Genomic DNA, 44,565 nt, shown 5'->3' on the forward strand with positions numbered 1-44,565 from the left:
TTGGAGCCTCAGTTGTTGGAGCTTCAGTTGTTGGAGCTTCAGTTGTTGGAGCTTCAGTTGTTGGAGCTTCAGTTGTTGGAGCTTCAGTTGTTGGAGCTTCAGTTGTTGGAGCCTCAGTTGTTGGAGCCTCAGTTGTTGGAGCCTCAGTTGTTGGAGCTTCAGTTGTTGGAGCTTCAGTTGTTGGAGCTTCAGTTGTTGGAGCTACAGTTGTTGTTGTAGTTGTTGTAGTTGTTGTTGTAGTTGTTGTTGTAGTTGTTGTTGTAGTTGTTGTTGTTTCACCTTCACCTTCACCAGACGCAGTGTAGATAAGGGTTTTAGCAGGATAGCTACGTTCGTTAGGGAAGTTTTCAGCTTTCCACTTGATGACGTTGTTAACTACATCACCTTTTTTCTTAGCTTCAGTCAACTCAGTAGTGTACTCCAAGTACATTGGCCAGTTCCAGTTGTCACCAAAGTTAATCGTGAAACCAGTGATTTGACCTGCAGCGTTCGTAGTATACTCAGCTTTCTTAGTGAAGTTGTCAGTTGGGTCAAGTTTTGTAAGTTGTTCTTCGCTTTCGATAGCTTTAGGTTGAGTTGCGTAACGTACAGCACGAAGGCTTCCTTTTACCAATACTTGTCCGTCAGCAAGCTCATCTGTGATAACCATCTTGTTCAATTTATCTTGAGCAGCGTTCAAGATAACTTTCCACTTGATACGTTTTGGATTTTGTGGGTCTTGGTATCCATACTTGTATTCGTATTGACCGATCGCAGTAGAATCTGGCTCGTAAGTCAAGTTGTATGTTTGCTCACCATACTTGAATGTCTTTTTACCAGACTCAGTAACATTACCAGCATTTACAACGATGTCGTATTTCAATGACATTCTCTTGTTTTGTGGGTTTTTAGAGAAATAGTCAGTGAATGTTACTGTTGTTTTACCAGTAGCTGGGTCAGCAACTGCATTACCAACGATTTCAGATCCGTTTTTGATTGGGAATTCTGACTTAACAGGCCAGCTCAATTCCTTTGGTAAGTCAAGAACAAGTGTATCACCTGCATTGATTGCTTGAGAATCTGGGAAAGTAATGCTGTTTGTAGCTTCCATGGCTTGACCTCTGCCTACTTTTGTATCAGCAGTAATGTCTTTACCATCGAGGGTAATTTTAGTGTTGTTTGTATAGTTTGTAACTTCAGCACCAAAGACTGTCGTCAATGTTGTCAATGAAAGAACAAAGATACTTACAAACGCCAAGATGCGCGTTACGCTCTTTTGTGAAATCTTCATCACATAAACTCCTTTAATTTAATCAGACATATCATAGCATTTTTTAAATCCTTTTACAAGCCTTTTAAAGGTTTTTTAAAAGATTTTTGTTTTTTTTGCTAGAAATATTCTTTTTTTCTATCGATTTATACGAATTTTGTATTTAACGGTCGTCTTTTTTCTCTCGAATTCCGACCAAGGTTAAGAACATCATCAAGATTCCAAGCAGGCTAATCCACCAGTTTGACTGGTCTCCAGTCTCTGGCAAGAGTTGATCTTGGACAACTGGCGCTTCACCTGTTTGTGATTCTTGAGCTGAAACTGCTACTGGCTTCATTTCCTCCTCCTGTTTAGGAGTTGGAACTGCTGGGATAACCTTATCGGCTGGTGCCATTGGTTTTGATTCAGGTTTCAACTCTGGCTTCTCAACCAGTGGTTGAAACTCAGGGATGTGAGCCTGTGGTTTTTCAACCAGTGTTCCGATTTCAATAACCTCTGTTTGTGGTTCTTCTAAGACTTCTGAGCCAAGCAATTCTTTCTTGATCACAACTCCATCCTGAAGAGTCAAACGATAGATATATTGACGTTTTCCTGGTTTACCTTTTTGTAGAAGAACTTGTGTACCTTTAGCAAGCTTAGGATTTTCAACTATTTGTTTCTCAAAGTCAATTTCTTCTACTTGGATGTTTTCTTCTATTGCAATAGAAGAAACTTGCTTAGTTCCGATCTCAGTGATCTCTGCTTGTGGTTTTTCTAGGATTTCTGAGCGAATCAATTCTTTCTTGATTACAACTCCATCCTGAATCGTCAAGCGATACACATCTTGTCGTCTACCTGCCTTGCCTTCTTGTAAAACATTCACAGTTCCTTTTGCTAGCTCTGCATTTTCAACTGTTTGTTTTTCAAAGGCTACTTCTTCTACTTGGATGAGCTCTTCTGTTGTAATCGTAGGAACTCGTTTTGTTCCAACTAAGATTACACGAGTCACTGCTTTTCTAATAATCTTAGTATCTACCAATGTAGACGAACGCTCTTCATCATTGAAGTAGTATTTCTCAAAGGTCTTGTGAATCAGTCCATCTTGACCCTCTTGGAAGACTCTCGTTTCACCTTCTGGTAAGCTATCATCATTGCGGTATTCTGTTTGATGAGTAATGACCTCATCTTCAGTAACCAAGACTGTGCGCTCAACACCAGTACCCACTACAAGAACTTGATTGACAGGTTGAGTCGTAATCACAGTTCTTAGATACTCACGTTGAGTTTCTTTGCCATTGACGTAGGTTACTTTATAGTAGTCTGTTTGAGTTCCTTCTTGACCTTCTACTTCGACCAGACGATAGCTAGTAGGCTTAGACTTGTCCTCGCGAATGATAGTGTTGTAAGGAATTACACTTGTTGTGCTGATTTCCCTAGTTTCAGTCACTTGAGAACCGATATGGATGATTTGTTCGAGGGCTGGAGTCAACTCCTTAACGCTAATCAAATCAGTCTTGACCAAAATTCCATCTTTATAAGTTAGTTGATAAACTTTTTCTACTTGGCCAGGACGACCTTCTTGAACAAGCTTACGTTCACCCTTCGGCAAGTTTTCATCAATGACAGTAACAGTTCTAAAGTTAGTCTCTTCGATTCGTGTATCCTGTTTCACTTTAATATTTGGCACATGTTTTGTTCCGACTAAAATGATGGTTGGGACTGCTTCTCTGACAACTTTACTTTCAATTACTTTTGAAGAGCGCTCTTCATCGTTGAAGTATTGTTTCTCGATAGTCTTATGGATCAGTCCATCTTTACCTTCTTGGATGATCTTCGTTTCACCTTCAGGTAGAGTATCGTCGTTACGGAACTCCGTTGGACTTGTGATTCTCTCTTCTTGAATTTCGAAGATTGTGCGTTCGATACCAGAACCTTCAACTAGGACTTTATTGACAGGTTGAGCTGTAATGACAGTTCTGAGGTGTTCACGCTTAGTTTCCTTGCCATTGACGTAAGTTACTTGGTAGTAGTCTGTTTGAGTTCCTTCTTGGCCCTCTACTTCAACAAAGCTGTATCCAACTGGCTTGGTCTTATCCTTACGGATAATAACATTGTAAGGAATTGGACTTGTTGAGTTGATTTCTTTGGTCTCAGTAACTTGAGTACCGATATGGATGATTTCATCTTGGACTTTTTGAACTTCCTTGCTACTGATCAAGTCTGTCTTAATCAAGACTCCGTCTTTGTAGGTTAGTTGGTAAACTTTTTCAATCAGTCCATTTCGTCCTACTTGAACTACCCTAGTTTCACCTTTTGGTAGATCTGGATTTTCAATCTTTTGAGTCTTATAAGCAATCTTCTCAGTTTGAGTATCCTGTTCTACCTTGATAGTTGGTACATGTTTTGTTCCTACTAAGATGATCGTTGGAGTTGCTTCTTTAATCAATTTGCTGTCTACTAATTTTGTAGAACGCAATTCGTCATTGAAGTATCGTTTTTCGATCGTCTTACGAAGGAGCCCTTCTTCTCCAACTTGAGAAATCTTAGTTTCACCTTCTGGAAGAGTGTCATCATTTCGATACTCAGTTGTGCTTGTAATCTTATCTTCTTGAATTTCAAAGAGGGTACGTTCTACTCCGGCACCTTCGACAATCACCTTGTCAACAGCTTCTTTAACGACTGTTGTCTTGAGATGCTCGCGTTTTGTTTCAGTACCATTGATGTAGGTTACTTTATAGAGGTCTGACTTCTCACCGTCTCGACCTTCTACCTCAGTCACTCTATAACCGATTGGCTTAGTCGTGTCTTTACGAACCTTAACGGTAAATGGAATTGGACTTGTCTCGCTTGCTTCTCTAATTTCTTTAATACGAGTTCCAACTTGGATGATTTCATCCACAGGTTCTGTAGTAATATTAGATTCTACAAATGTACGAGATGTCTCTTCTCCATTCACTTTCGTTACAGAGTAACGATTTGTTTTTTCCCCCTTCTTACCTACCTGGATAACCTTAGTTGTTCCTGCAGGAAGTTGATCCGAAAACTCTTTGAGAGTATTGTAATCGATGAACTCTGTCTCATCTACAAGCTCAGTGGTTTCAACAATAGGTGTCGCATTACCGACACGAACGACACGATTGACAGCATCTGTAATCTTATGTTCAGAAACGATGGTACGACCGATTTCTTTACCATTTCGATAGCTTACCAAGAAAGTACGGATAATTTGTCCTGGACTTCCTTCTTCATCGACAACACTTTCTCCTGCTGGAAGTGTATTGTCTGAGACATAAATCGTCTTGAATGGAACGTCAACTTGTTCATCCAATGTACGTTCTGTCATCTTAGAAGTACCGATTACTGTGATTTCGTCTACAGCTTTTGGATCCTCAACTTTTGAGATTTCTTTACGAGTAACTTCTACATCGTCCTCATAGGTAACCTCATAGGTTGTTGTGATGGTACCTGGTGAGCCGACCTGAGTAATCTTGCTGTAGCCTTCTGGTTGGGTTTCATCTTTTTCAATAACCTTGTTGAAGTCTTTTTCTTCGACAACAACTACGGATCTAACCGATACAACCACACCGAGACCTTTAACAACAATCTTGTCTTTCTTCTCTTTAAGGATATTTTCATTGACCAAGCTACGGTCAACAAGTTCATCATTGAGGTAGGTAAGTTTATATTGACTTTCAATACGACCTTTCTCACCGTCTTGACGGACTTCTTCGTAACCTTTTGGTTTCGTATAGTCATATTCAACCACAGTTTCAAAGTCTACATCTTTGATTTCAGTAGTGTATTCTACTTTTTCTACTGCACTACCAACTGTGATAATGCGTTTGACTGGTTGATCAATCACTGTTTCAGACGTCAAAGTCTTACCAGCTTCCTTACCATTCAGTTTTCTGATTTGGTAAGTCTTTTCAACAGAACCATTCTTACCAGCTTGATTTTCAAATTGATAAGTCTTTGGTTTTGTTGGATCAGTTCTGATCTCTGTTTCATATTCAACAGTTTCTTTCTCAGTAACAGTCTCAAATGTTTCTGTCGCTGTACCAATCAAAACGATTTCTCTCGTAGGCTCTTGAATTACTTCCTCAGATTCAATCTGACGACCTACAATTGTATCACCAACTTTGGTAATCTTATAAACATTAACTTTCTTACCAGGTACACCTTTTTGTACAGTTTCTTTAAATCCGATAGGAAGTTCATCTGTCTCACGAGTTTCGATGATGTACTCTGTCGTTGTTGTTGTACGAAGTGTTTCAACCGTTTTATCACCAACGATATCTACTGGAGCTAGCGGCTTACCATCTAGAGTGTTACGTCCAAGGAAGACATTATTACTCTTAGCATTCAAATTCACCCATTCACCATTGTATAGTCTAAAGAAACCATTTTTATTTGGTGTGTCTGCGATGAATTTGTTATCTGTAGCTGTTACTTTAACACTGTCGTTGAGACGGTTGATACCAAAGAAAGCTTGCATCAAGTCTTTAATAACTGCTCCGTCTGTTTTACGAGTGACATCGTAACGTTGCCATGGCTCATTGTCTTTATACTTGAAGGTATTGCTATTGACATCAATAGAAGCTGCGTTTGTGCTTTCAATAGCGACCGCATTTTTCCATCTTGATTTGATTTTCGATACAGTCAACTCATTGTTGTCAATGTTGATGCTTCCTCTAGTCTTGGTAAATGGCACTTTTGTAACCTTGTTTACACGTTTACCAGTTGTACGGTCAATAACACTTGCTACATAAGTTGTATCATCATTAATGTAAATCGGTAACTGCTTGATGTCATCTACTTCAATCTTATTTCTTGAAATAGTAATATCACCTGAACCACCACCTTCAACACCTCTAGATGCTTGAGCAGTATTGTTGTTAACAGAAATGATATAGTCTGTCGAATCACCAGTGATAGTGTTCCCTTCGATATTTAGGCTATAATCATTTGAACTTTCGTTATTTCTAAAGAGGATACCAAAGGTTCCTAGTTGTCCATCTTCAAATGGTTTTGTCAAACCTTCAATAGTGTTATTTGAAATGACATAACGACCTTTTTCGAGAGGTTTAGTCCACTTGTGGTTTTTCTCGTTTGTCAGGATAGAAATGGCTGTATAACCACGGTAACGAGCTGGATCATCATCATCATTTTCCAACTTAGAGTTTGGATCTTGTGTTACCTTGTTGTTACGAATAATGACATCCGTCATCGGATTGGCACGGTTATAAACCTCGATACCATTCAAACGGTCTCCGAGTGAGACGTTGTTTTCGATGAGGATCTTATTCCCGTCGTGAATATCCAAGCCTTTACGGTAGTTGTAGTTTGTATAGTTTCCAGTATAGGTAATGCCATCATTGTATGAGCCTGCCATTGAGGCTGCACCATATCCAGTACCACCGTCCAACACATGACCGTTGTATGACAAGATATTATTGTCTACCACAAAATTACGTTGGTAACCGAACATAACACCAGCAACACGGTTGTTATGAAGGAAAGAGTTAGTTACCTTGTTACCGTCCATGATAGGAACATCTGGATCTCCGATAGACTTGACTTCATTTGAAACCTTCTCAGAGATACTGCTGTAACGGATTGGCCTACCGCTAGCATCATACTCTTGAGCTGTTGCCTTGCTTGAACTAAAGAAGACACCGGCTCTGTTGAATTTCATTGCACGAACATCATTGATCGTAACATTTGAGGAATCATTTACATAGATACCGTTTGAGCGTCCAAAGTAAGATTTACCTTTACGGTAAAACTCATTATCCTTAGTGTAGTCTGATGAATCATAGGCATGCTCAACAGTTAAGCGGCCTACAGTAAAGTTATTCTGATTTTGAATGAGGACCGCAGACTCGTAACGGTTGTCCGTCAAGTTGGTTTCAGGATCGTGCTCTCCATCTTGCTTTTTGTTAAACACGATTTTTGTATTGTTACGACTTGGACCACTACCAATCAAACCTTTTACATTGGCATAGTTCTCATCGATAACCAATGTTTTCTTCAAGAGGACATTCCCTGAAACCATTACGGCAGCTCCACCCTCAACCTCATTGGCTGCTTTCAGAGCTTTTTGAAGAGAATCACTCGCTTCAACCTTACCAGTCGTATCTAATCCATAATCTGTAGCTTTTACATACTTACCGTATGTTGCATCTTCATAAACTTTTGTATTGCTAGCTGCAGCTCTTCTTCGGCGAACTTTAGGAGTCGTAGATTCTTCTTGAGGTTTCTCTTGAGAAGCATCGGATGATTTCTTATCCCCTTCAGCAACTGATGTTTCTTCTTTGGTTTTCTTCTCAGCTTCTGATTGCTCTTTTTCCCCTTTATCTGACTTTTCTTTATCAGCTTGTTCTACTTTGGGTTGCTCTTCAGCTGGTTTTTCTTCAGCTGTATCCTTCTCAGCAGGAGCCTTGTCTGCTTCCTTTTCTGACACTTCCGTTGTAGTAGTAGAGTCTTCCGGCGTTAAAACTGCAGATTTACCCTCATCATTTGCCACATCTTTCGAATCGTTGGCAGTAGTTTCACCGCTTTCGTTCAATTTTTTCTTTTTTAAAGGAGCTGTTTCTATTTCATCCTGATTTTGAACAACTGTGTTATTTGAAAAATCAGTTGTATCAGCTTTAACATGCACTTGACCTAATTGGAATGTCGTTAAAATCCCAATTGTCAACAGTGAATATTTTGTTGATTTTCTAATGTTCATTTTCTTTTTCTCCAAACTCTCATTTAGCCATCATCTCTTTATAAGATTTGAATTATGCATAAATATCCTTAGACTCCCTGTTTTAGGGCGCAAAATATTTATTCTATACTATTCAATAATACAGTGATAGAGGGCGAAAGTCAATAAATTTTAACCGAAATTTTTATTTATCCAACTAATACTTTTCGTTTATGATTTTTTTCTAAAATTTGTGTCTTTTTGGTGCTTTTTATTCAAAAAAGCTAGGAATTTTTCCTAGCTTTTTTTGGTTCTTTTACACTAATTTTTCAAATACTTCTGAGAAATTTTTACTAATAGCTTCAAGCGAAACTTCTAGTTCTTCTCGAGTTTGATTGTTCTTAACCTTGATTTGTCCACTTTCGACTTCGCTCTCTCCCAGAGTGATAAGAGTCTTAGCTCCAAAAACATCGGCTGACTTGAACTGGGCTTTGAGCTTGCGATTGAGGTAATCACGCTCCACTTTGAAACCTTGTTGGCGAAGAGCTTGTACCAACTCCAAAGCCTTCAGATTAGCCTCTTCACCAAGGACAGCAATATAGACGTCGAGAGCGTTTTCGATAGGTAGGGCCACCCCTTGTTTTTCAAGGATGAGAAGCAGACGCTCTACACCAAGTCCAAAGCCAAATCCAGCAGTTTCAGGACCACCGAAGTAAGCAACCAAGCCATCGTAGCGACCACCTGCACAGACTGTCAAGTCATTGCCATCAATCTCTGTGATAAACTCAAAGATGGTGTGGTTGTAGTAGTCCAGACCACGCACCATATTGGTATCGATGATGTAGTCTACTCCGAGGTTTTCCAGCATCTGGCGAACAGCATCAAAGTGGGCTTGGCTTTCTTCATCCAAGTAATCCAAGATAGATGGTGCATTCTCCACAGCTACCTTGTCTTCCTTTTCCTTAGAGTCCAAGACACGAAGAGGATTTTCCTCCAAGCGTCGTTGGCTATCCTTAGACAAGCTATCTTTGAGCGGTGTTAAGTAGTCAATCAAGGCTTTACGGTAAGCCGCTCGACTCTCAGGATTTCCGAGAGTGTTAAGGTGCAATTTGACACCTTGAACACCGATTGCTTTCAAGAAGTGGGCTGCCATAGCGATCGTTTCTACATCGGTAGCTGGATTGCTAGAACCAAAGCACTCAACACCAATCTGGTGGAACTGGCGTAAACGACCTGCTTGTGGACGCTCATAACGGAACATAGGGCCCATGTAGTAGAACTTACTTGGCTTTTGCACTTCTGGGGCGAAGAGTTTATTTTCCACATAGGAACGAACAACGGGCGCAGTTCCTTCTGGACGGAGGGTAATATGGCGGTCACCCTTGTCATAAAAATCGTACATTTCCTTGGTTACGATATCCGTTGTATCTCCGACAGAGCGGCTGATGACCTCGTAATGCTCAAAAATAGGCGTGCGCACTTCTGCGTAGTTATAGCGCTTGAAAATTTCACGGGCAAAGCCCTCAACGTACTGCCACTTAGCAGACTCAGCAGGTAAAATATCCTGTGTTCCTTTTGGTTTTTGTAATTTCATAGGGAATCCTCTTTATAACTTAATAGTCCTATTTTACCATAAATGAGGGGATTGGGACAGTCGGAGGAGTAAAGAAATAGCTTTAGTCTGTACCTCTTTCATCTGATTTCCGGATAAATAGCAAATGTCGCCCAGTATTTACAATCTATTACATGCATGATACAATGAAAACCATCAGATATACGAAGGAGAACTTATGAAAAAGAATATCTTGACAACCCTTGTTGCTGCTCTTGTCTACTTTCTCTGTATCGGAGTGGGTGTTCTACTAGGGAACCTTGTCGACCACACCGGAAATATGTTTTACGCACCAGCCTTTGCAGCCTTAGTAGGTGGTAGCGTCTATATGATCCTTTTAGCAAAGGTTCCTCGTTTTGGAGCGATTACTACGATTGGACTTGTGATTTCTCTATTTTTCCTTGGGAGTAAGCATGGTGCTGGAGCCTTTCTGCCAGGAATTATCTGCGGTCTTGCAGCAGATAGCATCGCTCACTTAGGACAATACAAGGATAAGTTCAAGAACCTCCTTTCCTTTCTAGTCTTTGCTTTTGGTACTACTGGTCCTATTCTACTCATGTGGTTAGCACCTCAATCCTATATCGCAGCTCTAGTCGCTCGCGGAAAATCTCAGGACTATATCGACCGCATTATGGTTGCACCGAATCTTGCTAATATCCTCCTCTTTATCACAAGTGTTCTTATCGGCGCTTTGCTTGGTGCCCTGATTGGACAAGAACTTAGTAAGAAGTTGACACATAAAAGCTAAATAAAAAGAGCCATCTGGCTCTTTTTATTTATGACTTAATTTCTTAGTCAAGAAGTCTCCCAAGAATTGGATTGTAAAGATAATCAAGATAATGATGATAGTCGCAAGAATGGTTACATCGTGATTATAACGGTTAAATCCATAAGCAATAGCTACGTTACCGATACCACCTGCTCCTACTGCTCCCGCCATGGCTGTTTCACCGATAAGGGAAATTAAGGTCACAGTTGTCACACGAATCAAATCTGGAAGTCCTTCTGAAAGGTAAACACCCACGATGTCCCAGAAAGTAGCCCCGCTGGCTTGTGCCGCCTCGATAACTCCGCTATCCAGTTCTGCCAAAACTACCTGCACCTGACGAGCAAAAAAGGCAAAGACTGCGAAAGAAAGAGGCACAAGCGCCGCATTGGGTCCAATACTTGTCTTCACAATCAAGTGAGAAAGGGGTGACAAGATAGCCAAAAGAATAATAAATGGAACTGCACGGAAAATAGAAGTAATCTTATCTAAAATCCAGAAAACAACTTTATTTTCCAAGACACCACCTGGAGCAGTCAAGACAAGGAAAAGCCCTGCTACTAGCCCCAAGAACCCTCCAATGATGAAGGAAAGAATTGTCATATAAAGTGTTAAGTAAATAGCTGTTCCCCAGCCCGCCTGGCCAGACCAGCCCATCTTATAGACGTTTGGTAAGTATGTTTGAATCCATGCTTCCATCTTACTGTCCTCCCTTCAATACTTTAAGTTGTACACCCGCTTGACGAATAGCTTCTTGTGCGCCTGCAAGAGCTTCTTTTTCTCCTGAAAGGACAACTACTAGTTCACCAACAGGGGTGCCATCAAGAATCTCAATATTCCCATAAAGGATATTGGCTGTTACTTGATAATGTTTGTATAATTCATTCAAAAGTGGCTCATCTGTAGAGGCTCCTGCATACTTGAGTTGCACCAAGAGACTATTCTTAGATAGGTTTTCCACAATTTCTTGCTGCTCGATTTTGCCCATGGCTTCATTAATTCCAGTAGCTGTTGAAATGAAGTCCTGGGTCAATGGTTGTTTAGGATCTGAGAAGATTTCAAGAACACTACCTTCTTCAATCAAACGGCCATCCTGCATAACTGCGACACGGTTAGCAATATCTTTGACAATCTGCATTTCATGCGTGATTAAGACAATGGTCAAGCCTAATTTTTGGTTTAAATCTTTAAGCAAAGCTAAAATCTGCTTAGTTGTCTTAGGGTCTAGGGCTGACGTTGACTCGTCTGAAATCAAGATTTTTGGATCATTAGCCAAGGCACGCGCAATAGCCACACGTTGTTTTTGTCCTCCAGATAGTTGAGACGGATAGTTTTCGGCACGGTCTGCTAGGCCAACTAATTCCAATAATTCAGCAACTTTTGCCTTTTTTTCATCCTTGCTCAGCCCTGAGTGTTTAAGGGCAAAAGCCACGTTTTCCTCAGCTGTTTTTTGACTCATGAGGTTAAAGTGTTGGAAAATCATCCCAATATCTTGACGTTTGCGACGTAACTCCCCAGCAGTCAAAGACACTTTATCATCAAAAATAACATCATCATCAATGGTAATTCTACCTGCAGATGGTTTTTGCAAAAGGTTGATAACACGAACCAAGGTTGACTTCCCTGCTCCAGAATATCCAACGATTCCGTAGATATCTCCTTCTTGGATATGAATGGTCACATCCTTAACCGCTGTGACAGTTCTTTTCTTTTGATGAAAAGTCACATCGATTTGATCTAACTTGATAATATCTCTACTCATAGCTTCTAATCAGCTCCTCTACTAATTCAATATGGGTGTAATAATCTGCGATTCGCACATTTTCATCTCCACCATGGTCTCGGCTATTGGCATTTCCCAAGCCGAAAGCAACCATAGGTACTTTTAAGGCATCAAAGACTGTATGCATGGGACCTGTCCCAGCCGTTGTTGGCAAGACAGAAACCCCCTGTGGATAGAATTTTTTTGCCAACTCAATGACATTGAGAATGGACGGTGTACTCATGTCACTTCGGTAACTCATCTCACCCAAAGTATAGTACAATTCTACCTTATCAAAGCCGTTTTTGTCTAGTTGTTTTCGGATTTTATCCAAAACATCATGGGGTTCAAGTCCTGGAACCAAACGAACTTCTAGCTTGGCACTAGCTTCTGCTGGCAAGATGGTTTTGACTCCTTGCCCTTGATAGCCTGACTGGATTCCTTCGATATTAAGGGCAGGTTCAAAGAAGAAACGTTGGAGAAAGGCTGCTCGTTCCCCCTGTAATAGAGGCAATTCTAAACCATATATATGATTGATTTCTTCTGGGTTTCGTTGAGCGTAGGTATCAACCAAAGCTAACTCGCGTTCATTTGGCGCTTGAACATTATCGTATAAACCGTCAACCAAGATACGGCCATCGGTTGCACGAAGACTGGTCAAGGCTTGGATGAGATACCAGGGAGCCGACTCGACGACTCCTCCATAGCTAGAATGGATATCCACGTCTGCACTCTTAACCTTAGCATCAAAGGTTACAATTCCCTTATTGCCTCCTGAGATTTCTAACTGCTCTAAAGCGTTTTTAGTTCCTTGTTCCCAGACCAATAAATCAGCTCCACGGAGTTTATCCGCATGTTTTTCTAGATATTTATCCAAATCCATAGAGGCCGATTCCTCTGCCCCTTCCATGATAAAGCTGATATTGACTGGAAGATCATCGTGATGTTGCAAGTATTTTCTCAGAGCACTTAAGCGAGCAGTGATATGCCCTTTGTCATCATCAACTCCACGTCCATACATAATCCCGTCACGAACAGAAAGAGTAAAGGGATCCTCCGTCCATACTTGATCACCATCTGCCGGTACTGTATCGTAGTGATTGTAGAAAATGATAGTCTTGGCATCTGGTCGCGAACTTTTAAAATGGGCCATAACAAAAGGTGCCGTATAACTCTCGTCAATCTCAACCTCTGCACCTACACGCTTAAAAATCTCGCCTAGATAACGGGCAACTTCTTTAAGACCAACTTGCTGAGCAAAAACTGATTTTTTAGAAATCAAAGTACGCAAAACCTCAAAATAATGTTGCGCTACATGATCCTTTTCAAACTTTTCAATTTGTTCTTGCGGGCTAGAAAAAACCATTTTCTCTCTACCTTTCTACTAGGGCTTGTACCTTTTAGCAAATACAAGTGGATGTTCATTTGCTTGAATCTCAATATAAAAGCAAGAGGTGGAAAATCTCTCTCCCACCTCTTTATGTTTTATTACCAAACTGGTTGATCCAAGCCGTCTGAAGTTTCTTCGATGACTTTTTTCACTTCATCTGTATGGTAAGCTGCGATAACTTTCTTGATTGCATCAGCTTTAGATGATGTTTCCCAATCTTTTTTCGCAACGATGATGTTGTACCATTGTTTTGAGTTTTCGTCAGCTTGCTCTTTAAAGAGTGCTTTCTTGTAGTCCAATTTTGCTTCTGTAACGAATGTGTTGTTTACAACAGCTGCATCAACTGATGACAATGAACGAGCTGTTTGGCTAGCGTCCAACTCAGTGATTTTCAAGTTCTTTGGATTTTCTTTGATGTTTGCGATTGTCGCAAGTTCAGTTCCTGAAACGTCCAATTTGATCAAACCAGCTGATTGAAGAAGGTAAAGAGCACGGCTTTCGTTTGTAGCATCGTTTGGAATTGCAATTTCACCCTTATCTGGGATTTCTTCTACTTTAGTATATTTGTTGTCACTTCCATTTAAACCTGAGTAAAGACGGATTGGTGAGATGTACGTATCTGCAATCGCTACAAGGTCTTTACCGTTTTCTTTATTCCAGTTGTTCAAGAAGTTGTAGTGTTGGAAAGCGTTCAAGTCTACTTCGCCATCAGCAGTTGCCTTGTTGGGTTGTGAGTAGTCTGTAAACTCTGTAAATTCCAAAGTAATACCATCTTTTTCAACCAATTCTTGAATTTTATCCCAACGTGCTTCTTCTGAACCGCTACGGTTTACAGTTGCGATTTTAATTGTTGTTCCCTCAGCTGCTTTATCAGCTGCTTTTTGACCTGAAGATGCACAAGCTGCAAGTGTAAGACCTGCTACTGTAGCAACTGTCGCTACGCCTAACCATTTTTTAATGTTCATTATTTTTTTCTCCTTATAAATAATACTGTAATAGTATCTCATACTTTATTTGAATAAGCAAATTGTTATTAGATAGGCAGACATATAGCTTAAAACTATATGTCGAAAGAGTGCAAAATCATCCATTTACTAAAGAATGGATGATTGCTAAACACTATTTAATATCAGCTTCTGCTGGCAGGTAAGAGCCACCAAAGAACTGTTGAGATAGTTTTTCAAGAGTTCCGTCTTTATATAGTTCTTGGATGCGTTTGTCCACAAATGCCTTTAACTCATCTTGACCTTTTGCAAGAAGTGGGTAAACATAAGGTTGTTGGTCACTTGGAAGTTCGATGACTTTCAAGTTATCCAAACCTTGATTTTTGATAACTGTCTCTACACCGATCTTGTCAAAAATCTTATAGTCAAATTGACCATCACTCAAGCGAGACATGATTTGTTGGAAATCAGCCTTTGTATAGTTAAGGATAGTTGGATTGTCCGCATGTTCTGTGTTATATGCTTCCAATTGTTTAGCTGAGGTTGTTCCTTGAACGACTTCAGTAGATTTTCCACCGATATCATCAAGAGACTTGATGCTAGTGTCGTCCTTCTTCACAACAAGAACGTTAGGGTTTTTAGCAGTTGGCGCTGCGTAGAGGTATTTCTCTGCACGTTCTTTGGTATAACTGAGGTTGTTAACGGCCATTTGGTAACGATCGCTATCAAGTCCTGGGAAAATCCCTGACCACTCTGTCTTTTCAAACTTGACAGTATACTTGTCTGAGTCTTTAAAGATAGCCCGAACAAGCTCAATCTCGTAACCAGTCAATTCACCATTTTCTTCATAGATAAATGGTTTTGGTGAGCCGTTAGTTGCTACGACGATTTCTTTCTTAGCACTTGTTGCATCACCTGATGCCGCATCTTTCTTCTCACCACCTGAGCAAGCTGCCAGTAGACCTGCGGCAACAAGCCCTAGGGCAGCAAGTGATGAATATTTGATGATTTTCTTCATGATATTTCCTCCAAAATAGAATATAGTCTTATCTTAACAGAAAAAAAGCAATTCCGCCATTATATGATTTCTATCTTTGCCATAGGTTTTCTTTATGTCTGATTTAAAAGACAAGACGCAAGATTGCTATTAAGACAACCCCAAAAAGAACCGTCCCCACCAGATTACGATAGCGAAAGGCGACAAAGGCCGTTGGAAATACTGCTATCAAGTCTAACCACTTGATTTGAGGGAAATCCCCAATCTTGCCTGTTGCCACACTTGATAGAATCAAGGCAAAGATAATAGATACAGGTAGAAATTTTAAAAAACGCTCGACAATAGCAGGCAAGCCCTTATACTTGACCAAGATAAAGGGAATTACACGTGGAATCCAAGTAACTAGTCCAGAAAAAATAACAGCTAACAAAAGATACTTACTGACCATCTAAGATTACCCCCATTGTACATCCAAGCAGTGTCGCAAATAGGACAGCTAGCGATTGAGATACCACTGTCAACAGTATAAAGAAGGAAAGGGCAACAACTCCTAAAATGATGAAGAGGTTGCGCAAGGGAATCCGTTTTTGCATAATCTGAAACTGAGAAGTAAAAATCCCGATAAACATCCCCACTAGAGCAAAATCTAGACCAATAACTTCCGGATTTGGCAAAAGCCCACCTAAAGCAGTCCCGACAACCGTCCCCACAAACCAAGCCACATAGCTATTTAGATTGTTACCATGCATCCACATAGGATTGACCTTGTCCGTATGGACCAGCTCGCCCATCAAAACACCATAGGTCTCATCGGTCAAGATACTAGACATACCGATATTGTGACCTAGGCTAGTATGACGAAAATAGGTAGAAGCGTGTAAACTCAGCAAAAAGAGACGTAGATTGATCAAAAAGACCGTCATGGCAATAGCTGCCACAGGCGCATGAACTGCGATTAAGGCTATCATAGCGAACTGGGCACTTCCTGCATAAACAAAGAGACTCATCAAGCCCATCTCTACAGGGGTTACATAAGGGGAACCGATAATGCCACAAGCAAGACCGATACTGACATAGCCTAGAGCCGTCGGCACTGCAGCCTGTAGCCCCTCCCAAAATCCTTTTTCTTTCATAAACCTCCTCATTCTTACAAATATATCATTCAACTGCCAAGCGTTCAAAACAAGAACCCTAGGGCGACTACCATCGAGATTGATCGATTCGAATATGATATTGATTAATCTCAGGATTGTCATCATCCTCATATTCTGTATGATAAACATCAGGATAAACATCGATCCAGAGTTCTCTCAGTTGCCCTTTCAGTTTGACCTTAAACCGATAACCACCATCATCCCCGACCAAGGCATCAACTTTCAAAGATTGAAAATTGGGTAGAGCTTCGATTTCTGCTTTCATATCTTTGGTCATTTGATAAAATACTTCTTTCTGTTGAGCTTTGGAAGTCACAGGGAAATATACCGCCGCCCCTTGTAAACGATGTGATTCTGAAAAAGTAAAGGTCACTCGGCCGCTGTAATTTTTCCATTTAAAATTTTCGTAGTCGTAGAAAAGACGCCCTGTTTTATAGAGATAGGGATCTCTTGCATGCCAAGTATCGTGATAGCCTGTTTCTGTTTCTTCTACTATTTTATTAGGTTTTCCAAACACTTTTTCAACAGATTCTAGAGGCATGTTAAACGAAATAGATTCAAACATGACCAATTGCGTCTTTTGAAACAGCTGAAAAACCAGCAGAGACAGCAATAATCCCACTAGAGCAAGTGCTATACTAATTGTTTTTTTAAATCTCATATGTCTACTATACTAAAAAGTTCTGCTATTTGTCCAAGATAAAAGAGTTAACCCTAGGCTAACTCTTTATTCCATGGTATCAAAAGCAAGGCTAGGTTTGGCATTTAGATCCAATCTTGCAAAATTTTCTTTGTTCCACTCGCTGACGCTGGCATAAGCAATCATCCCTGCATTATCTCCGCAAAGACGTAGAGGTGGAATGATAACCTTGACATCGGTGATTTCAGCCGCCAAACGTTCTCTAAGACCTTTATTGGCCGCCACACCACCAGCCACGACTAGGGTTTTAACAGGGTATTTCTCCAAGGCCTTCTTGGTTTTTGCCATGAGAATATCCATAACTGCTGCTTGGAAGGAAGCACACAAGTCCTCTGTAGACAGGCTTTCTCCCTTTTGCTCGGCATTGTGGTGAAGATTGATAAAGGCAGACTTCAAACCTGAAAATGAAAACTCCAGATTATCTTCCTTAATCATGGCACGAGGAAAGTCATAAACATCCTGACCTTGATGGGCTAACTCGTCAATCTCGCGACCAGCTGGATAGGTCAAACCCATGACACGGCCGACCTTATCATAGGCCTCACCAACTGCATCATCTCGGGTTTCGCCAACAATCTTATAATCACCAGCCTCAGACACATAGACCAACTCTGTATGTCCACCACTGACTAAAAGGGCTAACAAGGGGAATTCCAAAGGCTCCACACTTTGAGCTGCCATGAGATGACCAGCCATGTGGTTCACGGGAATCAGGGGAAGTCCATGAGCCCAAGCAAAGGCCTTAGCAACTGACAAACCAACAAGCAAGGCTCCGACCAAGCCTGGTCCGTAGGTAACCGCCACAGCTGTCACATCGTTTTCAGTAATTCCTGCTTCTGCTAACGCCTCCTCGATACAGGCTGTAATGACTTCAACATGGTGGCGGCTAGCCACTTCTGGCACTACGCCACCAAAGCGTTTGTGACTCTCAATTTGACTAGCAATGACATTGGACAAGAGCTCGTCGTCGTTTTTCAGGACGGCGACACTGGTCTCATCACAGGATGTCTCAAATGCTAAAATATATCTATCCTTCATCTATTTCTCTCTTCATGATAATGGCATCCTCAACTGGATCATGGTAGTAGGCCTTTCTCTCAGCGATGACCGCCATTTTTTCTTTCTTGTAAAATGCTTGCGCTCGGTGGTTGGACTTTCTAACTTCGAGGAAAATCTCCCTGTCTGTCGGCAGTGTCGCAAACAAGGCTGAGGCTATCCCCTGACCTTGATAGGCTTTTTTGACAGCAATTTGCAGGACTTCTGCTTCAAAAAGATTCTCCTGAATTGCTAGAAAACCTATCACTTCTTCCCCATCATAAGCTAGAGCATACCAAGACTGGTCTTGGGACAGGTCTGCTTGGATTTGTTCCAATGTCCAAGGACTGACTGGATAAACATCTACCATAACAGCGTAGATAGCTTGAGCCAAGTCAGGTTGCTGTTGAATTCGTTTGATCTCTATCATAGGCGTTTAATGTAGGACTCGCCCGACTCAGTATGGTTCTTGAGCCAATTTTCCTCAGCTTCGACACGTTTGAGGTAATTCGGCACAAAATCGTGCAGGGAGTCTGCTTCCTTGTCCCAGGCCCAAAGAGCTAGATTCGCTGCGTTTGGTAAGGTTTCTTGATAGTTAGCCTGTGGTAATTGCTCTTGAATCTGCTCGACAAAGGCACCCACTTCACCGACAAAGGTTACCTGGTCAGCATCCTTGACTTGCTTAAGGACTTCCGCAAAGGACAGATGCGCTTCTGGAAAGACAGGTTGAGCATGTTCATAAAATCCTGCGTATACATTGTTACGACGAGCATCCATCAAAGGAACAACCAAACCTTCCTGTTGACTCGGTACCAGAGCTAAAAGGCTAGACATCCCTACTAACTCAATGTTTAGGGTATGAGCCAAGGTCTTGGCAGTTGCTACCGCGATTCGCAAACCTGTATAGCTACCAGGCCCCTCTGCCACGACGATTCGATCCAAATCCTTTGGTGTCAAATCTAGGCTGGCCATCAAAAAATCGATAGCAGGCATCAGAGTGATACTGTGATTTTTCTTGATATTAATAGTCGTCTCGGCAAGAAGCTGCTTGTCCTCTAAAATGGCTAAAGACAAAGCCTTGCTGGACGTATCAAAAGCTAATACTTTCATAACACATTCCTATCTTTTTGTCTGTTTACTATTATACTACAAAAGCCGACACATGGGAATTTTCTTTGTTTCCAAACAAGAATGTCCTGCCAAACAGACAGGACAAGTACTCAAGAATTCAAACCAAAGTAAAATACAAACCAGACCACATAGGTCACAAGAAGAAGGAAAAACGAATACAGAGTCACGAAGCCAATCTTCCATAGGAATTTGGCTTTCCGATGCTCTAGCAGAGTATACAAAACATTGCCACCGTAAACACAGGCAACGAATACCGCAAAGACCAGAAGACGAATGATAATAGCTATTTGAAACATATCGCACCCTCCTTAATAAAGAAAAACCTCTTTTCTAACTTTATTAGAGCATTTGAATCTGAGGTCTTCAAATACTTATACAAGGCAAAATGAAATGTACTTCACGCTCCTTACTTTCAGGTTGCCCCTCTTTTACTAATTCCCCTTTTTATGTTATAATTGAAATAATTGTAACGAATCAAGGTCAATCTAGACACAAAATGAACTGAAATGAAAGAGCTTCAAGCTAAGAATTTTGAATAAAGTGACCTGAAAAAAGAAAGGAAATACATGATATACAAAGTTTTTTATCAAGAAACAAAAGACCGTAGCCCACGTCGTGAAACAACACGATCACTATACTTAGACATCGATGCTAGCTCAGAACTTGAGGGACGTATCATTGCTCGCCAACTTGTTGAAAAAAACCGTCCAGAATACAACGTAGAATATATCGAACTCTTGTCTGATAAACTACTTGACTACGAAAAAGAAACTGGCGCATTCGAAATTACGGAGTTCTAATATGGCCTACACTCTTAAACCAGAAGAAGTCGGCGTTTTTGCTATCGGTGGTCTAGGAGAAATCGGGAAAAACACCTACGGTATTGAGTACCAAGATGAGATTATTATTGTCGATGCTGGGATTAAATTCCCAGAGGACGATCTACTTGGTATCGACTATGTTATCCCTGACTACTCCTATATTGTTGAAAATATTGACCGCGTCAAAGCTCTTTTAATTACCCACGGACACGAAGACCATATCGGAGGGATTCCTTTCTTGCTTAAGCAAGCTAATATCCCAATCTATGCGGGACCGCTTGCGCTCGCCTTAATCCGCGGAAAACTTGAAGAGCATGGCCTTCTACGCAATGCCACACTTCACGAAATCAACCACAACACAGAGTTAACCTTTAAAAATCTTAAGGCAACTTTCTTTAGAACAACCCACTCTATCCCCGAACCTTTGGGAATTGTTATCCACACACCCCAGGGTAAAATTGTCTGTACAGGTGACTTCAAGTTTGACTTCACACCAGTTGGTGAACCTGCAGACTTGCACCGCATGGCAGCTCTAGGTGAAGAGGGTGTTCTTTGTCTCTTGTCTGACTCAACTAATGCTGAAGTACCAACCTTTACAAACTCAGAAAAAGTTGTTGGTCAATCCATCATGAAGATTATTCAAGATATCGAAGGACGCATTATTTTTGCATCCTTTGCCTCAAATATCTTCCGTCTCCAGCAGGCTACTGATGCTGCTGTCAAGACTGGCCGTAAGATTGCTGTCTTTGGACGTTCAATGGAAAAAGCTATTGTCAACGGGATTGAACTTGGCTATATCAAGGCACCAAAGGGAACCTTTATCGAACCTAATCAGGTTAAGGATTACCCAGCTGGAGAAGTATTGATTCTATGTACAGGTAGCCAAGGGGAGCCTATGGCAGCCCTCTCTCGTATCGCTAACGGAACTCACCGTCAAGTGCAGTTACAACCTGGTGATACGGTTATCTTCTCTTCTAGTCCAATTCCTGGAAACACCACTAGCGTAAACAAACTGATTAACACTATCTCAGAAGCTGGTGTTGAAGTCATTCACGGTAAAATCAACAATATCCATACCTCTGGACATGGTGGTCAGCAAGAACAAAAACTCATGCTTCGCCTGATTCAACCTAAGTACTTCATGCCAGTTCACGGTGAGTATCGTATGCAAAAAATCCATGCTGGTTTGGCTGTTGATACTGGAGTTGAAAAAGACAATATCTTTATCATGAGCAACGGAGATGTTCTTGCCCTTACCGCAGACTCTGCTCGCATCGCAGGTCATTTCAATGCTCAAGATATCTATGTCGACGGAAACCGTATCGGTGAGATTGGTGCCACAGTCCTAAAAGACCGTCGTGACCTATCCGAAGATGGTGTCGTGCTTGCTGTCGCAACAGTAGACTTCAAGTCACAGATGATTATTTCTGGCCCAGATATTCTCAGCCGCGGTTTCGTTTATATGCGCGAATCTGGTGACCTCATCCGTCAAAGCCAACGCATTCTTTTTAACGCCATTCGTATCGCTTTGAAAAACAAGGATGCTAGCATCCAATCTGTCAACGGTGCTATCGTTAACGCTATTCGCCCATTCCTTTATGAAAATACTGAACGTGAACCAATCATCATCCCGATGATTCTCACACCAGATGAAGAATAATAAAAAATTCTCTGAAATCCTATGACTTCAGAGAATTTTTCTTATTTAACAACGATTTCGTAACGAGTTTTGCTGGTAAAAGTTTCACCTGCTTTGAGAATCACTTGATCTTTAAGGTCGCTATGAATGGCATCTGGTAGAGCCTGTGCTTCAAGAGCAATCCCATTGTGCTGAATCATTGGTTGACCAGCGATGATGACACTCTCATCCACAAAGTTTGCTGTATAAACTACAAAGCATGGAGCTTCAGTCTTAAAGAGCATGAAACGTCCTGAGTTTTGGTCATAAAGGAAACCAGCATTATCATGTCCTTTAGGAAGAGCAAATGGGTGATCCAAGCCAGATACGATTTGGATTTGCTCATCTTCTTCTGCAAAGATATCTTTCAACAAGGCACCATTGTAGATATGTTTGACTACATCTCGGTTAGCATCTGGAGTTTTTGCAGGTACACCGTCAGGAGCAATGGGATAAATCCCCTCAGTGTTTAACTGGAAGACATGACGGTCAACAGTCTGAGTAAAATCACCTGATAAGTTAAAGTAGCTGTGATTGGTTGGATTAACAAGCGTATCCTGGTCTGTCGTCACCTTATAGCTGATTTCATAGGCTCCATTTTCTTCTAATTTGTAGCTAATCCAAACCTTAAGATTACCTGGAAAATCTCCTGTACCGTCTGTTCTTTCTGTGTAAAGAGTCAAACCATGGTCGCTCACCTCGACTAGTTCAAACAAGCTAGAATCCCAACCTGTTGAACCGCTGTGGTTACAGTTGCTAGCATTGTTGACTTCAAGGTTATAGGTTTTACCATTTAGCTCAAAGGTCGCACCTGCAATACGGCCAGCCACAGGGCCAACGCTAGCTCCATGTTTAGGACTATTGCCTACATAACTTTCAAAATCTTCAAAACCTAGGATAACATTGGCAAAGTTTCCAGCTTTATCAGGAGTTACATAGCGTAAAATAGTCGCTCCATAGGTCATGATTTCTAGTTGGTAGCCTGCTTCTGTTTCAAAGCGATAAGCGACAACATCCTTGCCATCAACTTTCCCAAATACACGTTCTGTGTATGTTTTCATCCTTTTCTCCTTATTATTTGAATTCGTGAATAATAACACCTTGAACGACGCGGTTTACGGTGCCTGTAGGTGATGGTGTGTCAGGTCTGTTGCCAACCTTAAGCGAAGTCAAGAGAGCAAATAGTTGACCATAAACAATATAAGGGAATACACGGTAAACGTCATTCAAGACACCGCCACAGCCAAGTGCTACTTCCTTAACGTTTTCAAGACCAAAGGCTTGATCACTCAAGAGAACAACGCGACGAGCGATTTGGTCTCCTGCAACTTCACGAACCAAGTCTAAGTCATAATTACGAGTATAGTCCGTTGTAGTACCAAAGACTAAAACTACAGTATCTTCATTGATAAGAGATTTTGGGCCGTGACGGAAGCCAACTGGGCTTTCATACATTGTCGCGACTTGACCAGCAGTCAATTCCAAAATTTTCAGTTGTGCTTCATGAGCAAGTCCGAAGAAAGGACCTGCACCTAAGTAAATCACTCGGTTAAATTCTAGGTCAACCAACTCTTTCACATCTGCCACATTGTCAAGAACTTTACGAACAAGACTAGAAAGCACTTCAAAACGTTCAGCTTTAACAGCAAATTCAGTTGGATCAAAGACCAAAAGTGCGGTCAACATCATTGAAGTAAAGCTTGATGTCATAGCAAATCCAGCATCGTTAGAAGCTGCCGGTTGCAAAAGCAAGAGGTTGCGATCGTCACCGTGGGCTTGAAGTGCTAATTTCCCTTCTGCGGCACAAGTAATGGTAACTTGATAAAGCTCATCAACTAAGGCCTTGGCCAAGTCAACTGTTGCTACACTTTCCGGTGAGTTTCCACTACGAGCAAAGGACACTAAAACCGTAGGTACTTCCTTTTTCAAATAAGTCTGTGGATTGGCCACGATATCAGTCGTCGCAATAGCATTGAAGTTCCACTTGCGCTCGTCATAAACTTCTTTGAAATAGGGAACAAGGGTGTCTCCGACATAGGCAGAAGTCCCTGCACCAGTCAAAATAACCTTAATATAGTCATGTTTAGCTGCAATATCTTGCAAGAATGCAGCAATTTCTTCACGTTTTTCTTGGTAAGCTTCAAATGCTTCTTGCCAAACATCTGGTTGTTGGTAAATCTCGCGTGTGGTGATCTCTGCTCCCAACTCAAGCAATTCTTCTTTTGTATAATCTAGCATAGAAAACCTCTAATCTGTTCTTTTTTATAAAACATGGGAATGGGAGTAGATCCCATTCCCATTTATATGCTATGAAAGCTGTTTTAGCATTTTTAAGATGTTACATCTTATTCGTCTTCATCATCATCGAAGCTTGCCAATAAATCATTAACTTTCACAATGCTTTCTGATGCACGATTTTTGTAATCAGCATCGATGCCTGTTAGGCTTGCATTGATAAATTCAATGACCATCGGAAGATTCATCCCTGCATACAGTTCAATGTCACGACCTTCCATAATCAGACGGCTCACCACGTTACATGGTGTTCCACCAAGAAGATCTGCAAAGACTAGGAAATCATCCAATCCTTCAACAGCAGCTTCAAATTTAGCAGTAAATTCTTCTGGTCCATCTTCTGGAAGAAGAGCTACCGCATGAATGTTGTCTTGTGGTCCCATAATCATCTCTGTGCTACCTTTAAGTTCTTCACAGAAACGACCGTGACTCACTAAAATTAATGATTTAGTCATAATCAATTACATTCCAAGTGCAAATTTACCAAGAGCAGAAAGAGCTAAAGCAAGAGCAATGATGATACCGATAGCTTTTGTAGAGTTCATACCTTTCTTACCAAGCAACCAGAAGATGAATGCAGTGAAGATTGCTGGAAGCAAACGTGGGAAGATTGAGTTCAAGATGTCTTGGAAGTCAATCATCTTTTCACCGATTGGCAATTTGTAAGAAATTTCAAAGTTGATCATTGTTGCTACAAGAGCACCCATCATGAATACACCAAGTACAGATGCAGCTTCAATCAAAGCTGTCAAAGTACTTTGCATGTTGTTGATAAGGTTAACCCCTTCTTTGTATGCAAATTCCAACTGTTTCCAACGGAAGATGTCATACGCTACTGCAACTGCGATCCAAAGGAAGATACCCCAAGGTTGGCCAGCGATAGCCATTGTTGCAGCGATAGATCCCATGATAGCAGGTACAAGTGAACCAAAAATTGTATCTCCAAGAGGAGCGAATGGTCCCATCAAACCTGTCTTGATACCGTTAACCGCATCTTTTGAGACAACGCCATCTTTTTCTTCCATGGCAAGGTCAAAACCAGCGATGATTGTGTGGAAGAATGGTGAAGTGTTGAAGAATTGAGTATGAACTTTCATCATTTCTTTCAACTCAGGAGTTCCATCTCCATACATTTTACGTAATTGTGGCAAGATCATATAAAGGTAACCTGATGCTTGCATACGTTCGTAGTTCCATCCCAATTGGAAAGTGAACAAGCTACGTTTGTTAATTTGATTAAAATCTTCTTTTGTTAATTTGTAATTAGAATTCGTCATCTTCAATTTCCCCACTTTCTGATGGTGTAGAAGGTGCTGCTACAGCAACTTTTTGGCTGTTCTTGAAGTGAACAACTGCAAGGAAGATACCCACGATAGAGATACCGATCATAGACAATCCTTTGAAGTTGTTAACAAAGCCAATTTTTTCAGCAACTTCAGCAGGAAGAGTGCCAATGATTCCAGCAACTGCTCCACCAAGACTTGTTACGTTTGAGTAAAGTACAGTCAACATAGCTGTCAAACCGAATCCCATAGCAAGGTAGTGAAGGTTACGTTTAACTGGAAGGTAACGAAGCAAGATAGCGAATCCAAGACCTGGAAGCATACGACCTGCAAGAGTCAAACCGTCTGCAACCCATTGGTATTCTTTAACAAGGTTTACAACACCTTGTACGAATTCTCCACCGAAAGCAAGGGCGAAGAATACTGGAAGGGCACGAGATAGAGCCCAAGGAACTGCACCAAGAAGATAGTTACGTTCGATTCCTTTATAGTCAAAGCGTTCGATCGCAGCATCAATACGGTGAGCGAAGAATGTTGTAGTCATACGACCAAGTACGTCGAAGTAAGTCAAAAGTGCCGCTACTGGTACAGCGATTGTAGTAATCGCAAGATCTGTTTCGATACCTTGTGAAACTGAGAAAGCTGTCGCAAGAACCGCACCAGAAGTTGCGTCGATACGAGAAGCACCACCGAAGGTACCTACCCCAAGTACGAACAACTGCAAGCTACCACCGATAAACAAACCAGTAGTCAAATCTCCCATGACTAAACCAGTAATGAATCCGGCAAATACAGGGGAACCTGCAGATGAAACGATCGTCAACTCATCACAGATTTGATAAGCTGAGTAGAGCGTGAGTAGTAAAATTTGCCACCATTGTATCATAACAATGACCTCCTAAAAATTTTTTCCTATTTTAATAAGCTCAAAAAGTCTGAAACTGGATCATTTGGAACCATTTGAGCAGTAAGTTTTACACCTTTTTCCGCTAATTTACGGAAATCTTCTACATCTTTATCTACTACGTTGATAGAACGTGTGATAGGACGTGTTTCTGGTGTTTGAGACATATTACCGACATTGACTGTTTCAAGCGGCACACCTGCTTCTACCAAACCAAGGAAACGGTCTGGTTTTCTAGCAACGATTAGAACACGTTGGCTATCATATTTGCCAGCAAGAATGTTTGCTGCAGCTTTATCAATCGGCAAGATACTAAGTTTTACACCTGGCGGTGTTGCAAGTTTCAATCCACTCTTTTCAACATCGTTATTCACAACTTCGTTGTCTACAACCATGATACGTGAAACATTCAATTTTGCAGACCATAGATTAGCTACTTGCCCGTGGATCAAACGTCCATCGATACGGCATCCTACAATTGTCATAAATTTTCCCCCTTTATTTGTTTGAATTTTGGTTTACAAGTTAATTGTATGTGCTCCTTATATTCCCCTTCTGTTTCAAAGATAATGATGCGGTTAGCACCCTCCTTGAGATAGCTGTGTGGAATATAAAGAGATAAGGTTGGGCCGACATTCCAGAAACGTCCTAGATGGTGGCCGTTGACATAGGCAATCCCTTTACCAAACTCAGATAAGTCTAAGTAGGTATCCTTCGGCACCTCGACTTCAAAGTCGTAGGCGTAAAAGGCAGGCTGTCCTTCCGCCCATCCTTTAGTAAAATTAATCTTCTCAGGATTATCAAGTGGAAGCGGATATTGTTTCCAATTCAACATGAAGTGTAAGTCCTTGCAGACACCCGTACGAATTCCTTTGCGTTGAGTATCTGCTAAGAATTTATGTCCATAATTGACACGCCCCATATTTTCAATTAGTATATCAAAACAAGATAGCGTTTTCTTTTTACCTTGAACGAAGATATCTTCACCAATTTCAGTCTGGTACTGAGTTGCAACCCATTTCCCATCTACAAATAGCTGAGCTCTATCGCGTCCGTCAATAATTCGAATGCGTTCTTCATCTGCATCCCAACTTGCTTCCGTACGATAGAGTAGGTAGCCGTAACATTGTCCTAGCTCTTCCATTTTCTTAGGGTAGAGACTTTCAATCGGACTTGTCAGGCTATCCAAGGTTTCAAACAAGGAAACTTTTTCAACTAGCGGAATTGCTTCTACTTCCATACTCTCTTTGTAAAGCGGTTCAGATTGCGGATACTCAGGATAGTAAGTCGCCATCATTTCTTTCACTGCGAAATATTTAGCAGTTGGGTTTCCGGCTTCATCAAGAAGAGCGTCATAATCATAAGATGTCACCTGTGGCAAGTCAATGGTTCCTCGAGCAGAACAACCATTCATAAAGCCAAAGTTTGTCCCACCATGGAACATGTAAAGATTGATCGAACCGTGCTTTAATACCTCGTGGACTGCTTCAGCCAATTCCTCGGGATCTCGTTTGATGACTGGTTCTTTCCATCGATTAAACCATCCGTCCCAGAATTCCATACACATGAGTGGCCATTTTTTCCCATACTCATCAAAGAACTCTTGCATCTGCGAGAAGTTGTAATCAGCTCTAGAACCAAAGTTCCCAGTTACTAAGAGATCGTCTTCAATTAAGGTCCCAGCTTTTAAAGTAGCTCTCCACGGACCATCTGATGTAAAGAGCGGGCAGATAACTCCGCGCTCTTCCATCAAGCGTCGGATTTCTCTCAAATAGGTTTTGTCCTCACCGTAGGAGCCATACTCATTTTCAACCTGCATCATGAGAATATTCCCGCCATTTTCGAGTTGTCTCGAAACCAAGTGCGGAAGTAAGTGGTCATAGTAGCGACCAACCATCTCGATATAAGCTGGGCAAGATGAACGAATGCGCATATCCTTATTCAGGAGCCAAGCTGGCAAACCACCAAGTTCCCATTCGGCACAGATAAATGGAGAAGGGCGTACAATAGCATATAAGCCTAAGTCCTGTGCAATTTGAAGAAATCTTCCTATGTCAAGATTCCCTTCAAAGTCGAATGTTCCTTCTGTTGGCTTATGCATATTCCATGGAACATATGTTTCAACAGTATTGAAACCTAAAGCTTTGAGATTATAAAGCGAATGATACCAATCTTCTTTAGGGACTCTAAAATAATGAATTGCACCAGACAAAATCTTAAATGGTTCCCCATTTAGATAGAAATGATCTTCAATTTCAAATCTAGTCATTCTACCTCCCTATTTTTATAAAGTTTGCGCTTTCACTTATTGTTATATCAACTATATAACAATAAAGAGGTATTGTCAATACTTTTTGAAAGTTTATTTAAAATTTTTTCTTTTTTTTACTGTATTTTTCTAATAATAATCCCATAAAAATTTAAAAAACTATTTTTAAATAGCAACCTATATATATTTGCATTCGTGATTTATTTATATCTATTTTGACTTTTTGGTCTGTTTTTTTGATTTTTTTAGGAGTATTTCCTATTATTTTCAAAAATTTTATGTTAGAATCAAAATAGGAGAAGGAAATAACGAGGTAAAATTATGGCAATTCCAAAGTATCAATATATTAAAGACGAATTAAAAAATAAAATCATTTCAGGCCAATTCGCTAGTGGTGATAAGTTTTATACTGAGGCTGAATTGATTGCTATGTATGATGTTAGCTCGATTACAGTCGTACGCGCCTTGAATGATTTGGCTAAGGATGGCTACATCGTCCGCCAACAAGGTAAAGGGACTTTCGTAGCTCGTGCACGTAAACATAAGCTAGTTGAATTTTCTGATGTCGAAATCTTTGAAACAAAAGATGATAAGGTAACTGTTCTTTCTATCGAACGCGGCAATAAATTGAAGTATCTTTCAAAATTGGGCTTACGTGGAGATCAGTTCTACTACAAGATTGAACGTATCCGTGAATCAAATGGTATCATCTACATCTACCACAACTCGTACATCCCTGAACAGTATATCAATGCTAACTATCCAAACCTTGATTACTATAACTCTATCTATAAACGTTTCAAGCTGGATTACCATATCCACATGAACGATGAGCATTTTGAAGAGATTAACGAGATTGTTTTCCCTACTCCTGAAAATGTTGCTTCTAAATTAGGAATTGATCCTCAGTTCCCAACTGTGTATCAAACCAAGACCACTCAACTTGAATCAACAGGTCAGGTACTCGAATACATCGAAACTTATAAACGTTCTGATTTCTACAAAATCAAATTCCTATCATGTAATCGTGATCATTAATCAATTTAAAAAACCTAGAACTGTGTTCTAGGTTTTTTATGTACATATTCAATAAAAATGTAAAATTATTAGCAACCTTACTCGAAGAACTACTAAATTTTTAGTAAATCTTCACTAAATAAGTGAACACTTTAAAAGCGAGATAGAATCTCGCTTTTTTTATTATCATTAGTCACCCAAACCGATGCGTTCGAAGATGTCATCCACCCGTTTGGTGTAGTAAGTTGGGTTGAAGATTTCGTCGATTTCTTCTTGAGTGAGGCGTGAAGTTACTTCTGTATCTGCTTCAAGAAGTGGTTTGAAGTCGACTTGGTTATCCCATGATTGGGCAGTCTTTGGTTGAACAAGGTCGTAAGCTTGTTCACGCGTCATACCTTTTTCGATCAAAGTTAGCATCGCACGTTGGCTGAAGATCAAACCAAATGTAGAGTTCATGTTGCGGATCATGTTTTCTGGGAAGACTGTCAAGTTCTTAACGATATTTCCGAAACGGTTGAGCATGTAGTCAATCAAGATGGTTGTATCTGGTGTGATGATGCGCTCAGCTGATGAGTGCGAGATATCACGTTCGTGCCAGAGAGCGACGTTTTCATAAGCTGTTACCATGTGGCCACGAATAACACGCGCCAGACCTGTCATGTTTTCAGAACCGATAGGGTTACGTTTGTGAGGCATTGCTGAAGACCCTTTTTGCCCTTTAGCAAAGAACTCTTCTACTTCGCGTTGCTCAGATTTTTGAAGACCACGGATTTCCGTTGCCATACGCTCGATAGAAGTTGCGATGCTAGCAAGAACTGCAAAGTACTCAGCGTGAAGGTCACGAGGAAGGACCTGTGTAGAGATTTCTTGAGCACGGATACCCAATTTGTCGCAGACGTATTTTTCAACGAATGGTGGGATGTTGGCAAAGTTCCCAACCGCACCAGAAATTTTACCAGCCTCAACACCAGCAGCCGCATGCTCGAAACGCTCGATATTGCGCTTCATCTCACTGTACCAAGTCGCCAATTTAAGACCAAAAGTTGTCGGCTCAGCGTGCACACCGTGCGTACGACCCATCATGATGGTGAACTTGTGCTCCTTAGCCTTATCAGCGATGATGTTAGTGAAGTTTTCAAGGTCACGACGGATGATATCGTTGGCCTGCTTGTAGAGGTAACCGTAGGCAGTGTCGACCACGTCAGTAGACGTCAAACCATAGTGAACCCACTTACGCTCTTCACCAAGCGTCTCAGAAACCGCACGCGTGAAGGCAACCACATCGTGACGAGTCTCCTGCTCAATCTCCAAAATACGGTCGATGTCAAAGTCCGCCTTCTCGCGAATCAAAGCCACATCTTCCTTAGGGATTTCCCCCAACTCAGCCCATGCCTCGTCAGCCAAGATTTCCACCTCAAGCCAAGCACGGTATTTATTTTCTTCACTCCAAATATTCGCCATCTCAGGGCGAGAGTAACGTTCGATCATGTTTTCTTTTCCTTTCTGTTGATGTTTCACATCAGTTGGCAAGTAAGGGATACTTATTATGACTGTTTATCTTCAATAGCTTTGGTTTGCCTGTATTCAAATGCTTCAGCATCTTCATTCAGCTCTACCGTTAATTCTTTATGGGTTGCTAGAATATTTCTAATTTCTTCAAAGGAAACTTTGAAATACTCTTTTCGTCCATTCACCTTATTTACTTTATAATTAGCAAGTTGATTGTGCAATTCTGTTTCCAGTGCAAATGCTTCCTCACTAAATATCAACGCATGGACATCAAATTGGAATGGTACAGATGCACTGCTCAATTCCCTAATTCGTTCCAACGGCTCTAAACGGCGAGTTACTCCAATTTTATATACATTTTCACCAAAAGAACCTATGTTAGATATTACATATACATATCCTGCCGTTGCATGGCCTTCTCTATAATCAATATCTTCTTCAATTTCATCTAATTCAGATAGTTTATCTTGATATTCAGCTAATTGGCGTCTGAGTTCATCTACTTCATCATTTTTTGCTTCTTTCAGTAACTCTGTTACCTTGGCAACCATATTCTTAAAGTGATCTCTGTCCTTCTCCAATTGTTTTCGTTTCGCTTTAATCTCAGCTTGAAGTTTTTTATCCTCTCGTTCCTTTTCCCGCTGTTCACGAAGCAACTCTTTTTCTTCTTGTTTCTGAAGTTCATACTCAGCTGCTAAACGTAGTTCTTCAATTTTCAAGTCTAAATATGGATAAGTGATTTCAATTAAATTCCGTGAATACATTTTATTCAACTGTTCAAACACTTTTCTTAAAGCTTTAATTTTATTGTCAACATTTACCACTGAAACCTTGACTAAAAGAGCATCAGTCTCACCATTAAAGCCTCTTAAAGCTGCTTTAATTAGTTGATTCTGCATAGCCTTTCCTTTACTTTTACTATTATCTAAGAGCATAGGAGTGATTATTCTTCCAGCAGTTCCATTTTTAACCATGGATTTTTGTTGCATTCTTAAAGAATCTAATTTATCTTTATACTTTGTACTATCAGAAAAGCTATATTGTCTTTCAAAGAAACCAAATTCCTGCAAATTTAGATTGCCATTTGCGATGGCAATTTCCTCGTTTAATTGAGCTAACTCATTTCTCTTCTGGGCAAGTTCAGTATCTAGCGAGATTACTTCTTTCCCTTTTTTTATTTGTTGCTCTAATTTGGCTAGATCTACCTTTTTTACTTCAATATCATCGGTAAGTTTTTGTAACTTAGCTTCTAATATTTCATCTTTTGGTTTTCCAAAATTAAATAATCCCATAATTTTTAATCAAACTCTTCTTTCCCAAACTCCTCAACCTCATCCGGCACACTACTAAACAAAGTCACGTGTCCCATCTTGCGGTTGTGCTTCGCTTCTATTTTACCATACAGGTGGAGGTGGGCGCTTGGATTTTCTGTGGCATATTTCTCAGCGGCCTCGACATGCTGGCCCAGAACATTGAGCATGACGGCTGGTGCATGTAGGTGGATAGCTGGCAATGGTGCTCCGAGAACACCGAGAATATGGGTGTCAAACTGGGAGAAGTCGCAGGCTTCAATGGAGTAGTGGCCAGAATTGTGTGGACGTGGCGCAATTTCATTGACAATGATGTCATCAGCAGTCGCAAACATTTCCACACAGAGAGTTCCTGACAAGTTCAGCTGTTCAGCAATTCGCACTGCCATGGCTTTGGCTTTATCAGCCAGACTTTCTGAAATGCGAGCTGGGACAATGGTTTTCGAAAGAATGTTGTTGCGGTGGATATTTTCCTGAACCGGGAAAACTGTCACGTCCTTGCCATTTCCTGACACGATGACAGAAATCTCAAGGTCAAAGTTGACAAATTCCTCCAAAACACAGTCTGCTGAGTCTGCTAGTGCATAGGCTTCTTCCAAGTCTGCTTCTGAGCGAATGACCTTTTGCCCATGTCCATCGTAGCCACCGGTCGCAGTCTTAAGGACATAGTTTTTAGAAAGGTCGATATCTGCCAAATCCTGGCTTGAAGTCACAACCTTGTAGGGTGCCACAGTGACTTGTGCCTTGTTTGAGAGAAAGTCCTTTTCAAAAATACGATTTTGAGAAATACGGAGCAGATCTGTCCCTTGAGGGAGTTGACCATCCTTGATGACAGCATCCAAACCATCGGCATCGACATTCTCAAACTCATAGGTGAGGACATCGCAACGCTCCGCCAACTGACGAAGGGCATCCACATCATTATAAGGCGCCACGATGATTTCCGCCACACGAGAGGCTGGGCAATCCGCCGCAGGATCCAGCGCGATAACCTTGTGTCCCATGTAGATAGCAGAAATAGCCATCATCTGACCCAGCTGACCACCACCGATAATTCCGATTGTTTTAGATGAGCTCATTTGTCGACTCCTCTGCGATTTTTCCTTGTTCTTCTGCAAAATCTGCCAAAGCTGTCGCAATAGCCTGATCCTCTACCGAGAGAAGACGGAGGGCAAAGAGAGCAGCGTTTGTCGCCCCTGCTTCACCGATAGCCATAGTTGCGACTGGTACTCCACCTGGCATCTGTACGATCGAGTAGAGCGAGTCCACGCCACTAAGAGCACGTGATTTGACTGGTACTCCAATAACAGGTAGTGTGGTTTTGGCTGCTACCATACCTGGCAAATGAGCTGCGCCACCAGCACCTGCAATGATAACCTTGATGCCACGGCTACGAGCTTCTTCGGCATGTTTGAACATGAGATCAGGTGTACGGTGGGCAGAGACAACTTTCTTTTCGTAGACTACACCGAAGCGGTCTAGGACTTCTGCTGTTTTTTTCATGGTTGCCCAGTCGGATTTTGAGCCCATGATGATGGAAATTACTGGTTTCATTTCTTCTCCTTTTTCTTCCTTTCAACAATCACCTTAGGTTGTGAGGGACGGCAGCAGCCACCAAAGGTGTCTCATGCCTAAATCGGAAGCCCAAGGTCTTCCGATTTCCCTGAACGATTGGCTTATAATCCAATCGTTCTTTCACAACGGCGGTGATTGCTCTATATCAGCTCGCTTTCGCTCGCCATGACAAAGTTAGTATCTGTTAATCTTTTATTGCTTTACTACCAATGTCGTTTCGGTAGAAGAGGCCTTCTGTGTTTTGTTTGTTGAGCTGGTTGTAGATGATATTTTGGGCTTCTTTGACAGTATCTGCTGTGGTAACCAGCATGTAGACACGTCCACCATTTGAGAGGAGGTCTTGGCCATTTTCAGCGAATTTAGCACCGGCATAGTATGTGATGATGTCACCGTCTGTCTTGGCTGGAAGCTTGACACCCTTCTCATAAGCGAGGGGGTATCCGTTTGATGCTACAACCACGCCCAATGTCACACCCTTGTCTGTCCAAGTGATGGCCGGCTCTTTGCTATCCAAAATGTCGGTGATGTTTTGTGCAAAGTCAGATATCAAACGAGGCAAGATGATTTGCGTTTCAGGATCGCCAAAACGAGCGTTGAACTCGATGACTTTGGGTCCATCAGCTGTCAAGATAAGACCAGCGTAAAGGACACCAAGATACGGACAACCTTCTTTAATCATCCCTTCGAGGACTGGCTTGACAATAGTCTCCACTGCCGTATCAACTACACTCTGTGGTAAGTGTGGAACTGGCGCATAGGCACCCATCCCCCCAGTGTTAGGACCTTTGTCGCCATCATATGCACGTTTGTGGTCCTGAGCCGTAGGCATGATGTAGAACTTGTCCCCATTGACAAAGGCAAAGAGAGAGAATTCTTCTCCATCCAGGAATTCCTCGATGACCACACGCGCACCTGAGTCACCGAATTTATTGTCCAAAAGCATCTCATGAGCAGCTTCAACTGCTTGCTCAACCGTCTCCGCAACAACGACACCTTTCCCAAGAGCCAAGCCATCCGCCTTGACGACGATTGGAGCGCCTTTCTCCTCGATATACGTCTTAGCTTCCTCGAAATTTGAAAATGTGCCATAGGCTGCTGTCGGAACGTTGTATTTGACCATGATTTCCTTAGCAAAATCCTTAGACCACTCAAGTTCAGCCGCAGCCTTGGTCGGACCAAACGCCTTGAGACCAGCTTCATTGAAATCATCCACGATTCCAGCGGCAAGAGCATCATCTGGGCCAATAAAGGTCCAAGCAATATCGTTGGCTTTTGCAAAGTCAATCAATTTAGAATGTTCGGAAATAGAGATGTTTACCAATTCCAGACCATCCAGAGTCATCCCGTCATTACCAGGAGCCACAAAAACCTGCTCAACGTTTGTAGACTCCAACAACTTCTTGGCAATCGCATACTCACGACCGCCCGAACCGACAACCAACAGTTTCATCTCTCAACCTCTTTTGCGAATTATTTACTAATATTATATCATAAACGTTCGCTTTAATCTTGTTTCGCTTAGCTTTTTAATCAAAAAAAGGAAAGAAACTGTTTTCTTCCCTTTTCTTTTCTTAATGTCTAAAATGTCTCACGCCTGTGAAGACCATAGTCAAGCCGTATTTATCAGCAGCTTCGATAGACTCTTGGTCACGGACTGACCCCCCTGGCTGGATGATGGCCTTGATACCTGCCTTGGCGATTTCTTCCACATTATCCGCAAATGGGAAGAAGGCATCCGAAGCAAGGACAGCGCCGTCAAGGCGGTTTTTAGCTTGGTCAATAGCAATACGAACTGAAGCCACACGGTTAGTTTGACCTGGGCCAACACCAAGTGTCATGTGGTCATTAGTCACGATGATTCCGTTTGATTTGACATACTTGATAGCCTTCCAAGCAAACTCAAGAGCTGTCGCTTCTGTCTCAGTTGGTTGACGTTTGGTAACCACTTGCCAGTCAGCTGGACTTTCTTTCACAACGTCTTGGTTTTGAACGAGAAGACCACCAACAACACCAGTGTATTCTGCTTCCACTTCACTAGCATCTTGAGCGTCAAATGGCAAGGCAAGGATACGCAAGTTTTTCTTCTTAGTTGTCAAGATTTCAAGCGCTTCGTCAGAATAGCTTGGCGCGATGATGATTTCAAGGAAAACGCCGTGCATCTTCTCAGCTGTCGCAGCATCTACCTCACGGTTAAGAACGACGATTCCACCAAAGATAGACACTGGATCAGACTCATAAGCGTAGTCCCAAGCAGTCTCGATGTCATCAGCCTGACCGATTCCACATGGGTTCATGTGTTTCAACGCCACAACGGTTGGACGGTCTTTGAAATCACGGATGATCCTGATTGCTGCATCCGCGTCACGGATATTGTTGAAGGACAATTCCTTCCCGTTGAGCTGTTTCGCTGAAGCAATCGAATAGTCAGTCGGTATAGCTTTTTGGTAGAAATCTGCATCTTGTTGAGGGTTTTCACCGTAACGCATTGGTTGCTTAAGGTCATAAGTCAAAGTGAGTTTCTCAGGTTTACTTTCCCCTACTTGAGCTGTGAAGTATTCTGCAATCAAGGCATCGTAAGCCGCTGTGTGACGGAATACTTTTGCTGCCAAACGTTGGCGAGTTTCGTAAGAGGTTTCACCGTTTGCTGCCAATTCGTCCAAAACTACAGCGTAGTCAGCAGGATCTACCACAACTGTGACGCTAGCGTGGTTCTTCGCTGCAGAACGAAGCATAGATGGACCACCGATATCGATGTTTTCAACTGCATCAGCGTAAGTCACGTCTGGTTTGAGGATGGTTTCCTTAAATGGGTAAAGGTTGACTACTACAAGGTCGATCAATTCGATATTATTATCCTTAGCAGCTTCTAGGTGACTATCAAGGTCACGACGAGCGAGGAGGCCTCCGTGGATATTTGGGTGGAGGGTCTTGACACGACCATCCATCATTTCTGGGAAACCAGTCACATCATCGATGGCAATGGTATCAACACCAGCATTGTCAAGTGCAACCTTGGTACCACCTGTTGAGATGATATCCCAACCGAGTTTTTTGAGTTCTTGGGCAAATTCAACAATGCCCGCTTTGTCTGAGACACTAATTAGTGCGCGTTTAGTCATTTTCTTTCTTTTCCTTTTTTAAAAAAGTTCTTCATCTGCTACAGTCAAAAATGTTTTTTTCAACTCTAGGACTTCCTTATTTTCGTGTAGCCCCCAAACGTTCCAAAACTTCTGGATAGAGTTTGTACTCTGTTTCGTGGATGCGAGTCTCGAAAGTATCAAGGGTATCTCCTTCAAGGCGTGGCACACGGACTTGTTTGATAACCTTACCGGTATCAACACCAGAGTCCACCCAGTGAATAGTCACGCCAGACTGGTCCACACCTGCATTCCAAGCATCCTCAATACCATGAGCGCCTGGAAATTCAGGGAGAAAAGCTGGGTGAATATTGATGATGCGAGCTTCATAAGCCGCTAGCAAGGTTGGACCGACGATTTTCATATAGCCTGCGAGACAAACCAAGTCAATCTCGTGCTCATCCAAGAGCTCGACAATGGCTCCTTCGTAGTCTGCTTTGCTCTCAAACTCCTTGAGTTCGAAGGCATAAGATAAAACCCCTAGCTTTTCGGCACGTTCTAAAACGTAGGCATCCCGGTGATCTGAAAAGACAAATTCTACTGGAAATTGTTCCGCAATCACCTGAAAGTTTGAGCCGTTACCAGAGGCAAAAACAGCAATTTTTTTAGCCATTATTTAATCACCACACTTGCGCCATCTTTCTTCACAATTCGACCGATTTCATAAACAGGTTCGTCAAGAAGTTCTTTGACACGTTCCACATTCTCTGGTTTTACTGCAAGCATGAGACCGATACCCATGTTGAAGATTTCAAACATTTCTTCGTGTTTGATTTGGCCATATTTTTCAAGGGCTTTGAAAATTGGAAGAACTGGAACTTTGCTTTCGTCAACTTCAGCAGCCAAATCATCCGCGAACATACGTGGTACATTTTCGATGAAACCACCACCTGTGATGTGGGCAATACCATTCACCAATTCCTCTTTAATGAGTGGCAAGACAGCCTTGACATAGATACGAGTTGGCTCCAAAAGAACGTCTTTGAGTTTCTTGCCTTCCAATTCTGGCAAGACTTCCTCACCTGTATAATCGGCAAAAACACGACGGACGAGCGAGTAACCATTTGAGTGGATACCACTGGAAGCAAGTCCGAGAAGGACGTCTCCCTCTGCTACTTTTGAACCGTCGATGATTTGGCTTTTTTCAGCTACACCTACTGCGAAACCAGCCAAGTCATAGTCGTCTTCACCATACATACCAGGCATTTCAGCAGTTTCCCCACCGATGAGGGCCGCACCTGCTTGTACACAACCTTCAGCCACACCAGCTACAACCTGTTCTAGTTTAGCTGGTTCATTTTTACCAGTTGCGATATAGTCCAAGAAGTAGAGGGGCTCCGCACCTGCAGCAATGATGTCATTGACACACATAGCCACACAGTCTTGTCCGATGGTATCGTGTTTGTCATACTTGATAGCAAGCATGAGCTTGGTTCCAACACCGTCAGTTCCTGAGATCAAAACAGGCTCTTTAACACCTGTTTTTGAAAGGTCAAACATACCACCAAAACCACCAAGAGCTCCCATAACACCTGCACGCTCCGTACGTGCCACGTGTTTTTTAATTCGTTCAACAACTTCATAACCCGCTTCAACATCCACACCAGACTGCGCATAAGCATTTTTATTCGTCATTTTCATCTCCTTTTCCTTTGCTTCTCTGGAGAATTATTCTTCTACCAATTAATAAAAACTCGTCTTTTCGCCTAAACTTCTACGGTACTCTTCTTCGTAATCGTAGAGAGGCGTTGGGTAATCCCCATCAAAGTAAGACACGCAGAGCCCACCATTTGGTGCATCTGTTTCAATGCCGATAGAGTCAATTAATCCCTCAATAGAAAGATAAGTTAGACTGTCTGCACCAATGATTTGGCAGGTTTCTTCTACCGTATGATTGGCTGCTATCAACTCCTGACGGGTCTGAATGTCAATCCCGTAGAAACATGGGTAGGCTAGAGCTGGACTTCCAATAGCAACGTGGACTTCAGATGCACCAGCTTCCTTCAGCAACTGAACAATTCGACGTGATGTTGTTCCTCGTACAATGGAGTCATCGATCATAACGACACGTTTACCTTTTACAACACCAGAAACAGCAGATAACTTCATACGTACCCCTTGCTCTCGCAACTCTTGAGTTGGTTGGATAAAGGTGCGTTGGGTGTACTGATTCTTGATGAGACCCATTTCATTTGGCAGACCTGATTCTTCGGCAAAGCCCATAGCTGCACTGAGTGAGGAATTGGGTACCCCCACCACAATATCCGCCTCATGCTTAAATTCACGGGCTAGCTGGGCTCCCATTCTCTTTCGAGCTGTATGGACATTAACTCCATGGATATTAGAGTCGGGACGTGCAAAGTAGATATACTCCATGGAACAGATAGCTAATTGAGTTTCATCTGTATAACTATCATACTGGATACCACTATCATCAATAATGACAATCTCACCAGGTTTCACATCACGAATCCACTCTGCTCCAATAACCTCAAAAGCACAGGTTTCAGAAGAAACAACCACTGCTCCATTAGCTAATTTCCCGATAGAAAGGGGACGGAAACCATTTGGATCTAAAGCTGCAATCAGCTTATCTTCAAACATTAAGAGGTAGGCAAAACCACCTTTGACAAGGCTGAGCGCTTCTTTGACTTTCCCCATCAGGCTTGGATTGTGACTTCGGCGAATCAAATGAGCCAGAATCTCTGAATCAGAGGTCGAGCTAAAAATTGCTCCTCTTTGTTCTAGTTCTGTCTTTAGAGATGCAGCATTGGTCAAATTCCCATTATGAGCCAAACCAAACTGCATATCATGAAAGCGAAAGAAGAAGGGTTGAATATTGTCAACAGACGCTTCTCCAGCAGTCGCATAACGCACATGTCCAATAGCTCCTGCTCCTGTCAGTTTATCCAATTTCGCTGGATTTCTAAAAACTTCTGATAGGAGCCCCATATCACGATGGCGTTTCAATTTTCCTTGATCATTAGAGAGAATACCTGCCCCCTCCTGACCGCGGTGTTGAAGACTATGGAGTCCAAAATAAGTTAATTTAGCAGCTTCGGGATGACCCCAAATACCAAACACGCCACATTCCTCATTAAGAGATTTTACTTCGTATGTCATTTTTTATACCTAATTTATATTTATGTATCATTCCTTTAGTAGCAGGAACGCTCTCAACAACAAATCATTTGCAATTATCGCAAGTTAAGTCTACTTGATTTTAGATTTACTGATGATTATCTATTAGAAAATCTACAAATCTTATTTCCCAGTAAAGTATTTCACAGCTGATGCAAAGAGATGTTGGTCTTTATTTCCTGGAATATTTTGGAAGAGACCGTCTTCAAAACGTTCTGAGTGACCCATCTTCCCAATGATTTGACCGTTCTTACTTGTAATACCTTCGATAGCATTGACAGATCCGTTAGGATTGTATTTTGAATCCATGCTTGGTTTACCGTCAAAGTCAACATATTGGGTAAAGATTTGACCATTGTCACGAAGCTCTGCGAATTCCTCGGCTGTCACGACAAACTTCCCTTCACCGTGTGATACTGGGATGGCATGGATGTCACCAACCTTCACTCCAGCAAGCCATGGTGAGTTGGTGTTAGCAATACGTGTTTCCACCATCTTCGCCACGTGCTGGTTGGCATCATTGTAGAAGAGAGTTGGGCTCGTACTGCTTGCATCTTCAAAGTTACCGTATGGAAGGAGACCTGATTTGACAAGAGCTTGGAATCCGTTACAGATACCAATGATTAATCCACCACTTTCGATGAAGCTATCGATAGCTTCACGCACTTTTTCGTTAAGCAAGATATTAACGATAAATTTAGCTGATCCATCTGGTTCATCGGCTGCTGAGAAGCCACCGGCAAAGAAGAGAATATTGGCTTTCTCTATGTTGTCAACCATGGTCTCAACAGATTTGACAATCGCTTCTTCGTTGAGTGTGACAAATGGTACCAAGTTGACTTTCGCACCTTCTTTTTCAAAGGCCTTAGCGGAGTCATATTCTGAGTTGGTACCTGGGAATACTGGAATGTAAACCACTGGTGTCTCAACTGTTTCTTTAGCTTTGATCACAACATCTGACGTTACAGCAGGCACTTCTTCGATTTCAGTTGCCTGTGCAAATTCCGTTGGGTAAACTTCTTCCAATTTACCTTGGAAGGCACTGTCAAGTTTGTGTCCATCAAGCGTTACACCATTGACAACTAGTGTAAAGTCAGTTTCTGTTTGTCCAATCTTGGCAACACCTGCAATTTCTTCAGGCGATGTGAAGATGAATCCACCTAATTGAGCTGTCAAGCTAGTGTCAAGGTCAGCTAATTCAACGTTAGCTCCGATATGGTTACCAAATGTTGCAAGGGCAAGAGCTTCAACCACACCACCATATTTAACAGCTGATGCAGCTGTCACTTTGTGGTCAGCTTGGATAGCTTCAAATTGAGTAAAGTTAGATTTAATAAGATCGAAGTCAATTTCTTGTGCCAAAGCTTGACCAGGAATGTAGTAAATATTCTCACCAGCAGCTTTGAATTCTGGAGAAAGAACCTTACGGCTATCTGCAGTTGTGACACCAAAAGCAACCAAGGTTGGTGGTACGGTTAATTCTTCAAAGGTACCAGACATAGAGTCTTTCCCACCGATAGATGGCAAACCAAGTTGAATCTGAGCTTCAATGGATCCAAGAAGAGCTGCTACTGGTTGACCAAAACGCTCTGCTTGTTTATCCATCCGCTCGAAGTATTCTTGATAAGAGAATCGAGCCTTAGACCAGTTGGCACCAGCAGCAACCAAACGAGCGGTTGCTTCGATGACTGCATAAGCCGCACCATGATATGGAGACCATTCGGCGATATAAGGGTTGAACCCTTGCGCCATAACAGAAGCAGTTGTTGTCACGCCATGTTGAACTGGCAATTTCTGTACAGAAGCTTCCGTTGGTGTGATTTGATAGCGACCTCCAAGTGGGTGATTGACTGTTGAACGACCAACTGAGCTATCAAAGATGGTTTGTAGCCCTTTTTGACTAGCATGGTTGAGGTCAGACAAGACTTTGATAGTATCAAATTCCAGTGTTTCAGCAGATGTTTGACGTTCTTCTGGAAGCTTGACATCCTTGTCAAGCACCTTAGCATCTACGACTACACGCACACCGTTCGTATCAAGGAAACGACGTTCCAAATCAACGATAGTTTCGCCATTCCAGTGCATAACAAGATTTGGTTTTTCAGTCACTGTCGCAACGACAACAGCATCAATGTTTTCCTTGTTACATTCTGCTATGAAGGCATCTACATCTTCTGGACGAACTACCACGGCCATCCGTTCTTGAGATTCAGAGATAGCAATTTCTGTACCATTCAAGCCTTGATATTTAAGAGGCACCTTGTTAAGGTTGATTTCAAGACCATCTGCTAATTCACCGATAGCCACACAGACCCCACCAGCACCAAAGTCATTTGATTTCTTGATAAGACGTGTCACTTCCCCATTACGGAAAAGACGTTGAATCTTACGTTCTTCAATGGCGTTCCCTTTTTGAACCTCAGCACCAGCTGTTTCAACAGATTCAACCGTTTGAACTTTAGAAGAACCTGTCGCACCACCGACACCGTCACGTCCAGTTTTACCACCGAGGAGGATAATAGCGTCGCCAGCTTCCGGTTTTTCACGGACCACATTGCCCTTAGGAGCCGCACCAACAACTGCACCTAGCTCCATCCGCTTAGCAACGAAACCTGGGTGGAAGTATTCACGAACGTAAGTTGTTGCAAGACCAATTTGGTTACCGTATGAAGAATAACCGTGAGCCGCTGTTTTAGAAATGACTTGTTGTGGCAATTTACCAGCACGAGTTTCAGCAATTGGTGTTGTAATATCACCAGCACCTGAGATACGCATAGCTTGGTAAACGTATGAACGACCTGACAATGGGTCACGAATAGCCCCACCGATACAAGTAGCCGCTCCACCAAATGGTTCAATTTCCGTTGGGTGGTTGTGAGTTTCATTTTTGAACATGAGAAGCCATGGTTCTTTGACACCATTGACATCCACCTCAATTTCAACTGAGCAGGCATTGATTTCATCAGATACTTCCATGTCATCCAAACGACCATTAGCACGCTCATAACGACCAAAAATAGTCGCCATATCCATCAAGGTCTGAGGTTTTTCCGTACGTCCCAACTCATCACGCATGGCGATATATTTGTCATAAGTCGCTTGCAATTGTTTTTGGAATTTAGAAGCTGAGAAGTCGATGTTTTTCAACTCAGTTTCGAAAGTGGTGTGACGACAGTGGTCAGACCAGTAAGTATCCAAGACCTTCAGTTCCGTCTCAGTTGGCACCCGTCCAATAGACTTGAAGTAATCTTGAATGAAGAGAAGATCATCCACTTCCATGGCCAAGCCTTGCTCAGCCTTATACTGTGCAAAATCTTCTGCAGTATATGTTTCAAAGAAATCCAAGCTTGGAATGGTCTTGTCAGACTCAGAGAAATCCTGTTTCGCAATACCAACAGTGATATCTTTGAAACGAGAATCCACTGGATTCAAGAGGTAGTTCTTGACAGCTTCCAACTCATTCACATCAATATCCTTGTTAACCAAGTAGAGTTGTGCTGTATTAACCGTTACATCATTTGAACTACCAAGCAACAGCAAAGCTTCCTGTGAAGAAGCTGCACGTTGGTCAAATTGACCAGGCAAGCTTTCGATAGCAAAGAAAGTATAATTCTCAAGATCAGCCTGAACCGCAGCTTCATCTAAAACAGTATCGGTCACTTGCTCAGAGAAGATGTGTTTTTCCGCACGCGCAAACAAATCCTCTGCCAAATTAAAGACATCGTAAACCTGAACAATACGAAGATCCTTCAAGGTTTTCAACTGAAGATTATGCTGCAATTCCTTTACTAAAGAGTCCGATTTCACACGAAAATCAGCTTTTTTCTCAACGAAAATACGTTTATCCATTTTCTTTCCTTTATCTATTTCTATTTAAAAATTGTAGTGACGACCAAGTAAAACTTTACTTCAATCCCTGCAGTTTTTCCCAAACAATCTCGTAAACGTCGGTTAATTCACCTAGACCTCTACGGAGTGTAAAGGTCCGGGGGACCTTTGCAGCCTGAGTCCATACATCTGAGAGACGAAGGTTTTCCGTTTCTAACAGCTTATTTCAAAGCTTGCAATTTTTCCCAGACAATCTCGTAGACGTCGGTTAATTCACCTAGACCTCTACGGAGTGTAAAGGTCCGGGGGACCTTTGCAGCCTGAGTCCATACATCTGAGAGACGAAGGTTTTCCGTTTCTAACAGCTTATTTCAAAGCTTGCAATTTT

General features: G+C 41.8%; 37 protein-coding genes and 2 pseudogenes. 4 read left to right on the top strand and 35 right to left on the bottom strand.

Going from position 1 to position 44,565, the window contains the following annotated elements; translation table 11 throughout:
- The 3 genes from PAN07_RS14790 to hisS form a co-directional block, all read right to left on the bottom strand.
- A partial coding sequence (locus PAN07_RS14790; protein ID WP_269798198.1) for a collagen binding domain-containing protein occupies positions 1–1,270 on the bottom strand: 1,270 nt, incomplete at its 3' end.
- Between the two features lie 142 nt (positions 1,271–1,412).
- On the bottom strand, positions 1,413–7,961 hold the full coding sequence (locus PAN07_RS14795; RefSeq protein ID WP_269798199.1) for a G5 domain-containing protein: 6,549 nt from the start codon (positions 7,959–7,961) through the stop codon (positions 1,413–1,415).
- 274 nt (positions 7,962–8,235) lie between these two features.
- Positions 8,236–9,513, bottom strand: a complete 1,278-nt coding sequence (gene hisS, locus PAN07_RS14800) for a histidine--tRNA ligase (RefSeq protein ID WP_269798200.1) — start codon at positions 9,511–9,513, stop codon at positions 8,236–8,238.
- 196 nt (positions 9,514–9,709) lie between these two features.
- Here hisS and PAN07_RS14805 point away from each other — a divergent pair, with 196 nt between their 5' ends.
- Positions 9,710–10,279 (top strand): MptD family putative ECF transporter S component, encoded by a 570-nt coding sequence (locus PAN07_RS14805; protein WP_269798201.1) that lies wholly within the window; start codon positions 9,710–9,712, stop codon positions 10,277–10,279.
- Between the two features lie 24 nt (positions 10,280–10,303).
- Here PAN07_RS14805 and PAN07_RS14810 read toward each other — a convergent pair whose 3' ends face one another.
- From PAN07_RS14810 to PAN07_RS14865, 12 genes are all read right to left on the bottom strand, one after another.
- A complete protein-coding gene (locus PAN07_RS14810; RefSeq protein WP_269798202.1) occupies positions 10,304–10,996 on the bottom strand; it encodes a methionine ABC transporter permease in 693 nt (230 codons plus the stop codon).
- 1 nt (position 10,997) lies between these two features.
- Positions 10,998–12,059: a methionine ABC transporter ATP-binding protein gene (locus tag PAN07_RS14815; protein ID WP_269798203.1), complete on the bottom strand. Its 1,062-nt coding sequence runs from the start codon at positions 12,057–12,059 to the stop codon at positions 10,998–11,000.
- Positions 12,052–13,425, bottom strand: a complete 1,374-nt coding sequence (locus PAN07_RS14820; RefSeq protein ID WP_269798204.1) for a M20/M25/M40 family metallo-hydrolase — start codon at positions 13,423–13,425, stop codon at positions 12,052–12,054. The genes PAN07_RS14815 and PAN07_RS14820 overlap by 8 nt, the downstream gene beginning before the upstream one ends.
- 122 nt (positions 13,426–13,547) lie before the next feature.
- Positions 13,548–14,414, bottom strand: coding sequence for a MetQ/NlpA family ABC transporter substrate-binding protein (locus PAN07_RS14825; protein ID WP_269798205.1), 867 nt, complete (start codon positions 14,412–14,414; stop codon positions 13,548–13,550).
- Positions 14,415–14,568: 154 nt separating this feature from the next.
- Positions 14,569–15,411, bottom strand: a complete 843-nt coding sequence (locus tag PAN07_RS14830) for a transporter substrate-binding domain-containing protein (protein ID WP_269798206.1) — start codon at positions 15,409–15,411, stop codon at positions 14,569–14,571.
- A gap of 103 nt (positions 15,412–15,514) precedes the next feature.
- The gene (locus tag PAN07_RS14835) at positions 15,515–15,838 is read right to left on the bottom strand and encodes an AzlD domain-containing protein (RefSeq protein WP_269798207.1); all 324 of its coding nucleotides are present in this window, start codon (positions 15,836–15,838) and stop codon (positions 15,515–15,517) included.
- On the bottom strand, positions 15,828–16,523 hold the full coding sequence (locus tag PAN07_RS14840) for an AzlC family ABC transporter permease (RefSeq protein ID WP_269798208.1): 696 nt from the start codon (positions 16,521–16,523) through the stop codon (positions 15,828–15,830). Before PAN07_RS14840 ends, PAN07_RS14835 begins: the two co-directional genes overlap by 11 nt.
- 67 nt (positions 16,524–16,590) lie before the next feature.
- Positions 16,591–17,205, bottom strand: coding sequence for a hypothetical protein (locus PAN07_RS14845; RefSeq protein WP_269798209.1), 615 nt, complete (start codon positions 17,203–17,205; stop codon positions 16,591–16,593).
- Between the two features lie 66 nt (positions 17,206–17,271).
- A complete protein-coding gene (gene tsaD / locus PAN07_RS14850; protein ID WP_269798210.1) occupies positions 17,272–18,282 on the bottom strand; it encodes a tRNA (adenosine(37)-N6)-threonylcarbamoyltransferase complex transferase subunit TsaD in 1,011 nt (336 codons plus the stop codon).
- Positions 18,272–18,709 carry a ribosomal protein S18-alanine N-acetyltransferase gene (gene rimI / locus PAN07_RS14855; protein ID WP_269798211.1) on the bottom strand — a complete coding sequence of 146 codons (438 nt, stop codon included), beginning with the start codon at positions 18,707–18,709 and terminating at the stop codon, positions 18,272–18,274. The genes tsaD and rimI overlap by 11 nt, the downstream gene beginning before the upstream one ends.
- On the bottom strand, positions 18,706–19,389 hold the full coding sequence (gene tsaB, locus PAN07_RS14860; protein WP_269798212.1) for a tRNA (adenosine(37)-N6)-threonylcarbamoyltransferase complex dimerization subunit type 1 TsaB: 684 nt from the start codon (positions 19,387–19,389) through the stop codon (positions 18,706–18,708). The genes rimI and tsaB overlap by 4 nt, the downstream gene beginning before the upstream one ends.
- A 110-nt stretch (positions 19,390–19,499) precedes the next feature.
- A complete protein-coding gene (locus PAN07_RS14865) occupies positions 19,500–19,706 on the bottom strand; it encodes a hypothetical protein (protein ID WP_269798213.1) in 207 nt (68 codons plus the stop codon).
- A gap of 270 nt (positions 19,707–19,976) precedes the next feature.
- Between PAN07_RS14865 and PAN07_RS14870 the strand changes: the two genes are divergently transcribed.
- Together PAN07_RS14870 and PAN07_RS14875 are read left to right on the top strand one after the other, a co-directional pair.
- The gene (locus PAN07_RS14870; RefSeq protein ID WP_269798214.1) at positions 19,977–20,210 is read left to right on the top strand and encodes a DNA-dependent RNA polymerase subunit epsilon; all 234 of its coding nucleotides are present in this window, start codon (positions 19,977–19,979) and stop codon (positions 20,208–20,210) included.
- A 1-nt stretch (position 20,211) separates the two neighbouring features.
- The gene (locus tag PAN07_RS14875; RefSeq protein ID WP_269798215.1) at positions 20,212–21,891 is read left to right on the top strand and encodes a ribonuclease J; all 1,680 of its coding nucleotides are present in this window, start codon (positions 20,212–20,214) and stop codon (positions 21,889–21,891) included.
- 41 nt (positions 21,892–21,932) lie between these two features.
- On the opposite strand, the gene PAN07_RS14880 is transcribed toward PAN07_RS14875, so the two are convergent.
- From PAN07_RS14880 to PAN07_RS14910, 7 genes are all read right to left on the bottom strand, one after another.
- Positions 21,933–22,970 (bottom strand): aldose epimerase family protein, encoded by a 1,038-nt coding sequence (locus PAN07_RS14880; RefSeq protein WP_269798216.1) that lies wholly within the window; start codon positions 22,968–22,970, stop codon positions 21,933–21,935.
- 13 nt (positions 22,971–22,983) lie between these two features.
- A complete protein-coding gene (locus PAN07_RS14885) occupies positions 22,984–24,147 on the bottom strand; it encodes an SIS domain-containing protein (RefSeq protein WP_269798217.1) in 1,164 nt (387 codons plus the stop codon).
- Between the two features lie 107 nt (positions 24,148–24,254).
- Entirely contained in the window at positions 24,255–24,659 is a 405-nt protein-coding gene (locus PAN07_RS14890; protein WP_250307790.1) for a PTS sugar transporter subunit IIA, read from the bottom strand.
- Between the two features lie 6 nt (positions 24,660–24,665).
- Positions 24,666–25,481 carry a PTS system mannose/fructose/sorbose family transporter subunit IID gene (locus PAN07_RS14895; protein ID WP_269798218.1) on the bottom strand — a complete coding sequence of 272 codons (816 nt, stop codon included), beginning with the start codon at positions 25,479–25,481 and terminating at the stop codon, positions 24,666–24,668.
- On the bottom strand, positions 25,468–26,373 hold the full coding sequence (locus PAN07_RS14900; RefSeq protein ID WP_016466413.1) for a PTS mannose/fructose/sorbose/N-acetylgalactosamine transporter subunit IIC: 906 nt from the start codon (positions 26,371–26,373) through the stop codon (positions 25,468–25,470). Before PAN07_RS14900 ends, PAN07_RS14895 begins: the two co-directional genes overlap by 14 nt.
- A gap of 26 nt (positions 26,374–26,399) precedes the next feature.
- Positions 26,400–26,876 carry a PTS system mannose/fructose/N-acetylgalactosamine-transporter subunit IIB gene (locus PAN07_RS14905; RefSeq protein ID WP_269798219.1) on the bottom strand — a complete coding sequence of 159 codons (477 nt, stop codon included), beginning with the start codon at positions 26,874–26,876 and terminating at the stop codon, positions 26,400–26,402.
- A complete protein-coding gene (locus PAN07_RS14910; RefSeq protein ID WP_269798220.1) occupies positions 26,873–28,660 on the bottom strand; it encodes a beta-galactosidase family protein in 1,788 nt (595 codons plus the stop codon). Before PAN07_RS14910 ends, PAN07_RS14905 begins: the two co-directional genes overlap by 4 nt.
- Positions 28,661–28,981: 321 nt before the next feature.
- On the opposite strand from PAN07_RS14910, the gene PAN07_RS14915 reads away from it, so the two are divergent.
- Positions 28,982–29,698, top strand: a complete 717-nt coding sequence (locus PAN07_RS14915) for a GntR family transcriptional regulator (RefSeq protein ID WP_142559029.1) — start codon at positions 28,982–28,984, stop codon at positions 29,696–29,698.
- A gap of 168 nt (positions 29,699–29,866) precedes the next feature.
- Here PAN07_RS14915 and purB read toward each other — a convergent pair whose 3' ends face one another.
- From purB to PAN07_RS14980, 13 genes and pseudogenes are all read right to left on the bottom strand, one after another.
- Positions 29,867–31,165, bottom strand: a complete 1,299-nt coding sequence (purB, locus tag PAN07_RS14920) for an adenylosuccinate lyase (protein ID WP_269798221.1) — start codon at positions 31,163–31,165, stop codon at positions 29,867–29,869.
- Between the two features lie 56 nt (positions 31,166–31,221).
- Positions 31,222–32,478: a DUF4041 domain-containing protein gene (locus PAN07_RS14925; RefSeq protein WP_269798222.1), complete on the bottom strand. Its 1,257-nt coding sequence runs from the start codon at positions 32,476–32,478 to the stop codon at positions 31,222–31,224.
- A gap of 5 nt (positions 32,479–32,483) precedes the next feature.
- A complete protein-coding gene (gene purK, locus PAN07_RS14930) occupies positions 32,484–33,575 on the bottom strand; it encodes a 5-(carboxyamino)imidazole ribonucleotide synthase (RefSeq protein WP_269798223.1) in 1,092 nt (363 codons plus the stop codon).
- Positions 33,562–34,050 (bottom strand): 5-(carboxyamino)imidazole ribonucleotide mutase, encoded by a 489-nt coding sequence (purE, locus tag PAN07_RS14935; RefSeq protein ID WP_269798224.1) that lies wholly within the window; start codon positions 34,048–34,050, stop codon positions 33,562–33,564. Before purE ends, purK begins: the two co-directional genes overlap by 14 nt.
- Positions 34,051–34,078: 28 nt before the next feature.
- A complete protein-coding gene (locus tag PAN07_RS17480; protein ID WP_080980075.1) occupies positions 34,079–34,195 on the bottom strand; it encodes a phosphoribosylaminoimidazole carboxylase in 117 nt (38 codons plus the stop codon).
- A 60-nt stretch (positions 34,196–34,255) separates the two neighbouring features.
- Positions 34,256–35,521 (bottom strand): phosphoribosylamine--glycine ligase, encoded by a 1,266-nt coding sequence (gene purD, locus PAN07_RS14945; protein ID WP_269798225.1) that lies wholly within the window; start codon positions 35,519–35,521, stop codon positions 34,256–34,258.
- A 121-nt stretch (positions 35,522–35,642) separates the two neighbouring features.
- On the bottom strand, positions 35,643–37,190 hold the full coding sequence (purH, locus tag PAN07_RS14950; protein ID WP_269798226.1) for a bifunctional phosphoribosylaminoimidazolecarboxamide formyltransferase/IMP cyclohydrolase: 1,548 nt from the start codon (positions 37,188–37,190) through the stop codon (positions 35,643–35,645).
- Between the two features lie 76 nt (positions 37,191–37,266).
- On the bottom strand, positions 37,267–37,821 hold the full coding sequence (gene purN, locus PAN07_RS14955; protein ID WP_269798227.1) for a phosphoribosylglycinamide formyltransferase: 555 nt from the start codon (positions 37,819–37,821) through the stop codon (positions 37,267–37,269).
- A complete protein-coding gene (gene purM, locus PAN07_RS14960; protein WP_269798228.1) occupies positions 37,821–38,843 on the bottom strand; it encodes a phosphoribosylformylglycinamidine cyclo-ligase in 1,023 nt (340 codons plus the stop codon). Before purM ends, purN begins: the two co-directional genes overlap by 1 nt.
- A gap of 48 nt (positions 38,844–38,891) precedes the next feature.
- Positions 38,892–40,331 carry an amidophosphoribosyltransferase gene (gene purF, locus PAN07_RS14965; protein WP_269798229.1) on the bottom strand — a complete coding sequence of 480 codons (1,440 nt, stop codon included), beginning with the start codon at positions 40,329–40,331 and terminating at the stop codon, positions 38,892–38,894.
- Between the two features lie 141 nt (positions 40,332–40,472).
- Entirely contained in the window at positions 40,473–44,198 is a 3,726-nt protein-coding gene (locus PAN07_RS14970; RefSeq protein WP_269798230.1) for a phosphoribosylformylglycinamidine synthase, read from the bottom strand.
- A gap of 55 nt (positions 44,199–44,253) precedes the next feature.
- Positions 44,254–44,322: pseudogene (locus tag PAN07_RS14975) on the bottom strand (phosphoribosylaminoimidazolesuccinocarboxamide synthase); the annotation flags it as partial.
- A gap of 76 nt (positions 44,323–44,398) precedes the next feature.
- A pseudogene (locus tag PAN07_RS14980) lies at positions 44,399–44,467 on the bottom strand (phosphoribosylaminoimidazolesuccinocarboxamide synthase); the annotation flags it as partial.
- Between the last annotated feature and the right edge of the window lie 98 nt (positions 44,468–44,565).

Source organism: Streptococcus sp. SM5, assembly GCF_027497975.1.

Excerpts from the sequence above, each read along its gene's own strand:
- PAN07_RS14795 (WP_269798199.1), bottom strand. The coding sequence starts at position 7,961 with ATGAACATTAGAAAATCAACAAAATATTCACTGTTGACAATTGGGATT.
- hisS (WP_269798200.1), bottom strand. The coding sequence starts at position 9,513 with ATGAAATTACAAAAACCAAAAGGAACACAGGATATTTTACCTGCTGAG.
- PAN07_RS14805 (WP_269798201.1), top strand. The coding sequence starts at position 9,710 with ATGAAAAAGAATATCTTGACAACCCTTGTTGCTGCTCTTGTCTACTTT.
- PAN07_RS14810 (WP_269798202.1), bottom strand. The coding sequence starts at position 10,996 with ATGGAAGCATGGATTCAAACATACTTACCAAACGTCTATAAGATGGGC.
- PAN07_RS14815 (WP_269798203.1), bottom strand. The coding sequence starts at position 12,059 with ATGAGTAGAGATATTATCAAGTTAGATCAAATCGATGTGACTTTTCAT.
- PAN07_RS14820 (WP_269798204.1), bottom strand. The coding sequence starts at position 13,425 with ATGGTTTTTTCTAGCCCGCAAGAACAAATTGAAAAGTTTGAAAAGGAT.
- PAN07_RS14825 (WP_269798205.1), bottom strand. The coding sequence starts at position 14,414 with ATGAACATTAAAAAATGGTTAGGCGTAGCGACAGTTGCTACAGTAGCA.
- PAN07_RS14830 (WP_269798206.1), bottom strand. The coding sequence starts at position 15,411 with ATGAAGAAAATCATCAAATATTCATCACTTGCTGCCCTAGGGCTTGTT.
- PAN07_RS14835 (WP_269798207.1), bottom strand. The coding sequence starts at position 15,838 with ATGGTCAGTAAGTATCTTTTGTTAGCTGTTATTTTTTCTGGACTAGTT.
- PAN07_RS14840 (WP_269798208.1), bottom strand. The coding sequence starts at position 16,523 with ATGAAAGAAAAAGGATTTTGGGAGGGGCTACAGGCTGCAGTGCCGACG.
- PAN07_RS14845 (WP_269798209.1), bottom strand. The coding sequence starts at position 17,205 with ATGAGATTTAAAAAAACAATTAGTATAGCACTTGCTCTAGTGGGATTA.
- tsaD (WP_269798210.1), bottom strand. The coding sequence starts at position 18,282 with ATGAAGGATAGATATATTTTAGCATTTGAGACATCCTGTGATGAGACC.
- rimI (WP_269798211.1), bottom strand. The coding sequence starts at position 18,709 with ATGATAGAGATCAAACGAATTCAACAGCAACCTGACTTGGCTCAAGCT.
- tsaB (WP_269798212.1), bottom strand. The coding sequence starts at position 19,389 with ATGAAAGTATTAGCTTTTGATACGTCCAGCAAGGCTTTGTCTTTAGCC.
- PAN07_RS14865 (WP_269798213.1), bottom strand. The coding sequence starts at position 19,706 with ATGTTTCAAATAGCTATTATCATTCGTCTTCTGGTCTTTGCGGTATTC.
- PAN07_RS14870 (WP_269798214.1), top strand. The coding sequence starts at position 19,977 with ATGATATACAAAGTTTTTTATCAAGAAACAAAAGACCGTAGCCCACGT.
- PAN07_RS14875 (WP_269798215.1), top strand. The coding sequence starts at position 20,212 with ATGGCCTACACTCTTAAACCAGAAGAAGTCGGCGTTTTTGCTATCGGT.
- PAN07_RS14880 (WP_269798216.1), bottom strand. The coding sequence starts at position 22,970 with ATGAAAACATACACAGAACGTGTATTTGGGAAAGTTGATGGCAAGGAT.
- PAN07_RS14885 (WP_269798217.1), bottom strand. The coding sequence starts at position 24,147 with ATGCTAGATTATACAAAAGAAGAATTGCTTGAGTTGGGAGCAGAGATC.
- PAN07_RS14890 (WP_250307790.1), bottom strand. The coding sequence starts at position 24,659 with ATGACTAAATCATTAATTTTAGTGAGTCACGGTCGTTTCTGTGAAGAA.
- PAN07_RS14895 (WP_269798218.1), bottom strand. The coding sequence starts at position 25,481 with ATGACGAATTCTAATTACAAATTAACAAAAGAAGATTTTAATCAAATT.
- PAN07_RS14900 (WP_016466413.1), bottom strand. The coding sequence starts at position 26,373 with ATGATACAATGGTGGCAAATTTTACTACTCACGCTCTACTCAGCTTAT.
- PAN07_RS14905 (WP_269798219.1), bottom strand. The coding sequence starts at position 26,876 with ATGACAATTGTAGGATGCCGTATCGATGGACGTTTGATCCACGGGCAA.
- PAN07_RS14910 (WP_269798220.1), bottom strand. The coding sequence starts at position 28,660 with ATGACTAGATTTGAAATTGAAGATCATTTCTATCTAAATGGGGAACCA.
- PAN07_RS14915 (WP_142559029.1), top strand. The coding sequence starts at position 28,982 with ATGGCAATTCCAAAGTATCAATATATTAAAGACGAATTAAAAAATAAA.
- purB (WP_269798221.1), bottom strand. The coding sequence starts at position 31,165 with ATGATCGAACGTTACTCTCGCCCTGAGATGGCGAATATTTGGAGTGAA.
- PAN07_RS14925 (WP_269798222.1), bottom strand. The coding sequence starts at position 32,478 with ATGGGATTATTTAATTTTGGAAAACCAAAAGATGAAATATTAGAAGCT.
- purK (WP_269798223.1), bottom strand. The coding sequence starts at position 33,575 with ATGAGCTCATCTAAAACAATCGGAATTATCGGTGGTGGTCAGCTGGGT.
- purE (WP_269798224.1), bottom strand. The coding sequence starts at position 34,050 with ATGAAACCAGTAATTTCCATCATCATGGGCTCAAAATCCGACTGGGCA.
- purD (WP_269798225.1), bottom strand. The coding sequence starts at position 35,521 with ATGAAACTGTTGGTTGTCGGTTCGGGCGGTCGTGAGTATGCGATTGCC.
- purH (WP_269798226.1), bottom strand. The coding sequence starts at position 37,190 with ATGACTAAACGCGCACTAATTAGTGTCTCAGACAAAGCGGGCATTGTT.
- purN (WP_269798227.1), bottom strand. The coding sequence starts at position 37,821 with ATGGCTAAAAAAATTGCTGTTTTTGCCTCTGGTAACGGCTCAAACTTT.
- purM (WP_269798228.1), bottom strand. The coding sequence starts at position 38,843 with ATGACGAATAAAAATGCTTATGCGCAGTCTGGTGTGGATGTTGAAGCG.
- purF (WP_269798229.1), bottom strand. The coding sequence starts at position 40,331 with ATGACATACGAAGTAAAATCTCTTAATGAGGAATGTGGCGTGTTTGGT.
- PAN07_RS14970 (WP_269798230.1), bottom strand. The coding sequence starts at position 44,198 with ATGGATAAACGTATTTTCGTTGAGAAAAAAGCTGATTTTCGTGTGAAA.